This window comes from Mesorhizobium sp. WSM4311 (assembly GCF_002295115.1).
Taxonomy (GTDB): Bacteria; Pseudomonadota; Alphaproteobacteria; order Rhizobiales; family Rhizobiaceae; genus Mesorhizobium.
In genome coordinates this window covers 54698-110330 of the sequence record NZ_NSFV01000011.1, presented here as the reverse complement: position 1 = coordinate 110330, position 55633 = coordinate 54698, and the positions used below count along the sequence as shown (strand labels likewise).

The following is a 55633-nucleotide window of genomic DNA, read 5'->3' as shown; positions in this document are numbered from 1 at the left end:
AGGATCGTCTCTCTCGCCGACACGCACTCGATGCTCACCGATGACTATTGGCAGATGGCCTCCTTGCACAAGCTGCTGGAGTCGGAACTGCGCCACTACGATACGAGCGACAGGTCGCGTGTTGTGCTTGAAGGGCCCAACGTCGCCCTGGTCGCCGATATCGCCATCCCGATCGGGATGGCCTTTCATGAACTTGCGTCTAACTCATCGAAATATGGTGCGTTGTCCCGTCCCACCGGACGGCTCGAAGTCCGGTGGTCGTTGAGCAATTCGGGAGAAGAGCGAATCCTCAATCTGGAGTGGCTTGAAATGGGCGGGCCTAAGGTCGAGCCCCCAAGACGGCGCGGCTTCGGGACGACACTGCTGGAGAAAGTCGTGACTGTGCAGTGCCAAGCCAAGGTCGAGTTGAACTATCGCCCTGACGGTCTGCGGTTCACGATGGCCTTGCCGCTACGCGATACGAGGCTGGTCCCGGCATATTGACCTCTTCTAGGTGGCCGCGCTTCGGCGGTGGCCTATCTGCTCCATCGCTGATACTGATGACCTATCCTTACGGCGTAGGCGTTAAAAATGACATCGGATACAGGGAAGCCCGAGGCGGTCGAGCAGCTGCTCGATACGCCAGAACTGGCCACGGCGCTGGAGAGCGAACAGTTCAAGAAGTTCCTCGACCAGGTGCCTATTGCGATCGCGGTTTCAGACCTGATCGAAACGGAACGCGTCGTCTATGCCAATCCGGAATTCGAAAAGCTCTCCGGCCTGAAGGCCGCCAGTCTGGCGCGAAAAAACTGGGCAGCGCTGTCGGGGACTGGTATCCGTGAGCAGAAAGACAAGGCGCTGGCCGAATGCGTTGTCAACGAAACGGATTTTGTCGGTACTTTTCGCCTTGAACGCGGCGACGACGGACCAGCAGTCGTTGACGCCTATTCAAATTTGATAGTGGACGACGACGGCAAGACCTGTTTTCGGCTGGTCGCCTTGGTGGACGTATCCTCTCACGGCGAGGAGGCGCCCTCGATCGAGGAGCGTGTCCGCGAGAAGGATACATTGCTGCGGGAACTGCAGCATAGGGTAAAGAACAATCTCCAGATGATCACCGCACTCATCCGACTGGAGACCCGCAATGCGGCGGAGCCTGATCAGAAACGGTTCGAGAGGTTGGCCGGGCGCGTCGACGCTCTTGCGATACTCTACCAGGCGCTGTCGAACGACGAGCAGGAAGATGAGGTCGATCTCGGCATCTACCTCAGCCAGATAGCATCTGCGGTAATGGCTTCGCATGCCGTCGAAGGCATACGCTTGGACATGAAAGTGGATACCTATCCCGTCTCGGTCAACGTTGCGATGCCGACTGGCCTGGTGGTGAACGAACTGCTGACGAATTCGCTCAAACACGGCTTCAAGGGACGAGAAGGCGGAACGATAACGCTTCACAGCGTGGTCGATGGCGAAGGATGCCGCATCACTATCGCCGATGACGGAGTTGGCTTGCCGCAGGGTGAGACTTGGCCGAAGCCCGGCAAGCTTGGCGCACTCATCGCGCACTCCTTGACCGAAAACGCCAAAGCGCACTTCGAAGTGAAATCCAGCGCCGACGAAGGGACCAGGGTTACCATCGTTTTCAAACGGTCGGCGGCGACCTGACGACCACCCTAGAGGTTGCGCTCGACCGGGTCGCTGTCACGGCGACGCCGACCCACCGCTAGTGCCTAAGTCCGGGTCGGCCACCGTCCTCGGCCTGGGAGACGTAAGAAAGTTTCGCACCCAGCGCGAACGTGCGGATCCGGCCAAACATCCCCCACCCCGAGTTGCCCGAGCGGATCCAGCCGATCACGTTTCTCGACAGCTGCTGGCACGGTGGTGTGGGCGGTGGCAACCCAGTTCCAAACGTTTCTACGACTGGCCGTCAACTAGCGGAGGTGGACGTTCAAACGTTCTGCCTTAGCGCACTGCGCACTGATGCTGGTGAGGACGAGCGATGCGACTGGCCGAAAAGGGCGGACGAGCGCCGTGATCGCGTCCAGCGACTGCGCTAATCCGGTCAGCGGCGATGCTCGATAGGCTTTTTTGTCGGGGGCAGGAACCGCTTCATGGTGGCGAAGTTCAATTCCTAGGAACACAGGAGTGAAATATCATGGACACGCCAACCACAGACGACTTTCCGGGACCAGGTAACGCCAACGAGAACGGCTGGGGCAATGAGGACGCCGAGCGTGCCGAGACCAGCAAAGAAGCTCTCGGCAAGCTTAAGACAAGTGCGGCGGAGACCGCGTCGCATCTGAAGAATGCCGCCGCCTCCGTTTCGAGCGATGCCAAAGATTATGCAGGGTCTGTCGCCGCTGATGCCGCGGGCGCCTTCAAGGAAGCAGTCGAGTCCAACAAGACGGCGGGCGCCGATGCTATTGCCAATATCGCCCATTCCGTGAAGGACGCGGCAGACGGCATCGAAAAGCAATCGCCCCAGGTCGCAAGCATGGTGCGCACGGCGGCCGAAGGTGTCGAGCGTATCTCTACCGATATCAGGGACCGCAACGTCGGCGAGTTGCTCGATTCCGTCACGAAATTCGCGCAGCGCCAGCCTGCCGCCTTTTTCGGGATCGGCATTCTAGCCGGCGTGTTCCTGACGCGGATCATGCGAAGTTCCGATCGGTCCTGAGAAGGATCATTGGCATGGATGATGGAACGGACCACCGGCCCTTCGGAAGCGTGTTCGGCCAAGCGGTAAGCCAATTTGGCTCGTTGATGCGCCTAGACTTGCGCCTCCTCGAGGCGGAAATGCGAGCGAAGTCCACCACGCTGGTTTCTTCGGGCGCATGTGGAATGGCGGCGGCCGTGTTTTTTGCGCTGGCGGCGTTCGCTCTGGTTCAGTGTCTCATCCTTGCGATGATCTCCTTCGGGGTAGGTCCGATGCTCGCCTGTCTGATCGTCGGCCTTGTTTTGATCGCGGGAGGTTTGATCTCCCTTTATCTGGCCAAGCGCGCGCTGACCGGATGGACCATTACGCCCGTCGAGACAGTCAATCAGGTGCGGACTGATCTCGCGGCCTTGAAGCAGGGAATACGCTATGGCTCAACCCAGCAATGAGATTAGGGACATCCTGGTGCAGAGCCGAACTGAACGGCAAGCACTGTTCGGCCCTGTAAGCGAGGTGAGCCGCCGGCTGCAACCCAGACATTTGGCGGACGTTTCCACACACTACGCCAAACAGAAAGTTGCCACGGCGCTCCGGGGCATCTCGGATGCGGTCCAGGAGAATGGCGGAATAGCGGCCGCCGTTGCATTGGGCGCAGTCGCCGTTTTTGATGCGGGACGAAGGAGTGCTGACGGCAAAGTCGCTGCTGGGCGTGTCGAAGTAACCACGGCGACGGTGACAAGCGACGGAGATGCCGATGCAAGGTCAAGCGGTTATCATGCTGGCAAGCGTCGCGCCGTTGCCAATCTCGATCGAGCCAAGATGATCGCCGGCTCGGCGGTAGGGGTGTTGGTTGGCCATATCATTGGCCGGGCCTTTCCGCCGACTGCCAAAGAGCACGCGCTGTTCGGCGAGGCTGCCGACGAAATTCGGGACGCGGCGGCCCAATTTGTCAGTGAGCATAAGCGCGGCGCAAAGATTGCCGCGGCTGAGGCCTTCGGCTTCGCGCGATATGGCGCCACCTTCCTGGCCGTGCTTGCGGTGGCAAGCGACTATTTCGTCAGCAAGGAAGACATCCGGGACCCTTCCGAGAAGTAATTGTCAGACAGTCAGGCGCACTTCTTATCTTCCGCGACCTCGACGCGAGCCGGAACGCCTGGCCGCCTGCCTAGGAGCGGGCGTAACTTTCAGCCTCGAATGGAATGTCAGTGTATTGCCGGATGCCGTTCCGCGAACGTTCCATTTCTTCCCTCGAATGCTTTCGACCGCGTGGTCGGGCGATCCCATCATATCCTCACGATCACGAGGCTGAGGATGCGAAGATCGCGTCGCAAATCGTTTGAATGCAACAATTCGACATGGCCGTGTGCCGCTGCGTCTGAAACCGGCGGCGCTATCCTAAAAAAGCGCAAGGACAAATGGCTGTCCAACAAGCGCGACGCGCATTGCCGGCATCTGGCGCGAGACGACGGATGAGGGCGAAGCATTCTCGGCCCAGACATTGTCTCCAATCATGACCGGCAGATCGTCATCCTCGGCCGGAAAGACTGGGCTGCCTGGCTCGATCCATCGGTCTCCGCCAAATCTCTTGTCAAGCCTTTACCGGCGCGTACGCATTCCGTCGAGCAGGTCGGCTAATCCGACTTCAGGGCATACCCCTTTGCTCGCTGATAGTGGCGATGCGCCTTCGCACGATTTCCACAATCTCCCATCGAGCACCATCGGCGATTCTGCGCTCTGCTCTCGTCGACAAAAAGCCAGCCGCACCCTCTCTCATCCTGACACTGCCTGATTTTGCCAGAGCGGATCCCGGTCAGGAGCTCAGCAGCCGACAGGGTTATCGGAGTTAGAAGGCTCCCCACTCCCTTCGTCGCGCGCCAAGCGTAGTCGCCTGCCCGCCAAGCGAGGGTTGCGCCTACCCCACCAGCGGTCAGGAAATGGTTGAAGGCCTCAAGGTCCTTGGTGCGAGGCGTCTGGCCATCGATCCGCGCAATCAGCAGATTGTAGATCAGTTCGCGCAAAGCGATCGCGCTCTCATAAAGGGAGTTGGCAGCCTCGACGTCGGATTTCCACGCCCGCTGCAACGCCGTTCGTTCGCCACGGGAAACCAGGTCGTTGGCGTGAAACCAGTCCAGCAGAGCTTCCGGGCTGGGGAGCCGTTCTTCAACGTCCGAACGCAACCTCCAGGCCGCCGTGTTCACGAAGCGGATCGCCAGATCCTCGTTCGCCAGATGGCGCTCCGCAACGCGCGTGGCACGTGGTTTTGGAGAGGTCGTGGAACCAATCGGGCTCATGCCGCTTAACCTTACCTAACCTATTAGATGGTTATAAGTTCGATGATAGATGGTTATAAGTTCGATGACCGCTTCTTCAAGAGAAAAGCTTACGATCGTATGCGGTTTTGCCGCCATATATCTCATATGGGGCTCGACATATCTCGCCCTTGCGGTCGCTGTCCAAACCATCCCACCCTTTGCGTTGATGGGCACGCGCTCGATTGTCGGCGGAGTGATCTTGCTGGCGCATTCGAGGGCCAAAGCCGACGACGGCGGTTCGATCCGGTCCTGGCTCCGCGCAGGCCTCTGTGGCGTGCTGTTCTTCGTCGGCTGTCACGGTGTTTTGGCCTATGCCGAGCAGCGCATGCCGTCCGGCCTTGCAGCCTTGCTCCTGGCGACGATCCCATTCTGGATCATCGTCGGAAGAAGCATTCTCGGCAGATCGCACCAGCCTCTTGTCAGGACCATTTTACTGCTGCTTCCCGGCTTGCTCGGAGTCGTCCTTGTTGCATGGCGAAGCGTTGCCGGTCCCGCAGGGCTCCAACTGTCCGACATCCTGCTTTTGCTGATGGCGTCCGCTTCTTGGGCGCTTGGCACGCTCATTGCCGAAGGCCACAACAACAAGGGTTCCTCGGTGGCACTTGCCGGCCGCGAATTGGTCACCGGCGGCGCAGCACTGATGCTGTTGAGCGCGGCGCGAGGCGAACCGATTGGAGCCGTGGCGCAGATTTCCCTGTCATCCTTCCTTGGCTGGAGCTACCTCACGCTCGCCGGCACGGTGGTGGCGTTCGGTTCGTACATCTGGCTGCTCAAGAAGATCTCGCCCGCCCTTGTCGCGACCTACACGTTCGTCAATCCCGTGATTGCGATGTTCCTCGGCTGGGCATTTCTTGGCGAGGAGATCACCGCAACCACCCTGATCGGAGGCTTTCTGGTTGTCGCCTCCGTGGCCTGCCTGCTGGTTGCCAACCGCAATTCCACTCACAAGGAGGTAACTCATGGTCGACGCCACGAAAAACAGCAACGGCGATCGCAAAAGGGTAAGGATCGGGGTCGTCGCCCCACTTACGGGACGTCCTGCCTATCTCGGGATCGAGATGGCGCAGGCAGTTGAACTGGCGGTCGAGGATGCCAACGACGCGGCTGAGGGTATCTTGTTGGAGGCGATCCGGCGCGACGACAAAGGCGACGAGGCCGAGGGCGCCAAGGTGGCGTCAAGCTTGATCGCTGATCAGGCCGTGCTGGGCATTGTTGGGCACTACAACAGCAACGTCACGCTCGCCGTGGCGCAGCGCTATTGCGATGCGTCGATGGCGCTGATTTCACCCATCGTTTCCAACCCGAAGCTAACGGATTCGGGCTGGAACAATGTGTTTCGGTTCACAAACCGCGACGACGTTACCGCGTCCGCCATATCCAACCATCTGACCGCCGAAATGGGGAAACGGCGCGCTGTCGTGGTCAGAACCAACACCGTCTACGGACAAAGTATGACCGACGAGTTTGTCCACGCCTTTCGGCGCCGCGGAGGCGGTGTTGTGCAGGACATCGCTGTAGAGGAAGGAACCACCGAGTTCGGCGCGTTGGTCGGCAGCTTTCCCAAAAATATCGACCTGGTGTTCTACGGCGGCACATTCGAGGGCGCGCCGTTGCTAAAGGCAATGCGGGCGGCGAGGGTACGGCATTTGCTCGCGACCGGGGACGGTTGCTGGGATGGTTGGAATTTCCTGGAGCCCGCCGGCCAGGCGGCCGAGCAGGATGAGGGCGTCCTCGTCCTCTCAGCCTGTCCGGAAATTGGTGTCGTCCAAGGGTCGCGGGAATTTGCTCAACGCTATACGGATCGCTTCGGTCCCCTCAAGAACTATGCCGTAAACTGCTATGACGCTGCGGCACAGTTGCTTGAGGCCATAAGGCTGGCCAAGCGCGCAAATCAGCTTAGCCGACAGGGCGTGATATCGGCGCTCCGGAAAAGCCAATATCGTGGCATTGCATACCCAGACGTCGTCAACTGGGATGCCAAGCAGGACGACATCGCCGCGGTGACGGCTTTGCACGTGGTTGAGAAAGGCCGGTTCAAGCAGATCAGAATGCTTGCTCGAACGACCGAGAAGTCGGCCTTTTGAGCAATCAGTAGCGGACGTTTGTAAGCGAATTGATGCGGCCGGTTGCCTGGGGTTCATTCCACGCCGGTAGGTCCTAGCCGCTCGCCGCGCCTCCCCAATGCCTGCGAACCGGGACTGTGGGACCGAAATTTGGTTCGCAATGTTCGCCTTGCCGTAGGGCCGGTAGCAAGCTCTTTGCTTTAGAGGAGCGATCAGGGAACCCCCGCATCGAACTCCACAGCAAGACCCGCGTCGATCGCGCTTCGAGCTATGTAGTCCCCCCGTTCCCAATCCGTTAGCTCGCAGAGCTCCTTTCTCCGACGGCGTGGATGACCACGTCTATCGAACGCTCGGATTTTTGACATTATCAAGCAGGTAACGGACAACCGTTTGGCGAACGTGCGATGAAGTAAGCGTCGGAGCGACGTCTGCCATTGCAGGGCCTATGAATGAAGCCGTGTTTCAGAGCGATCGGCAGTCATTGCGTCGAAAGCGACAGGAATGCTGTGGAGGATGCATGCCGCAGCCAGTATCTCTTCCAGCTCAGGGTCCGTGGCCTTACACGCCAGAAGCAGTGTTCGAATGGCACGAATTGCCTGTGCGATGGAAAGGAAGCGGGCCTTGCCTCTGGAACGGACATAGGCGTCGGCCGCCCTTTCAACCGTGACGGTGTGAAAACTGTTGGTCATGTGAGTTCCTCCCTGAACCCAAACCAACACGATTTATGGCACCAATTCGTCAACCCGTAAGGGTGTGTCCGATTCGGGACAATCAGCTGGAATCACTGCCGAAGTGACGTTGCTCTTCGTCGCCATAGGCGCCGTGCGTCAGCTTTATCATTCCGGGCCGGTCGACAATGGTGATCTCACCGCGTTTGGCGTGGATCAGCCCCCGATATTCAAGCATTTGCAGGGCTATCGTCACGCCAGGGCGCCGGGCGCCAAGCATGGTGGCCAGAAACTCGTGCGTCAGGTAGATCCTGTTGCCCTCCATACGATCATCGACCATAAGCAACCACCGGGCCAGCCGTTCCTCGATTTTCGAATGGCCGTTGACAAGTGCCGTGCGGGACAACTGGACCAGGAACGCGTGCGCGTAGCGAAGCAGCGAGCCGCGAAGGGACTGGCTTTCTTCAATCGCGTCGCGAAGGCTTTCGACCGGGAGCAACCAACCTTTGCCGGCGACCTGGATGTAGGTTTCGTTGGGGGAACTGTCCCGGCCGAGAACAACCGCAACCCCCGTCATGCCGTCATGGCCAATGATGCCCACTTCGCTTTGCCGGCCGCCCGTCATGGCCGCGACCACCGAAGCGATTCCCGCCTCCGGAAAATAAACATGCTCGATTAGTTGATATGGGACTTCCAGTCGGTCTTTGATGCCCAGTTCGACGTGATGCATTGACGGCTGTAAGAGCGCAAAATCCTCAGGCGAGAGGGCTTGCAATACATGGTTGCGAAGAAGGGATTGGGGCACGGCGCTCTCCCTGACGGGCAAGAGCATGTACCTCTCACTGTCGGCTGCATCCGAAAACACTGGCGGCCGATACAAGCAGAGTAGACCTCATGGGCGCGATTAGCAAATTGGCGTGTACCTCAGTTGGAAAGCGCTTGTTGCGATTCAGGCCTAACTCCTCGCAAACGCATGGTGGCGCGTGCGGAACCCAGCCGGCGAACCGCGCTGCTACGGCCCTTGTTGGGTGGAAGGCGCCCATCTGGCGGACTAGACTGAGCGACCATGCTGGAAACCGCTGGGATCGAACTTATGGATTGCGGAAGGTGGAATCATCTTCCTAAAGTTCGCCGGATCCTCCACGGCTGCGGCAAAGGCGGTGGCTGTGGCGCCTACACTGGGCACTAACATGAGCAGACGGCAGTGCTGTTCCTCACGTGCCATCGCGGCCAGCTGTTTGCTCAATTCCGCTGTTTGGTATCGGATATCACTCCATACCTTTAGGCACAACGAGGCCGAACGCTTCATCAACCCGCGAATCTGATTGGATATGTGCAAACACATCTTGAAAAGCTAGCGCCGCGCACCGATGAGCGTGCGGAATGGCATGCTGTCGGAACCTTTAACCCGAGCGATAGAAGCCGACTTCGGCCAGATGGTTGTAGCGATGCCAAAAGCTCCTTCAGGTACCCGAGTGGTGCGTGCGGCCCAATATCTGGGCACGTCGAAAGAGCACCAGACCTACTGGATCGGCAACCAGGAAGATGCCATCCGCGACTATGCGATGTAATGGGCTACGAGATCGGCGCCACTTACGAGGACGATGGTCGGCCAATGGCCGCCCAAATTAAGGCCACTGCGGAGACCATCGTTGTCTATGATGATAGCCGCTGGGGGCGATTTCAGAACATAGATGGAAGCGCCGGCGTGCGGATAGAATTGTGCGTCGAGCGGTTCATGAACAACGGCAGCGTCGGCTCCGATACCGCCCCGGTTCGATCTGGCCGAAGCGCACGGCCGCCAGATTGACCTCGCCGATTGGCGCAGTTGTGACCCGCGAACCGTCGGAAGCCTCCAGCGCGAACGCTAAGGCACCGTCGTGGTTATGGACGAGCGTCGTAGATCTGCTCGCAACTCCTGAGCTTGCGGATCTCGACCATTCCCGAAGGTTCGCTCTCGCAAACTAAGCGGTTTTCTGGAAATGCCACGACGCTGGAACCTCCATGTCGATGGCTAGTTCATCCCTGACTCATGACATGGGAGAAAACGACATGACAACCTCGGACGAGAACCCCCTAGCCCCACAATCCAAGTCTCCATCACAGCCTGCAACGCCATCCCCGTCCACCCAGAAGGTCTCCGGCGCCGGGCCCGCTCTTTCCGAACATTCCAAGGACGCCAAGGCTCCGAAGAGCGGGCGACAGCCGGGGGCGTACGTCAAGGACTGAGCCGAAAGACCAATAGCCTTGGAGTCATCCCATGCAGATTCTTGAAACGGTCGTCGAAAACGGACCCTTCCCTACAGTGCGGTTCCTGGGCGAAGGCGGCGAGGCGATTTCCGTTTCGCTCGCCTATGACAACGCCCTCGATGACGTGCAACTGATTGCGAAGGCAAAGGTGCTGCTATTACACGCGGCCACGTTCGATGAAACCAGCGCCGCCGACGACGCGAGGATGCGAAGTCAGCCGGAACCGGGCCGCGACGCGTCTTATATCCTCGAGTATCAGGACAAGGGTCACGTGCAGGAGCTCGCAGGCCTTTCGTTTCCCACGCTACAAGCGGTCTTGGCCGAATGCCGGCGTTCTGCGGCTGACCTGTGGCAGCACGCGCTCTCGCGTGGTGAAGCGCCGGTCGGCTGGGCGGTGCGAGCTAAGGATGCAAGCGGTGCGGTCGTCGCGACAGTGGATTATGAGGATTTTCGCACATCAGACGCGGACGTGACTGGCGTAGGCGAGCCCAACTCATCGAACTCCTAGCCATGTCGTGCCGAGGCCCGCGTTATGGGCGGCAATGATCACGTGGAGTCCTCGATGATCACCCGCAGAAAGCGGGCGTTCAACGCTACAGCTGATCGAAATAAGCAAGCCCGAGACGTATTCGCTGGCCCTCTGCGTAGGCCAGGGCGAATGCCTCCAATTCGAATGATCGGAATATCTCTTCGTCGCCGTTGACCACGCGGACGAACCATTCTCCGCAGACTTCGATCACTTCAACGCAAGGGCCGACCTGATCATTGGCGCTTACGGTCACGTTATCCATCGCAAGACCTTAGAAAGCAATGGCGAAAACATGATTTATAAGGGTCGCTCGCAGCCGGGCTCAATATCAAATGTGTGTCGGTGCGTAGGCAGGGGATCGGCGATAAAGCTCGGATCGAGGGGACAATGCTGACCCCGAAGAAGCGTGGAGCGGGCGTATCTCCCGGAAATGTGAATCCAGTACACAGGCGGAACATTCGCACTGCCTGGCAGTTCTAGTTGTATGTCCGCGTTGGCGTTCGAATTGGTCTATTTTGCCGGTCTGTCGAGCCACGACCTGCTAGGCGGTGTCGTGTCCCTGCTGGCATGCGTTGTACTCGTCAACGTCATGGCAAAGGATAGCCCGAATCAATAGAAACTCGCGCTCGGCAAGGGCGTTTGATCGTAATGAAAGCTCGCGGCAGAAGCCTGTGTGAAGTGATTTTCGAGGCGATCAAGCCTCGCAAGAGGCCAGACCAGCCTTCAGGTTGACCACAGGATGCCTAGCTGGGCCGCGCCGGCCGCTTGAGAAGCCGGCGTTCCTGTTGTCTGCTCTCAATAGAATTCGAGGATTCGAAGCGCCCCAATGCCGGGTTGGACCGCATTTTGGTGAAGGTCTCAAGTTTGCCTGAACACCTAGCGGCTTGGCCTACGGGGCTCGAGCCGACCGAGGCCTTGTGTGCGATTACACCGTGTCCGACCGCCAGTCGTTTATCGTAGTTCGGGAACATATTAGTAATTCGAAAGTTTGCGGCGTGGGGGAACAGCCCTCGCATGCGCGTCGGCCCCTCGTCGATTCTTAAGTTGCGGACGCACTTACAAAATGAAGATCGCCCAGATTGCTCCTCTAATGGAGTCCGTTCCTCCCAAGCTCTATGGTGGCACAGAGCGCATCGTCTCGTATCTGACCGAGGAGCTGGTTCGACAGGGCCACGAGGTGACGCTGTTCGCCAGCGGCGACTCAAGGACGTCGGCCGAACTTGTGGCGTGTTGCGACGTTGCGCTACGCCTGAGCCCAGAGGCAAGGGACCCTGTCCCCTGTCACGTTTCGATGCTTGAGCAGGTGCGCAGATGGGCGGAAGCCTTCGATGTGCTGCATTTTCATGTCGACGTCCTCCACTTTCCGGTCATTAGAGAGTTTAGCAGCCGAACCGTTACGACACTTCATGGCCGCCTTGACCTCCCGGATCTCGCACGGCTTTATGCAATGTTCGACGACGTTCCACTGATCTCGATCTCCGACGATCAGCGCCGACCGATGCCGCCGGTCAATTGGCTCGGAACGGTTTATCACGGCTTGCCGGCTGGTATTCTACCCTTGCGTCAGAAGGCCTCGAGCTATCTGGCGTTCCTGGGCCGCATCTCACCGGAAAAGGGCCCGCTGGCCGCGATAGAAATCGCCGCCCGCGCAAGAATGCCGCTGAAAATCGCGGCCAAAATCGACTCGGTTGATCGGGCGTTTTGGCGAGAACGCGTCGAACCACAGGTGCTGCGAAATTCAAACGTTGAGTTCATTGGCGAGATCAATGAAAGGCAGAAGGCGGAGTTCTTGGGCAATGCGGCAGCCTTGCTGTTCCCGATTGACTGGCCGGAACCGTTCGGCCTCGTGACCATTGAGGCGATGGCCTGCGGAACTCCTGTGGTGGCGTTCAATCGCGGAGCCGTTCCTGAAGTGATCGATGATGGGGTGTCGGGATTTATCGTGGAAAATATCGCAGAGGCTGTGAAGGCCGTGCATCGGATAGGTGACCTCGACCGCTCTCGGGTGAGGAGAACTTTTGAAAAGCGATTCACCGCCCAGCGCATGTGCGCCGACTATATGGCGATCTATCGCTCGCTCACGGGCGACAAGCGATGTCCCTCCGAAAAAATAGCTATGCTGGAAACATAGCTGCCCAGGCGGCCGAACCGGCATAAAGCGATCGGCTTGATATCAAGTTTGATTGCTCAAAATCCAAAATTGGCCAATCATACGACACGGAGTCGAAAGAGCCTCTTTGCGGTCAAAGCATGTGCCTGCCGAGGCGGGGCGCTGGTGACGATTCGACGTCGGCGACGATCGACAAGCATGTGGGCTAAGTCTCTTTCGAACGGGAGAGCTGACATGAGCGCTGAAATCGAAGATCGCAAGCTAGACCCAGCTGTGGCGCTGCCGGCGATGGATGAATCGGCACCACGCGAGCCTCATAGACAATTTGCGCTCAAGCATGAGGACTGCTTCATCGTCGCGGACAGCTACGGCGACATACGTGGCACCGGCGATGGCCTTTTCCGCGACGACACGCGCGTACTATCGCGCTTCCGTCTGTTCATCGGCGGGCGCATTCCATCCCTGCTAGGCGCCTCGCTTTCCCAGGACAACATACTGTTTACCGCCAACCTCACGAACTTGGCCACTACGGGGCCCGACGGCCGTGAAACGCTGCCGGGCGTCGTGCACGTCGATCGAACACGGTTCATCTGGCAAAATCGCATGTTCGAGCGGGTCACCTTCACGAATTACTCTGGGCGCGAAGTGCTCCTACCCGTGAGATTCGACTTCGACGCCGATTTTCGTGATATGTTCGAGGTCCGTGGCACTACGCGCAGCCGCCGCGGTCACGCTCATGACGCGCTGATCGGCGAAGCAAGCGTCATGTTTCGCTACGAAGGCCTCGACAATTTGGCGCGCCAGTCGATTATCTCGTTCTCGACGCCGCCTGACCAGATCCAATCCAACCACGCCGTGTTCTTCATTGTAGTGGGCAGGCGTGACGCAAGAGCGCTGTTTGTAGAGGTCGGTCACGACGAAGAAGTCCCCTCCAGCGACCGCTTTCGCGCCGCGGCGGCCCGAGCACGTTTTGCCATGCGCTCGAAGCGGCGTCAGGGCGCCACTGTCTTCAGTTCGGGCCGCGTGTTCAATGACTGGCTTACGCGCACGCGCGCCGACATAGCACTGCTGACCACCGATCTTGAGACCGGACCGTATCCTTACGCCGGCATTCCATGGTTCTCGACCGCTTTCGGTCGCGACGGCGTCATTTCGGCCCTCCAGATGCTGTGGCTCAACCCAGAACTTGCCCGCGGGGTCCTGGCATTCCTTGCTCGTTATCAGTCCACCGAGACTTCGATATTCGATGATTCCGAACCCGGCAAGATCATGCATGAAACGCGCAAGGGGGAAATGGCGGTGCTGCGCGAGCTGCCGTTCGGGCGCTACTATGGCGGTGTCGACACGACCCCGCTCTATGTTTACCTCGCCTGCTCCTACGCCGATCGCACTGCCGATGAGGTGTTTGTCAATCGCATGTGGGATTCGCTGTGTGCGGCCGTGGGATGGATAGAGGACGTTGGAAAGCGTAACGGCGAGGGCTTCGTGACCTACAGCAGGGCGGCGGACACTGGGCTTTTCAACCAAGGCTGGAAGGATAGTGCCGACGCCATATTCCATGCCGACGGCACGATTCCGAGGGGACCGATCGCCCTGGTTGAGGTACAAGGCTATGTCTTTGCAGCCTACCAGGGCATGGCCGCACTGGCAGCCAGACGCGGCGACACGGTCAAAGCAGCGCGCTGGAGCGCGCTGGCAGAAAGTATCCGCAGCGCAGTGGAGAGGCATTTCTGGATGCCGGACCACAATTTCTACGCCTTGGCCATAGACGGGGAAGGCAAGCAATGCGCGGTGCGCGCCTCTAACGCCGGTCATCTGCTTTATGTCGGGCTGGCATCGGCGGAGCGGGCGTCATCAATAGCCGAACAGCTCTTTTCGGGTCATCTCAACAGCGGTTGGGGCGTGCGCACCTTGGCCGACGACGAGGTGCCATTCAATCCGATGTCCTATCATAACGGCTCGATCTGGCCGCATGACACTGCCATCTGTGCCGCTGGGCTCGCCCGCTACCAAGAGCGTGCCGGTGTCGTGAAGCTCATGAGCAGCATGTTCGAGGCCGCGGTTCGGTTTAATATGCGGCTTCCCGAACTATTCTGCGGGTTCACCCGGGCAATTGGCGATGCACCGGTTGCCTACCCTGTCGCTTGTCTGCCGCAGGCTTGGTCGGCGGGGTCGGCCTTCATGATGCTGCAAGCCTGTCTGGGAATTCGGATCGACGGGTGGAACCGTACCATCGAGGTCGACCGTCCACGGTTGCCAATAGGCATCGACAATATCGTCATTCGTCACCTGGCCGTAGGGGAGGAGAAAGTCGATCTCACTTTCGAGCGCGTCGGTGACCACATTGTTTGTTATCTCGATGAGCGGCATGAAGGGCTCGTGCCGCTGGAGGTGCGCTCCTAGCTTGCCGGTCGCTGAAATACTTTTGTACTCCGACATTCGAACTGAGCCAATGTGAAGAAACCTAGAGCCGCGACTGTCGAGAGGGTCAAGGAAATCGAGCGTCGCCTAGTCCTCGATAATCTGCTTCCGCCGTGATCGCGACGATAGCCGAAATCGCTCGGGATCTCCTGAGCTAAGACGTGAGCAAAGCCGGGCGGGATCCTCAGAGTTCCCAGCACCAGCCGAACGCAGAACAGGTTCTTCGTAGACATGCTGAACCTCCTGCCGGCCACGCTGGGGTCATTGCGCCCATGGCAGCTCCAAACATGGCTCCTTGAATCGCGCCTAGTTTGTTCGATTTGACGCTATGCCCGTGTCGTGTCGAGGTCCAGCGCCACTGGAAGGGCGACTGACGTCATCCTATTCGCGGAGATCAAGAATGTGGGGCAACGGGCTTGAGGCTTCGCAAAAGGATGGCGGCAAGGGCTCAGACACGGTCGATTTGGGCGTTAACGGCCTAAGAAAATTCGAGAGGCCCGGCATGGGTGGGACTGAACGAATTGCTCGCCATCGACTCTGCGCGGCCCACGGATAGTCAAGGACGAGCGTTCACAGCGCCGCCAATGAAAGCGGCCGGATCAACGAGCCCTGCCATTCACCTGCAGCTGGCCAATTTTATCGCTGATCCGCACCGGGCCCGGCTCTTGTCAGGACGTCGGTGCGCGATAGTTTTGCAGGGTGGGGACTTCAATCGACGGGAGCCTACCATGAAACATCAAACGCTAGACCAACTGCAGACAATCGCGAAGGTTCAGCCTTTGTCGACGTATCCGTTCATGACTCGCCAACAGCGCATAGAACGTTGGGCAGCGCTGCTGGAAAAAGACCCAGATCGGTGCCTGGGTGCCCTTACCGGGACCGAGCATCTGAAGCGGGAGGCCCGTGATTCTTCACGCTGTCAGGGCTCGCCTATCACTGTGGCCTTTGATGATCCGGTGTTGCGGGAGCTGGGCCTGCGGGATGATTCTTATGGAGAAGCCAAGCGGTTCTTCGAACTGACCGACTGGCAATTGCATAGCATCGTCTGCAGTTGCCACGTCGGCACAACATTTAAGGCTCAGTGGGCCGCCGCACGGGTTCGCAAAACGATCGGTGGCAATAAGTTCCTTGAATGGCTGAGCGAGAAACTGTGGCACTAAAGCCTTTTGATAGTCAGGTGATGCTAAGGTCGATGGTGCCGCTTGGGGTTGGAGATACATCGTCTTCCCGGTCATTACATAGCTGGGAATCCATCGAGTACCCACATCAGGACCTAATGTAATGTGATCCGCATACAGTTGCAGTCCGCCGCGAAAAAGCGCGTCCCTAGAAGACTTGCCCGCTATCCCTCGGGAGCGGGCTTTTTCTTCTACACTGGCCCGGCAGTTGAAGCAGGACGCTGACGAACCAGGTACTGCCGGCACGTGCGCGAACAAGAGCTTGGCCACGTCCCAAGACGCCACCCAATGCGCGCTCGATCAGGCTGGCAAGAGACGCGGACAGACGTTCGGGACGCGAATTCGTTCGCTCCTGTGACCGCTGCCTTGGAGATCGCTCTCAAATGACCACGAAAATTAGCAGCTGAGACCTACTGAGGCAGCTAGTTATCGATTAGCGCGCCTGCGAATCCTTGGCGATCCAGCCAGAGGTCAAAATGAGGGATGCTTCAAACACCTTTGCCCCATTTTCGCCCCGCACTTTGACCGTCAGCTTGAAAAGATCGCGGTCGGGCATCTCGTCGCGCGCGACATCCTGGAGGACGCGCAAGGCCTCGTCCCTGGCACTTTCCTTGGAGGCAAATAACTGGCCATTCTCGTCCAGCACCGGCCCCTCGCTATTGTAGACGTCAAAGAAATACCGGTCCATTCAACGCTCATCTGCAAAGCACCTTAGCTCAATACCTCTCCTTCGATCTGGTTCCTCTTCATACTGGCATTTAGGTGAAATGCAGGCAGATTTGGACTGTCTGCCGTCGGGAATAAAATCAGGCTGCGGGCATTGAGAATAGTTGAACCCCTGTACTTGCAGCCCGGCCAGCACAATGGTCTTTCTGATGACCGAAGGTCGATGCTGGCAGAGGTTCGTATTAGGCGGAAAGAGATTTTCCGTCGGGCACATGGTGTCGGTGGGGCTCGACCAATCTACAGCACGTCGCTCGTTGGGGGGCCAGCAGCGCGCTACAAAGTTATCGAGAACGGTGGCAGGCAATTCACGTCCTTGCAGGTACCCGGAGACGGCGCGGTCGAACCTTAGCGCTCCACGCGGTCTTTAATCAGTTGTCGGCGCCCGGCTTCAGCTGGGCCTGATGTGCTATATCGTCTTCATCATCGTGCTCGATCAGGTCGATCAACCCTGCGACCCGTGTTCCTGGCAATGCGCGTCCCTGGCTTATCAACGCCTCATCCCCGACCGTCCATGCCAATGCCTCTCTCAACTCTTCGAGCGAGGCACCGGACGCGATGATTTCCGCAATCGTTGAGTCGTCGATCGGTCCAAGGACCGAGACGACGTCTTGGCGTGTCATGGTCATACTTACCTCCACTTGAAATCCCAACAGAGCAAATGGGTAGTGGTCGGGGCGCTTGCCAGCAGCTCTTCGAAACGGTCGCCAAAATGGGTGTTAAAGACGCCTCTTGGCGCGGCGGAAATCGATTCCCAACTCATGTTTGTCGGTCGCCGTACAAGGGCCGACGTGTCAGGGAGCGCCAGGCTTCTTGGCGTTCCCTCGTATCTATGTTGCTCCAAGGAGGATGTAGCTATGAGAACAAACGTGGACTTTTCCCCCTTCTATCGGTCGAGCATCGGCTTTGACCGCATCTTCAACTTGCTCGAAAACGCCAGTTCGCCACAGAATGCGGACAACTGGCCGCCTTACGATATCGCCAAGCTCGGCGAAGACACCTATCGAATTGTCCTAGCGGTGGCCGGTTTCGGTGAAAACGAGCTTATGATCACGCATCTGCCGAATATGCTGGGGATCGAGGGCGCCAAGACAGAGAAGGACGAGGTCCAGTACCTACATCATGGCCTGGCGCTGAGGCCGTTCGCGCGCCAATTCGAACTGGCCGACCATGTAACCATAGTCGGGGCGAAACTCGAAAACGGTCTGCTGATCATCGACCTCAAGAAGGAAATTCCCGAGGAGATGAAGCCGCGCCGCATCGCGATTAATGTCGAGACCGACAAAAAGGCGGCCTCCAAGCGCATTGAAAGCGCGGCGGCCTGATCTTTGGCGGTCGGCCTGCAGCAGACACCCCTTCCTGTCGTGGGTGGGATCCGGGTGCGACCCATAAAACGAAAAGGAGAAGGACAAATGAGCGTACGGAACTTGATTCCCTGGAGCCGTGGCGGCAGCCAGGCACCGAGCATTTATCGCGGTGACGACATGGATCCGTTCCTGTCGTTGCACCGCAATGTCAACCGGCTTTTCGACGAGGTGTTCCGCGGTTTTGACACACCTTCGGTTCTGGGCCGCGTACCCCCTCTCAACGGGACTTGGCCAAGCGTGGAGTTCTCGGAAACCGATAAGGAAATCCGGGTGACGGCCGAAATCCCGGGCCTCCATGAGAATGACATCGAGGTTATGCTGGATGATGGCGTCCGGACGCTTCGCGGCGAGAAGAAGGCAAAGACCGAGGACAAGGATCGCCAGTGCTTAGCCCCGACACTCGCAGATAGCGAGGATGGTGAAATGACGCCCAACAGTGAAAGAGCGATCATGGGATGCTGAATCAAGCTTGCCCAGTATATGCTGGCGCGGTGAGAAGCTGCAATTCCTCGATTGCCGGGCAAATGCCACCCGAAGAGGCCCGGCAAGCATTTGTCAGCTTTGCCAGAATGGCAGGGGTGCTGGCACAATCCGATCATTCCGCATCGGCTGGAGCTGATGAAAAGACGCCGGTTGCTCCGCGCGAATCCTGATCTGCCAATCACCGCTCGTGCATGGTGCCAAGGGCAAGCTGTCGGCTTGAACAGCCGCAGAACGGCGTACTCCCGCCCGCCGGTCTGACCGGTATGAAGACGAGACAGGCCGTCAGCTGTCTTCCGACCCAGGCCTGACCAGTTGGAGCACAGGGCGAGGGGTCTGTTCCTCGCCCACCTCAACAATCGGCAGTGCGACAAAGTCGGGCGGACTGGTCAACCGTGGCTGCAAGAAAACCGGATGCAACCCCTCTCCCCGTGGCGCTGCAAGCTCATGAAACTGCAACAGCGATATCTTCATGGCGCTATTCCCGTATATCTTCCCTGTAGCGGCAACGTCGCAAGTTGGCGCTCGTTTCATGCCGCCGAAGAAAATCTCGCCAGGACCCGTGCGCGATGAGGATATCCGGTCGGTCACTGCCAGGCCACGCTAGCTCCTGTTCGCCAGCGCCTCGAGAAATGACTTCCTCCATTGTGCCGCGTCATTGCGCCGGATGCTCTCAATCAGGGCACCGTGCCTTGCAAGTCTTTCCTCGAGCGGCATGGCCAGCGCTCTTGCTATCGCATCGGCTACCTCGTCGACAACATAGGGGTTAACGATCAAGGATTGCGCAAGCTCTTCAGCCGCGCCTGCAAAACGCGACAATACGAGGACCCCGGGATCGGCTGGATCCTGGGCGGCTATATATTCTTTTGCGACGAGGTTCATTCCATCTCGAAGGGGTGTGACCAGTCCGACCTGACTGGCCCGCAACAGACCGGCCAGCCGCGAGCGCGGAACGGTGCGGTGGATGTAGCGGATCGGCGTCCAGGTCAGATCCGCATATTTTCCGTTTACGGAGCCAGCGGTTGCCTCGAGCTGAGCGCGTATTTCCGCATACGCTCCCACCTCTTCTCGCGTGGGTGACGCTATCTGCAGATAGGTTACCGCCCGCTCGTGTTCGGGGTGCCTTTCGAGAAGGCGCGCAAAGGCCTGCATGCGGCCGGGCAGTCCCTTGGAGTAGTCCAGCCGGTCGACGCCGATAATCTGCTTGAGACCAAGAATCTGGCGGCGCATGGAATCGATCTGGACATCCGCGGCCGCCTCGTTAGCCATACGTGCGAAGGCGTCGACATCGATGCCTATCGGAAAACTGCTCGACAGCACGGTTCGGCCATTGCTTTTGGCCACGCCGCCGATGTCGAAGGTTGTCGAACTTGTCGCCCGAACGGAGCGCCGAAAATTTGTCACGTCCGTCGCGGTCTGGAAACCCAGCACGTCGTATTGGAGCAGATCAGCGATGAGTTCTCCGTGGTCAGGCGTGGCGACAAACAGGTCCGGCGGCGGGAACGGTATATGGAGGAAAAAACCGATCCGATTTACGAATCCGAGCCGGCGCAACTCCGTAGCCAACGGGATAAGATGGTAGTCGTGAACCCAGATCAGGTCATCATTGCCTGATAGCAGTCGCGAGAGCGCCTTGGCAAAGCGCGCATTGATCTGCCTGTACGCATGCCGAAACTCGCTGCGGTGTTGTACAAGGTCGAGCCGGTAATGGAAAAGCGGCCACAGCGTACTGTTGGCATAGCCGTTATAGTAGAGCGAATACTCCCGCTGCGGCAGCGTCAGTGCGGCCGTCTCGATCTTGCCCACGCGTTCGAGGTGGATCAGCGGTTCGTCGCTCGCGGCTGAATCATGGTGCCCGACGCTTGCCCCTAGCCACAGCCCTCCACGCTCGGCCAAGGCATCGACGACGCCCACTGCAAGCCCCCCGGCTTGTGCCAGATCGCGTACATTCCCCAGCCGATTCGAGACGACAACCAGACGTCGCGATATGGCATTATTGGTGGTCTGTCGATCGCCCAACGCGGCCTCACGCTCGGCGAAATCGCTAACCGTCTGCGAAGCTTCGGTCTGGGTTTCGTTCGGTGCCTGCAATACGAGAAATCCTAAGCCTGAAGATCGCCTGAGAACGGTCCGCCCATGCGATTGTTCCACGCAATTTGTTCTATCTCTTCGATTGAGCGCTACACCAGTACCCGGCTCAATTCTGCCGGTCACGGGAGCAAACGCTGACCACAGCTGGCCTTGCATTAGCGGGCGGACCTGGCTGCGGACTGTGAAACGCCAAGGCGAGGAGCGTTCCCGGCTTTCAGCGTTTTCGTTGGATAAGATCGTCTGAAGCAGTTCATGCCCGCCTGGATGGCCTATGACATGAGCCTGATGGGCGAGCGCTTCTTCACCGAAGGGATGATGCCTGAGGCCGGCGACGTCTGGCACCGTACTGCGCCTCAGGGCCGCGCGCTGCGCCCATATCGCGACTTCGCCTCAGCGATCGCTGCTGCCGCCTGATGGAAGACGAGGGGACTTCGAGAGGATCATTCCACGGATCTTTTCGACCGACCGGTGCGGATAAAATCCGAAGGCGAACCTCGCGTTGACGCGCTAGCCGGATCGATCCAGCAACGTGCGAATGGCCAAACACTTGAAACGTTCGACCGCTCTGCGGGGCCAGACCAGACACTGGCGGACCTCACGGGCCTCCTTCGATCTCAACGAATGACCCCGGAAGTTCGCCACGGACGACGGAACAAACTTTCCCCAAACTGGTTGGAAAGCCAGGTTGGGATCAGGAAATGAATGCCTCCAGCATCATCACGCAAGCCGGTACGCTGACAGCGAGGCCATGGGCATTTCTGATCCTGGTGGTCTACGCTGTGCTGTGGATCGTTTTCGAACGCAGCAGCTTTGATTGGCACGGCGCCGCGACATTGGCCACCTGGGCGATGACCCTTTTTATACAAAGAGCCGAGCATCGAGACACGCAGGCCATACAGTCAAAATTGGACGAACTGCTGCGCGCCAACAGCGCGGCTAGAGACGAACTGACACAGATCGACAAGAAGGAACCAGAGGAGATCGAGCGCCAGCGGGAGGCCGAGCGCCCCCAAGCCGGAGATTGAAGATTGGCTTGCAAGGCTCCAATCTGGTTACCTCGCCAAGGAAAATCCCGGCACAGCCATCCGGCGCTGCCGATGGGCTGCCCTTTAGGCTTTGTAGGCCCGCACCACTGGCGAAGCGATGCGGGCCTGGCCAAGGCTTCCCGCCCATGGCCAGCAGCGCGAGGGGACGCTGCCGCCATATGTAACTGGTTGTGGAAAATCAGGTTCCGCACCCACCTGAAAAAGGCCCGCCACCAATAGGCAGCGGGCAGGGTCTGGAGTGGCTAGGGATCAACCCAGCATGACGTTAACGAGCGGCGGAGGGTTTCGTTGCGTCTGTATGCTGGAAGGGGCAGGGGAGGGGTAAGCGCCAGAGTGCAGGAAGCTCTCCCGGCGGAGAGTGAGAGGCGGGTCGAATTTTCGGCGACGGGTTGAAAGAGGAAGGAGAGGCCTTCGGCGCCGGTCGCGGAGAACCATGATGACTTTCCAAAGCAATCGGGGCCATGCTGTCGCCCAGCGTTCGAACCTCTATGATCGGATCAAATCACCGAGGAGACAATTCCCATGAAAGCGATCGTAGTGACGGACCAGGCTGCAGGAACGGCCGGGATGAAGCTGGTGGAGCGGCCCGAGCCGCAGGCGGCAATAAACGACGTCGTCGTACAGGTTCATGCAGCGGGATTCGTCAACACCGAACTGGAATGGCCTTCGACCTGGGCCGATCGAGCCTTCCGTGACCGGATGCCGTCGATCCTCGGCCATGAGCTGGCCGGTGTGGTCACTGCACTGGGTTATGGCACAAAGGGGCTGACGGTCGGGCAGCGGGTGTTCGGCCTTGCGGATTGGCATCGCGACGGCACGCTCGCGGAGTATGTGGCCATGGAGGCACGCAACCTCGCGCCGCTGCCGGGCGATTTCGACTTTACGGTGGGCGCGAGCCTGCCGATCTCGGGCCTGACCGCGTGGCAGGGGCTGTTCCAGCATGGCCGCCTTCAGGCGGGGCAGAGCGTTCTCGCGCATGGCGCGGCCGGCGCAGTCGGATCGATGGTGACGCAGCTTGCGCGAGAAGCCGGCGCTTATGTCATCGGCACCGGACGCGCCGCAGACCGCCAGAAGGCGCTCGACTTCGGCGCAAATGAATTCGTCGACCTCGGGAACGACACCCTGGAAGACGTCGGCGGCGTTGATCTGGTATTCGACGTCATCGGCGGCGACATCCAGAAACGGTCTGCAACGCTGGTCCGGGCAGGAGGAACGCTTGTGACTGTCGTAGGACCAACGGATATTCGACCTGCAGATGGCCTGACGGTTGACTTCGTCGTCGAGGCTGATCGAAACCAGCTTTTTGAGATAGTTCAGCGGATCCGGGATGGACGACTGCGGACGAATATCGGCAAGCTCTCGACCCTCGACGACGCTGTTGCGACCTTTAACTCGACCGAGCGCCGCACGGGCAAGACGGTTATCCGCGTCCGTCCGTGAGCACTCTTGGGGAGATAGGACGGTTCGTCTCTCCCCGATTATCGTATCACCAAACAAGCAACGAGGACATGGGAAGCAGAAGGCGCTTTCACGCTCCAGTGCGAGCGCGGCCAGACAACCCGAACCCGACGATCGCCCGGCCGCTCAATCAGGAAGGCATAAGTGAACGACCCGACTAGATCGCGTTGGAGCCTGCTCGCAACATCTTCAGGCTGCCGGGAAGAACCTGCCGACGCATCAGGAATATCTTCCTTATTCTTGTTGCGGGCGGAGCCACTTCCAAATGCAAACCGCATTGAGGGCTCGCTCCGGAAGAGGTTTCGAGCCCGAACTAAACGCCGGTCGCTTCTCAACGTCCGCAATGATACCGTCCAACTCGTCTGGAATTCTCAAATTCGCCTCTTGTCATCCCGCATTCGAAGAGTAGGCGAAAACCAGCATTGGGGGCAGCCGAACGAACTGCACACCCAATCGCAAAACGATATGTTAGAATTCGAGACGCAGTTGATGCTGTTCGGAGGGCGGTGCTTCGAAAGCGATGAAAGGGTGACACCGAGCAATCGGATCCCTTCTGCGTGGGGAAAACGGGTTCAAAAGGCTTGCGGCTAGCTGCTCGACATCAGCCAGGGCATGCATTGGGAATTCAGCGGTGCGACTACGGGTAATCTGCTGAAAATCGGCAAACTTGACCTTCAAGGTAACGGGTCCTGCCACAAATGCCCTTGGCCTCACAATAATTCCAGACCTTGGCGACAAGCGGTCCCAGTTCTGCACCGCCGCATCGAGCTCAAATGTATCGGAGGTAAAAGTATCCTCGGCGCCGACGGACTTGCGCGGCCGACCGGGTTCGACAAAGCGCTCATCGAGGCCGCGTGCGATCTTGTAGTACCAAAGCCCCGGTTTTCCGAAATGCGGCTGCAGGAAGGCGAGGGGCTTCGTCTTGAGATCGGCGCCAGTCTCGATGCCTAGACCTTGCATCTTCGCCGCGATCGCCGGTCCGACACCGTGGAATTTCCTGACCGGCAAGGCTTCGAGAAAGCGGGCCCCAGGCGAGGCGTGATCCGATGCCATTTTGCATGGAATTTGTTGTAGGAGTTACCGGCGGACGCGGTCAGCCCGATCACTACAGGGATCTTCGCCCTGATTATTTCAGCGCCGGTCGTCGCCCGGCAATGCCGTGCCGGTTCTCAGTCACATCGAGATAGGCTTCATCGAGCGAGCGCGGCTTAATCCGATAGGTATGCTCGGCGAAAAATCCCCGAATCTGAGCCGAGACCGCTGCGGGCATTGCCGCTTTACGGTGACCGGAGGATCGCCGATCGGACGCCAAACACGCGCGCCTCGCAGCTCGGCAGCCACCACGGCGGAGGGGACGAGTTTCACCACAGCTCGCCAACGCTCGACCCACGCGGTTTGCCGAGGGCGCCTCGTCCATGCGACATCATCGACCCGCTGAGCGGCTTATGCCGCTTGCTCTGCAAGCACCGACGGGCCGATATCACGTTTTCCATTGATGAGGTTGAGAAGGTGAGCTGCGGCGCGTGCGTCGCAGAGTGCCCGGTGATGATCTTTGAGGTTGATGTCGTACGCCTCGCAGAGGCTGCCGAGGCCGTAAGACTTGTGACCCGGGAACTGCCTTCGCATCGTCGCGCAGGTACAGAGTTTTGGGAACCGGAAGCGACGTTCGAGCCGCTCGTATTCGCTGGAGAGGAAGCCGTAGTCAAAATTCACATTGTGGGCGACAAAAATTCCCTCACCCATGAACTGCATGAACTCGTCAGCGACTTCCGCAAACGGGGGCGCGTTTCTTACCATGTCGTTCGTGATGCCGGTGAGCCGAGTGATCATAGCCGGGATCAACCGCTGCGGATTGATCAGCGAACTCCATTCGTCGACAATTTCATGATTGCGGATTTTTACCGCGCCAATCTCCGTGACGCGGTCGCCGTTCGACCAGCTTCCCGTGGTTTCGATGTCGACGACGACATACTCCTGCTCGGGATCGAACCGAAAATCGACACGCGCGATATCCGCCTTGATGCCTGCGCCGCCAAGCTGTCGCAGCCGCGTCAGCTGACTGCGGCGGACAGCATCCCCTTCTGCCTTCACCTCAAGGAACGCGACTTCGCCATTAAGCTCGGTCATGAGGTCCGGAAAACCGTCGCGCATGGCGCGAAAATCTTCGCACATGAGCCGCAACATGGTGCTTACGCCGCCTGGATGGGCGGCGAGCAGCGGCCGTATCGCGTCCATGTCGACATAGTCCCAAGCGAAGATCCCGTTCGGCGTCCCCCACTTTCCGGCAATGGTGCGCAGAACAAGTGTGAGCGCGGATTGTGATGCAACTGCTGCCAGTTTTTCGCCGATCTCTTTTGCGAACAGGCGCGCGAAGGTCTTGTCCTTCAGACAATGAGGCATCCAGTCGAAGCTCGAGTGCAGCTGGCCTGACTCGAAGAGCTCATCCCAAAACAGCAAACCGAAAAGGCAGTGCCAGAGGGTATTCTCCGCGTAGAAGACCTTGCAGCCCTGCCGGCGCATCACACCGGCGACGCCGGCCTCCGGGTTGCCCCGCCAGCTATCGTCGACTGTGATCGTGCGGCCGGCCCGCAGCAGCTCGGTGCAAAGCCCAGTCCTTCGGCCGTTGAACTTGCGGGCATAGAAATCATTCGCAAACACGAACTCGTCGTCACTGGCGGGATCATCGATCATCCGCCGCAGGAGCTCTTCCGACCCCTTCTTGTCGCCGGTCGAATAGAGCAGACGCGCGAGGCGCTCATTGCAGTCGAAGGAGCTACCGGCGCGATAGAGCTGTATCGCCAACTCCTTCTCGTCGCTCTTTTCGAAGTACTGGCCGGCTTTGTGCGCTGCCTTGCTTTTCAGGTCCGCGGCATAGTCAGTTGTGCATTGAGGACCGCCGAGGATTGCGGATATGGCGGCCCGGTAGGTGGGCTCGGATTTGACCTCAAGGCCATCAAGAAGGCGGCTGAAATGGAAGCTCGCATGGGCCTCATCGGCGTCCGTGAAGCGAGCGCTCAGATTTGCATTCTTGTTGGTGCGCAGGATGCCGAGGTCCCGCAAGGCAAAGTTCTTCAGATCCTGCTCGGTCTTGCCGAAATAAAGGTAGAGCAGGAATTCAATCGGTGCCGTGTCGCCAAGGGCGATAAAGTCATCTCCACCACAATATTGATAGGCTGTCTCGAAGGTGACGTTCGCAAGATAGTAGTCAACGAGCTTGCCCTTCGCCCAGGATGTGCGCAGCTCGGCCAGGCCCGCATTCTTTGCGCCTTGGATGAGCGCATCTTTGGGATGGCAAACGATGAAATGGGCGTAGTCGCTCTCTGCGAGCGAGCGCACATATCCAAGAGTGCGGAGTTCCGCAACAGCGCGTTTCGCGTTCGAAATCTCGGCATAGCGGAAAGCAGACTGACGAAAAATGACACCGCGCCGGTTTATCATCCGGATCAAAAGGCACTGGGCGTCTTTCGAGATGGTCGCAAAAGTCTCGATGAAGGCCCGGTGACGATGCGTCAACACAGCACCATAGGTCTCGCTGACGAAGCCGAGCATTTCTGTGAAATGGTCGTGATAATAATAAACCGGGAGAACAGGCAGCTTCATTTGCTCCACTCGTTCAGGTCACTCTGCGGCCCTGTGAAGCGCCGTTCCGCCACGTCGTTCCCCGTTGGCATCAAAAGGCCTGAGCGGTCTCTCTCGCGGGAGACAGTCGTGTTGATTCGAGAATTTCCATGTTCTATATTTGTTCCGACGCCAGGCAAAATGTCAACTGCATGGGTAGCGCCGGCTTAGGTTCCTGGGCTGGGATTGCGCACTGCGGTCCTCGTGAAGCTCGGACTCCAGCTCGTCGCCGATCGGGTTAATTTGACTGGCGCCGCCGAGAGGCACGCCGTCGAAGTCTTGCAGCCAAGTGTCAGTATAATCGAGCCAAAACGGAACTCCTCGCCGGGGGTCGTCGGCCCCGCGTCCCGCCTGCGGCGGCGCTATGCTGACGCTCCTTCGGCTACCCTCTTGACGCGGTCTCGTCATTGCAGTCGGTCCCGCGTCGCGCCTTCAGCGCCGCTATGCTGACGCTCCTACGGCTGCGTTTTTTCCTAAAGGGAGCCCGGCACTCCGCCATCTCCGCACAAACTCAATTGCATACGGCAAAGGCCAGGCAACAGAAGGGCGACAGCCTCACACGAGGGAAGAAATGGTCTTGGCCATCCCCCCACGCGAATGCCGTCTGCGCAGAGCGGGGCCGCTTGCTCGCAAGGCGGCGCCGACCTGTGTCTGCCGGGAAGCCTCCGAGCCAATGCGCTCGACTACCGCATTGATCTACTCAGTCTTGCCAGTGCGACCGCTGGATCTTTGCACGTAGCCAATTGCTAAAGCTCCGGGGCGCTGGTCGCTGGTCGCCTTCGCGGATCAGGGCGAAGTACCAGTCAGGCCCCTTCAAAACAGTGGGTAGAGGCGCAACAAGTTGTCCATCCTCCATGAGCGGGCGAAAGAGCGTCGGCGAAAGCTCCGAGACCCCTGACCTGCTGGTGGACGATATCCGCAAATTCTTCGGGAAGCTGATTGCCGCCTAAAGCAATCTGACGACAAGTGCTAGCTGTTTTCCATCCGGAAAATCTAACAAAAAGGTAAAGCGTTTCGCCGTTCATGAAACGATGCTGCTTTCGCCATTTTCTTTTCCTCGTTTGCGATGATCCGCGAAAAGAGGACATTGTTCCTGTGCCCGGGTTACGAAAATGGCTTCCGTTCTCCCAGGCCACGTGCCTTTCGCAAATTGACGTCGAGACGCGCTTTCAACGTGCTCCAGCGCTTCTCCTCGTCGTCCGCGCGGCGCTGGACGGCCGCCTGATCGTTGTCGATTTCGGTGATTATTTCCGCGTGCTCGCGCTCCGCGTCGGCCAGCGCTAGCTCCGCCTTTTCCACTGCCGCCCTGCGCCGCTCCTTAGCCTTCGCCGCGGACGCCTCCTCCTTTTGGCGCTCGCTGTCACGCCGCTGCCGCTCCTTTTCGTATTCGGCTGCCGCACGGCGCTCGGCCTTCTCGTCCGCGGCCTTGGTCTTGCCAGTGCTGGGTTTTTTCGCGTGTGGCTTTCTGCTTTGCTCCGGCGCATCGTCGAGGGTGGCTGGCAGGTCAGCGTGCTCACTGAACGGCCCGTTCGTCCCCAGCGTCCGCCGCAAGACGACGCCCGGCTTCTTCATCGCCGCCGCGATGACTTTGGGATCGTCGGACACGGTCGCGAATCCCAGGTGGAATAGGTTGATGCCAGACCCCCAGGCTTCGAGCGCCGCCTTCATGGAGGGCGCCGCGATGGCGAGATCGTAGAAGCCCTGAGAGGTCTGAAAGACTTTGAGCTTGCGCGGCATGCAGCTTCGGTACCTCTTTCGTTCAAGCTGAAGCGCCGGTTAGTCCATTTCCTTTTCCGCCTTTGGCAGCCAGCGCCAGACTCCAAGCACGTTGACAACCAGGAGGATAACATTCTGGACAATCAGCGAGGCCTTGCTTTCCAGCCATCCGTCCGCTGACCAGGCAATGGCAGCGACGATGAATATCACAAACCCCGCGAAAGTGATGCGCGCGTTCCAATTCACGGCGACGAGCGCCGCAGCCAGGATCGTCGTCGCGGCTGCAAATGCTCTCAGCACCATCATCGGGTCCATCGCTATCCCTTCTGCCGAAAGACCGCCCGCTAGAGCGGACGGCCCATTCTTTCGTCGCGGCCTCAGGCCGCCTTCTGGTTCATGCTGTCCAGCGCCATCTTGTTCAGCTTCTGGTCCGTCGCCTTTTCCTCGTCGAGGTTCTGCTCGAGCACGGAAGCGCAATCGTTGCGGCCTAGCTTCTTCGCCCATGCAATCAGCGTGCCGTAACGTGTGACCTCATTGTGCTCGACGGCCTGTGCGGCGGCGGTGGGCGCTGCGTCAAGGATCTGGTTGTCGTCGACGTCGCCGGCGACCTCGCTTGCTTCCTTGCGAATGCCGTCGATCATAGGACAATCGACGCCCTTGGCCTGGACGCCATTCATCTTAAAGATCTTCTCCAGGCGCACGACCTGGTTCTTTGTCTCGGCAAGGTGAGTTTCGAAACCGTTTTTCAGGGACGGCTCGGTTGCCTTCTCGATCATGTCCGGCAGTTTCTTCGCGATCTGCCGTTCTGCGTAGCAGATATCCTGCAGGGTGTGTACGAAGAGGTCGTTCAGCGTTTTGATGTCTTTAGTGAAAAAGCCCAAGATGTCCTCCGAGGTGTCTTTGACACCAAACTAGCAGGCAGGCGGTGAGTTCCTTCGTGAGGAATTTCCCGATGTAGCCGGCCACCCATCTGGCAATCCGCCGCCGCGAACGCTCAGGACGCCCTGCGCTCCAGCTTTGTGCCGGGCCATGCTTCCAGCAAGGCGTCCACTCCACCTGCTCGCCGAACCTGTTGAGGTAGGCGCCCATCATGGCATCATGAGTTTCCTCGGCGGAGCTGCAGAGAGCATCTGTCAGGAGGATGACCCGAAAGCCCCAGTCGATCGCACAAAGGATCGGTGCCAGACACAACTAGAACGGCCCAAGTCTCTCCCGACTATGCAGCGCGATTTGAGAGGTGCCGCCTGCTCGACAGATAGCGGAGCAGTGCTGGCAGCTTCATGGCATTCAAAACACTCTTTGCCGGCACGCCGCCCTTCCGGGCCGTCTCCACGCCCCAATGCATATGATCGAGTTCGCCGATTGAATGGGCGTCGGGATTGATGCTGAAGATGCAGCCATGGGCGAGGGCTTTCTCATGCCAGCGCCAATCGAGATCCAGCCGCCAGGGATGAGCGTTGATTTCAACAGCGACGCCGAATTTTGCGCAAGCCCTCAGTAATTTGTCGATGTCGATCTCGTAACCTGGTCGACGAGTGAGTTGCCGGCCCGTCATGTGGCCTAGAATGGTCGTGTAAGGGTTCTGAACCGCCCGTATGATACGATCGGTCTGGTCCTTCTTCGTCATCCTGAAGCGGCTGTGGACACTGGCGACAACGAAATCAAAGGTCGCAAGAATCTCATCGGGATAATCGAGAGAACCGTCCGCCAAGATATCGGCCTCAATGCCTTTGAGAATCCGAAATTCTTTCCCGTAGGACCTGTTCAACCGGTCCGCCTCACGGTGCTGCTCTTCGATCTCCTCGATGGACAGGCCGCCGGCGTAGTGCGCGGACCGCGAGTGGTCGGCCACCCCGAAATACTCGAAGCCACGTTCCCGCGTAGCGTTCGCCATGGCCGCCAAAGTCGCGGTGCCATCCGAGGCATCCGTGTGGCAGTGAACGATTCCGTGCAGATCAGCATCGCTGACAAGCTTCGGAAGCTTGTTCCTCTCTGCTTTCTCAATCTCATTGCGGCCCTCGCGCAGTTCCGGCTCGATGAATTGCAGGCGCAGCGACTCGTAGATGTCCGCTTCGGTTGCCGACGCGATCAGCTTCTTTCCACGATAGAGACCGTCCGGCCGCAGCTCCATTCCCAGCTCTTTTGCGCGTTCGTGCAGCAACCTGACATGCTCAGCCGAGCCCGTCGCATTGAGCAACTGTGCGCCAAAATGCCTTTTGTCGGTAATGACGAGGTTCAAGCCGCCGCTTGGCTTGTTCTCGGCTGGTTGCTTGGCTTCCGCGACAACCGCCAGATCGGAGACAAGTTCGCTGCCGCGGCGGAAATCGCCGGCGACCTGAAGCTTTACAAATTCAGGATGCCGCCGCCTGAGGATCTCCACGGCATGCTCAAGCAGGGCAGCTGCCTTGTGCAGATGCAGCTGCGTTTCGGCGGATCGTGCAATCGCAAGATTTTGCAGCACCTTTGTCTGCAGCGAGGCGCCGAGACCCTTTGTCTTGGCGATCAGGCCGTCCTTGGCCGCGGCCTCCAAGTCCTCAAGCGATGAAACGCCGAGCGACTGGTGAAGCTTGAGGATCTTGTCAGGACGCAGTCCTGGAATCGAGAACAGTTCGAGCACACCTTCAGGCACATCCTTGCGGAGCTTTTCGAGGCTTGGATGCGAACCGGTCTGGTGAAGCGTCGTAATAATATCGGCGATCGCATCGCCGATCCCTCGCAGCTCCGTCAGCCCGCCCTCCGCGATGATTCGCTCCAGGGGTTCCGACAACGCGCGGAGGCTGTCGGCCGCACGCAGATACGCCTTCGCCCGGTAAGGATTTCCACCCCGCAGGGAGGAACGCTGAGCATACTCCCGGAGCAAACGGGCTACGGACTGGGTATCGGGCCTTGCCATGACACGAAAACGATCTGGCTACGATCGCGTTCCAGCCGTGTGGCTAGCGGGCCGATGATTATCACACCCGAAGTCATTCATCCGCTCGGATACTTTCATGGCGCGCCTACGAAGGCCGCGTGGGGCGCGATCGCCGACGAAGGTAGCTACCGATGACGCGCGAAAACGCATGGCGGACCTTTCTCGGTTTTCTTGGTGAGTTTGATGCTCTGCCTGGCCTTGGCCGGACATTCCGCCGTCTCTACACAATCGAAATTCCATATGGCAGGGGCCATTGGCAACTGAGGGCGACAACCTCAAAGGAGGGAGAGATGGTCTTGGCCATCTCTCCCCCGCGATTGGCGCCTGCGACAGAGCGAGGCCGCCCGCTCGCAAGGCGGCGCTGACCAGTCATCCGCCGAATTGACCCGATCCGTCCCGCTCGACGCGCAGCCCAGCTCCGCTCGCCGGCATTCAACCCCCCTCTCTGCCGCGCGCTCACGCGCCCCCGGAAGGCATGCCGAGGGGCATGCCTTCGGCATTTTACGGGAAAGGACCAGAACCATGACCATCCATGCAAGGAGTGCGGAAACCACGATTGCCGGCGTAAGCGGCTCGGAGGTTTTCATTCCGCTGAACAGGTTGAAGAAGTCCCCGCGCAATGCGCGCAAGACCCCGCATAGCGAGGCGATCATCGAAGCCTATGCGGCAAGCATCGCCGCCAAAGGCATCCTACAAAACCTCGTGATTGAGCCCGAACTTGACGGCGAGGGGACGGAAACCGGCTTCTATTTCGTCACCATCGGCGAGGGCCGCAGGCTGGCGCAGCTTTTGCGCGTGAAGCGCAAGCAGATCAAGAAGACCGAACCGATCCGCTGCGTCATCGATATCAAGAACGACCCGCATGAGATCAGCCTGGACGAGAATATCACGCGTGAAGACATGCACCCCGCTGACCAGTTTGAGGCGTTCCGGCGTCTTAACGAGGAACGCGGATGGGGTGCGGAGGAAATCGCCGCCCGCTTTGGCGTCACCGCTCATGTCGTGCGGCAGCGTCTGCGGCTTGGTGCCGTCAGCCCCAGGCTGATGCAGGTCTATCGAGATGGCGATCTGACGCTCGACCAACTGATGGCGTTCGCCATCACCGACGATCACGCCCGGCAGGAGCAGGTGTTCGAAAACCTGACCTACAACCGCGAGCCCTACATCATCCGCCGCGAGCTGACGCGGACGCATGTGGCGGCTGGCGATCGCCGTGCCGCCTTCATCGGCGCGGAAGCCTATATCGACGCGGGCGGTATGATCGTCCGCGATCTGTTCACCGATGATCGCGGTGGCTTCTACGATGATGCAGCTTTGCTCGACAGAATGGTCGTCGAGAAGCTGCAAGGCATCGCCGAAACTGTCAGAGACGCCGAGGGCTGGAAATGGGCCGATGTCCACACCGACTATCCGCACGCGCACGGCCTGCGCCGTACCTACCCGCAGCCGGTTGATTTGTCGGAGGAAGACGAAGCGGCCTATCAGTCGGCACTTGGCACGTTCAACGAACTGACGGAAGAATGGAAGAGCGCCGATGAGCTTCCCGATGATGTCGATCAGCGTTTCGGCGAGCTTGAAACCGAGATGGAGCGCGTCGATGCACTGCGCCACGCCTACGACCCGGAGGTCGTCGAGCGCGGCGGTGTGTTCGTTGTGCTCTCCCATGACGGAACGGCGCGCATCGAACGCGGCTTCATTCGTGCCGAAGACGAATTGCCCGCACCGGAAGCAGGCGGCGAAGGCTACACCATCAATGGTGATGGCGAGATCATCGAGGCGGATGCCACTTCGGACCCCAATCATGGAAATGATGAAGACGCGGAGGAGGACGGCAAGCCGCTTTCCGATCTTCTCGTCCGCGACCTGACTGCCCACCGCACGCTCGGCCTTCGCCTTGCGCTCGGCGAGCAGCCGGACATTGCCCTCATCGCTGTAACGCATACGCTTGCCGCGCAGGCCTTCTATCAGGGCATGGAAGCCCATTGCCTGGAAATCCGGCCGACGAGCACGTATCTCGGCGGCCATGCCGATGGCATCGAAGACACCGCAGCGGCCAAGGCGCTGGCGGATCGTCATGCCGGCTGGGCAGCGGACATCCCGGCCAATGTGGCAGACCTGTGGGGCTTCATCGGCGCGCTTGATCCTGCCAGCGTCATGGCCCTGTTTGCGTACTGCGCCTCGCTCACCGTCAATGCCGTCAAGCAGCCCTGGGATCGCCGGCCGCGCGCCCACGAGACAGCGGATAGGCTGGCGGCAGCGCTTGGGCTCGACATGACGGCACATTGGACGCCGACGGTGCGCACCTATCTCGGGCGGATCACCAAGGCGAACATCCTCACGGCAGTCGAGGAGGGTGCGGGCAGTGAAGCGGCGGAAAGGCTTGCGGCGTTGAAGAAGCAGCCGATGGCCGAAGCTGGCGAGCAGTTGCTGGCCGGGACCGGCTGGCTGCCCGTGCTGCTGCGGACCGTGGAGCCCGCGACGGTTGCTGACCCGCTAGATATCGAAGCAGGGGACACTATCGCGGGCGAGGCTTCCGCAGCCGACCAAGTATCCTTGGACGATGCACATGCGGCTTATTCCGAGCGCGACGACGCGAGCGAGGCAGGTGAGGGCTTCGACGTCGCTGCCGAATGAATGACAGAATCCGGAGCCGCAAAAGCGGCTCTGGTCACCCGTTAGAATTCTCCGGCCACGCTGTTCAGCGTGGCCGGGGACCTCGAGCGCACAACATCGAGGACAAGGCAAGGCGGTGGCGGCTCCTCTCATGGCGATGCCTCGTCCACCACGTTTCTGTTTCTGCTTGACGAATGGCACGACGGTCCATCGGTTCAGCTTGACGCGTATTCCCCCTGTTTGATCTCGACCATGCCCGCATTGCATCATGCGGATAAGTCCCCTGGGTCGTTGAGAGGCTCGGGGTGTGATCGTCTGACCCTCAGGGATGCCGTGTCTGCATCCATGCCGCACTGACGACGTAACCGCCAGCGCGAGCGTCCTGACTTGATTTCCATTGAACGGCGGCGGCCAATCGCCGCCTTGCCGCCAAGAATGAGCGGGGTTTCAGATCGGCCCAGGAGCGTGCGCGGTCCAGATGAGAAGCGCGACCCCATGACCATTGCGGCGGTTCCTCCTCATATGGCGGCGGGCCACACCCACTGCGTCCTCGAATGGATTGGGTCTGACCGAAGACCCGGCTTCGCCTCGATCGTCTTCCTGCAACGTCCAACGTTGGCTTTTTTCCGCCGCCGGCCCAAAAGGCCGGCTTTGCATCGCGAAACAAAAAAGCCAGCGCTGGCCGCCTTCCACTCCGTTCCAGCCCGAAGGACCACCCCATTGCGCAGGCGCAACGGGGCCCCCGGTGGGTGCAGACCGATCGTCTCCGGTCTCAAGACCTCCATCGAGGACGCGATAGGCGCGTCCCGATCAAACGGAAGGAACCACCACAATGGCTACCATCGGCACGTTCACTAGTACCGCCAAGGGCTTCAAGGGCGCGGTCAAGACCCTCAACCTCAACGTCATGGCAGTCGATTTCGTCCCCGCCGAAGGCGACAACGAAAAGGGTCCAGACTACCGCATCTTCGCCGGCGCCACCGAATTCGGTGCGGCATGGAAGAAGACCTCGCGAGAGGGTCGCGACTACCACTCCGTCAAGCTCGACGATCCGAGCTTCCCCGCTCCGATCTACGCGAGTCTGGTCGAGACCGAAACGCAGGGCGAATTCTCCCTCATCTGGTCCCGCCGCGCCGCCGAGTGAAATCGGCACCAAGCAAAAGAGAAGCCCCGTCCGGCGGACGGGGCTTCTCCATGCTCAGATCCGCCACCGCCCAAGAGATAGGCGGTGCAACGGGGCCGACTAGGTCTTGGCAGGACGTTTGCGCGGTTTCTTGACGGGCGACTTCGCGATCGCCGGCTTGGTCGCCGCAGTCACCGCGCGCGCAGCCCGTTTCAGCTTGGGGGTCCCGGCCGGTGTGGGCTCCGCCGGCTTGCGCCCGAGCCCGGCAGCCTTTGCCAGCGCCGAGCGGGCGGCAGCGTAGTTCGGCGCCACCATCGGATAATCGACGGGCAGGCTCCACTTCGCCCGGTATTCGTCAGGGCTGAGATTGTAGTGCGTGCTGATGTGTCGCTTGAGGGATTTGAATTTTTTCCCGTCCTCCAGGCAGATGATGTAGTCCGGCGTCACCGACTTCCTGATCGATACGGCAGGCTCCAGTTTCACCACGGGCTCGGCCGCAGGCGCACCGATCCCCTGCAATGCAGCATGAATGTCGCCGATCAGCTTTGGCAGTTCAGCAACCGGCAGCGGGTTGTTCGCCACGTACGCGGCGACGATATCAGCAGCGATCGCTACGAAATCAGCTTTGTCCTGCTGCTCGTTTGAAATGGTCATGGATATTTTTCCTCTGGTCATCGGATCGGCAAACGTGTTGGCGAAAAGTCTTTTTCAGCAAACAAGAAAACAAATCGTTAGTCTCCCAACACTGCTCGCCGCATTGTGAAATTTCAAGACACCAAGCTTAGCTTCCTTCGTGCTGATCGGCAGTGGAGAAATCTTGCCCATAGCCTTCAGGGAAGCGAGGGGACTTTCCCTCGCTTCCCCGCCATTGCCGTCTGTTGCAGAGCAGGGCCGCCGGCTCGCAAAGCGGCTGACTGATCAAACCGATCCAACCATCCAAATGAGTTGCATCCGCCTCGCTCGACCGCGCAGCCCGGCTCCGCGCGACCGCATTGGCCCCCATCACTCCCGCGCGCTCACGCGCCCCCGGAAGGCATGCCGGGGACATGCCTTAGGCTTTGACGAAAAAGGAGCGAGCAAAATGAACATCATCACGAACACCAGCGGCACCAACAACGGCCAGCAGCAGTCTGTTACCAGCGGCTTTCGCGTGGACATCTCGCGCGGCGAGCGCGTTGGACGCGTTTCGTCGGAATGGTTTTCGCGCCCCGACGATGAGCGGTATCTGTCGCTGACCGAGCTTTACGACGCCGTGCGCGCCCGTGCGGACCGCGCCACCGCCCGGACCGTCGAGAGCCGGGCAGTAAGGGTTGAGGCAAGCCGCGAAAATGCGGAAAGACTTTCGCTGATTGTTCCCGGACAGGACCAGCCGATCGCACCCACGCATTGGAGCTTCGGCCAGTTGTGCAGCCTTATCGGTGCACCCGCGACCTACATGCGCCGGCTACCGGCGCCGCTCGCTGGCATCAACCTGCAGCACGGCCTGCTTTCCCATCGAGCCGAGCTTGTGAAAACCTTGGAGGCGGAAGACGGACGTATCGAGCTTCGCGCCGTCACCGGCCCGGACTATGGCCGCATCTGGGACCATGAACTTGTCGCAGCGGTCATGAAGATCGCGGGAAACGGCACAGGCGACACCATGTGGAAGGTGCCGGGCGTGCTGGACTGGGCGACCATGACGCATAACCCCTTGGTCGACATCACCAAGGACAACACCACGCTTTACGCCAGCGACCGCGACGTGTTCCTGTTTCTGGTGGATGACACCCATCCCATCGAGGCGGGACGCCTGCCGAACGGAGAACCAGATTTATATTTCCGTGGCTTCTATTGCTGGAATAGCGAAGTGGGATCAAAGACGCTCGGCATAGCGTCATTCTATCTCCGCGCGGTCTGCATGAACCGCAACCTTTGGGGTGTCGAAGGTTTCGAAGAAATCAGCATCCGGCATTCGAAATTTGCTGCGCAGCGTTTTGCCCACGAGGCGGCGCCGGCCTTGACCAGTTTCGCGAACTCTTCGCCCAAGCCGTTCATCGCCGGCATCAAGGCCGCACGCGAGAAGATCGTCGCCCGTAGCGATGACGACCGCGAAACGTTTCTGCGCAAGCGTGGTTTCTCCAAGGTGGAAACGGGCAAGATCATCGAAGCAGTTTTGCAGGAGGAAGGCAGGCCACCGGAAAGCATCTTTGATTTCGTGCAAGGGATGACCGCGCACGCTCGCACCAAATCCCATCAGGACAGCCGGCTCGAGCTTGAAGGAAAGGCGAAGGCGTTGCTGGAAAAGGCGATCTGACCGTCCGACATTGCGCGGCCGAAATTCGGCCGCGCAGGCTTCATGCCGGAATTTTCAGCCCATCCGCCGTCTTGTTCGACGGCGGCGGCCGCACGTGGTTGGCGGCCGCCGCTCGCCGGGCTCCGCCCGGCTCGCGACGCGACTGCGGTCACATCAACCTCAGGAGAAAACGTGCAATCCACTCGATCGTCAACAACGCCAAAGTCCAATACCCCGGTAAGAGCAGCTTTCCAGTCTTCCTGGAAAACTTTGTGATCACGGCGTCTGCCCGCCCGTCACGGCTGCGTTGTGACGGAAAAGGCAGCGCCCAACCTGTTCTGTTGGCGATGCCGACACAGCATCGCGTGATGCTTGCTGACCCTCCTTCGCGGGGTCCCCCCTGGTGGATCCAGCCGTGCTGACCCTCACGCCTTCGCCAGATTTCCTGCCAGTCGAACCTTCTGCGGTGCTCGTCGAACTCGGCACGCATCGTCCTAGCCCGCAAGGATCCCATGCCGTCCATGACAATCGGATCGCCACACAGCTTCTCCTCCTTCCTGGCAGCGAGGCAAACCGGTCGCTTGCAGCCCTGATCCCGCTGGATTCGCAAACGCTCGGGCGCGTCGAAGCGCTCGTTTGTTTCTGGCGTGGCTATGACAAGAGGCCGGTGCCGCCGGATAGGCGAATGACAATCCCGCAGCGACACGAACGGCGCCAGCTACCGTGAAATCGCCACCGCCTTTTATGGCAAAGAGCGTGTCGCCTCCAATCCATGGAAAACCTCGTCACTGCGCGAAGCCGTGATTGGTCTCGTGAGGGCGGCCGCCATGATTGGCGGCGGCTTGCGCTCCAACGAAGGTCGCGACTATCTCGGCCTCAAGCTTGACGATCCGAGCTTCACCGCTCCGATCTTCGCCGACGAGGAAGGCGACGATCACAGCCTCATCTGGTCCCGCCCGAACCGCCGCATCGGCGAGTAAATTGGTAGACGCCTCGCTCGCTTGCGGGCGGGGCGTCTTCAGATCCCGCAAACTGAAACGTTTCCTCCAAAGCTAATCGGACCGGTTGGTCAGGCGAACGCCGGCACCCCCGCCGTTCTCTGGGATAAACTGGATACCCGCCAATTCGAATGCGCGGCGCAATGCCTCAACAGTAACTTTGTTTGCCCTTATCGGTCCGGTCAACGGCTCTAATCGTTTAATTGTAGCGAGTGAAACCTTCGACCGTTCTGCAAGCGTTTTCTGATCCCATTGAAGCAAAGCACGCGCAGCTCGCACTTGGCCACTTGTAATTGCCTCTATACCAAAAGTATCATTTGATGCCATGGGGCTTGATTTTTCGCTCGAGTTCATCTAAATCGTCACTGCTACCGCTGCGTGCGCCCGAGGAGGGATACCTCTAAAGCACACGACGCAGGGGCTAACGGTCGAGCAGGGTGGTGGAACACCCTTGCCCGACCTGACCAGCGCCAAGCTGTGTGGAGCTCGGATCATGGCTGATTCCGACAATACCACGACTTTGTCTTCCGTCATGCAGGGACGGGAGTTAGTCAGTTCGTTGACCGCCGTCGACACACAAGGTTTGGCGGACTGCCTGGTCGTTGGTCAGCCTCTAGCCGATCCTGCGCTCACCCTGTCCCTTGCTTGGTTGGATGCGCACACTGCGACGCTGGCGTCCTGCGTCCGCCAGCAGCGTGCAGAGGGCGGGCTCTGGGAAAGAGGGGTGTTTTCGACCGCAGGCGAAGTCGTCGAGTGCGCGGAGAGGACCGACGCCGAACGCGTCTATCTCGACACCCGGCAGGTGGAGCAGGACGATGCTGAAAAGGCGGACGCCTTGCTGGCTGAGATTGCGGCGACGGCTGCCCAATCATTGGCGGGTGTGATCGCCAAGCTTGCGGTCGTCGTTCGTGAAGCAAACGACAACAGCGACCTTTGCGAATTTCCGCTTCCGCACATCCGCTCGGCATTGGCCGACCTGCGACGGCTTACGAATGATGCGGCGGGCGACCCGCCGGCCGGCTGGCCCGGTGGTGAGCCGATCGGCTCGCTGTTCGAGCAGTCCGCATCATCTTTTGCCGCCTGGCGCGCTTTCGGTGCGTGGTGCCAGGGCGATGACGAAACCTACCGGGGCTGGACTCAGACATTCAAGACACTGCACGGCGCAAACCAATAGGCCTCTCGACAATCATCGCCTGATCACGCAGCCCCGCCGCGCTCCCCCGTCGGCTTCGTCAATGACGGAATCCAAGGATTTCGCTCAACTCCGCGACACCCTATCAAATCTTTGACAAGGGAAAGACGCGGATGAAACCGGATACATCGCAGTGGCGTGATCCACAGGCATACGCATTCGTCAAAGGCGCTGCCGCCGATGTGATTGCCTGGGAGTTCCTGCGGCGCAATCCGCAGTATCAGCAAGACTTCGCAGCCTCCCGGTCAGCCAAGGCTCTGCGCGCATTGCGCAAGCGCTGGGGTTTGCAGTTTCGCCGCCAGGCCTGCCCAGTCCGCCGTCGAACAATCCGTCTACTGGGCGCCTCAAATTGACCCTGGCGTCATCAATCTGATCGAGGTTCCGCCGAGCCTGCACGCCGCGCAGAACATCCCTTCCGTCGTTGCGCTTGCCGAGGGCCAGCGCGACGAGATCGGCCTTCACATGCGTGCTGAGCACAGCGGCACGCATGTGGCGCTTCTCAGTGACCCGCGGCCAGGCAAGCCTTTGGCGGCCATCATCCCGCTCGACGATATGGCACCCGACCGCCTCCTGGCGATCGAGCGCTTCATTCGCTCGATCGCCAATCGCCATTTTCCCGACGCCCGATTGACCACGGCGCAGCGCCGCCGCCTTGGTCATATGCTGCGATGCCTGGACGGCCGGGAGGAGCTCGCATCCCATTTTGAAGTCGCGGCCGCCTTGTTCGGTAGGCGGCTGGTCAGCGCGGCTGATTGGCACGACTCCGCCTTCCGCTACCAGACGCACCGCCTGATGCGCGACGGTCTGAAGATGGTCGAGCGCGGCTATCGGCAACTGCTGCGCGCGCGGCGGCGGCTCTCCTGAAACCTGGTGGCTCACGGTGCAAAAAAGCGCCTGTCAATTGCGCACCTGATCACCGGCCCCTTGCTCCTCCATCCTGGCCATGGAACGCCGTTCAACCGCGACGGCCGGAAGGAGACGCCCCATGAACGCCAACACCGCGGCAATGCCGCCGCGCTACCTGCGCACCGCGGAGGCCGCGCATTTCCTCAGCCTCTCTGCGCGCACCCTGGAGAAGCACCGCACCTACGGGACCGGGCCTGCCTATCGCAAGCTTGGCGGCCGCGTCGTCTACGCCGTCGACGATCTTCAAGCCTGGGTGCAGCGCGGGGCAATGACCTCGACGTCCGATCCGCATGGCTCGGTGCTGCCCGCCAAGCCTCATGCAGCCCGGTTGATCCCCTATGCCGGGCGCGAAACCCGCTAAGCCGCCGCCAACCCGATGTCGGGACGAACACGCCAACCCTCCGAGCGCGGACAGCTCGACCTGTTCCACGCGCTGCCCGGTGATTTCGCACCACGCGATGCGCAGGACCTCATGGCCTATCCTTTCTTTTCCCTCGCCAAATCCAGACGCATCGCGCCGATCGACTTTCGCGTTGGCGATGTGACCATCAGGGTGGAGGCCGTGCCTGACCACGGGATGGCGACAATCTGGGATGCCGATATCCTGATCTGGGCCGCAAGCCAGATCGTCAACGCACGCGACGCCGGGCTGCGCACGTCGCGCCTGATGGCTGCAACGCCATACGAAATGCTGACCTTCATCGGCCGCGGCGTCTCGAAGCGAGACTACCAGCGCCTCAAGGCAGCGCTCGATCGCCTGCAATCGACGAGCGTCGTCACCTCGATCCGCCAACCCGCCGAAGGCAGGCGCCATCGCTTCTCGTGGATCAATGAGTGGCAGGAATGCACCGGCCGAAACGGCCGCCCGCTCGGCCTCGAGTTAATTTTGCCGGACTGGTTCTACCGCGCGGTTGTGGACTCAGCGCTTATTCTGACGATTGATCGTGCCTATTTCGGGCTGACGGGTGGCCTCGATCGCTGGCTCTACCGGCTGGTGCGCAAGCATGGCGGGCGCCAGCGTGCCGGCTGGCGTTTCGACATCCGGCATTTGCATCAGAAGTCCGGCAGCCTCTCCCCGCTCAAGCGCTTCGCCTTCGAGCTGCGCGACATCGTGCGCCGCCAACCGCTGCCCGGGTACCTTCTGTTCACGGAAGTCGAAGCCAGCGGCCGCGTTCTTTTGGCGTTCGAACCGGCGCCAGCCCTTGTTGACAGGCTCGTGCTATCGGGAACCCGAACCGTCGTGCCATCGGGAACCGCACTATCGGGCTATCGGGAACCGCCAGCGGCCCTAAGCCGTGGCACCGGCGAGGAAAATCGCGCTCCTAACTTGGAGTCTAACAGTCAATCTAACAGTCTTGCGCGGCACCCGGCGAACCAGCGCGAGGAACAGTCGCGGCTGGCTGCTGGCCGACCGACACGCGATGGCCAACGCGCCGGTCGCCGCACGGGCGATGACACATGACGTCGTTTCCACAAGCCATGCCGCGTAGCGCGCTCACGACCGTCGAGTTGATCTGGGTCGATAAGCGGATTGAACATCGGATCCGCTTCGGGCGAACCGTCCATGAGACAATCATCGACAGGCGCCGCCGCGTTCTCGCATTTGCGCCGGACGTTGTTTTTGCCTTTGTGCGCTGGGCGGCCAACGACTTCGGCACCGTCATGTCGCGCATCGATATCGTGCGTGCCGTCCGACCCTCGCAAGCTTATCAGACGCTGCCTCACATCCGGCCTGGCGGTGAGATCCTGCTCACGATCACGGGCTGGAACAAGGTCGAGCGCGTCCTCCAGCTGATCGACGCGATTGAGGCGATCGGCATTCATCCCGCCGATGCCGCGCCCGACTATTGGCGCCAAACCCACAACCGCCTGGTCGCCGGCGGAACCCCGCGCGCCTATTCGCTCGAACAGCACCAGGGCTTCCTGTTGCGCAAGCGAGCCACATCATGAGCCGCCTTGCCTGCTCAATCACGGCGCTTGCCGCGGTCGCCGCGATCGTTACGCCGGCTGTCGTGAAGATGCCGCCGCTGTTGATGTGGAACGCATCGGCCAGCGCGCCCATCGGCCTCTACGCGGTGAGCCGAGGCACGCACGCTGCGGCCGGCGAGCTCGCAGTCGTTGAACCGCCCGAACCGATCGCCCGGTTCGCAGCGCAGCGCGGCTATCTTCCGATTGGCGTACCGATGTTGAAGACCATCGTGGCACTCCCCGGGCAAAAGGTCTGTCGCATCGGGCGCATTGTCACTGCCGACGGCGTCGCGTTGGGCGCAGCACTTGCGCGCGACCACAAGGGGCGTTCTCTGCCTGACTGGCAGGGCTGCCGCATCATCGCCGCCGACGAAATCTTCGTCATGAACCGGAAGGTCGGGGACAGCCTCGACGGCCGTTATTTCGGGCCTTTCCCGGCGACCTCGATCGTCGGACGCGCGCTGCCGCTCTGGACCGACGAGAGGGGCGACGGACGCTACGTCTGGCTCGCTCCGGAGAACTGAAACCCAGCCAAACCAAAACAGGAAGGAGACATTTCCATGCCCGAGATCGGTGTTTTCGAGCAAACCCAATCTGGTTTCAGCGGTCGCATTCGAACGCTGCTTCTGGATGCCGAATTGGTGCTCGTCCCGACAAGGACATCCGAGGGCAATGCACCGGATTTTCGCATCCATATCGGCGACGACAGCGGCCCGGAAATCGGCGCGGCCTGGAGGGAGACCGGGCCGGCCGCGGGCGACTATTTGTCCTGCCGGTTGGAGGATCCGATGTTTGGCCGGCGTTTCCGCGCCAACCTTTTCCGTCCCAGCGCGGATGGGAGCTCCTGGTCGCTGCGCTGGAGCCGGCCGAAATCGCGTCACGATCGCTCACGATGACCTTGCGAGCGGCAAAGATGCGTGCCGCCGGACGGCGTTTCCTTGGTCGCATGCGGGTGAGGCCTGGAACTCTTTTGTTTGCTGCCGGCATGGCGATCTTCTGTCACGGATTGACGGGCGCCGACGCACAACCAGCACCGGTCTCACGCCAGTCCACGGACGATCCCTATGCAGCGCACATTGCCGAGGCGTCACATCGCTTCCGCATCCCGGAACGCTGGATACGGGCGATCATGCGCCTGGAAAGCGCTCGCGACCCGGTCGCCGTCTCGCGCAAAGGCGCGGTAGGGTTGATGCAGGTCATGCCCGCGACCTGGGCTGAGCTGCGCCTTCGCCATCATTTGGGCCACAATCCTTTTGATCCGCGCGACAACATTCTCGCCGGAACGGCCTATCTGCGCGAGCTGTATGATCGATACGGCTCGCCTGGTTTCCTGGCGGCCTACAATGCGGGGCCGGCCCGTTACGAAGCCTCTTTGAAGGGCCGTCTCCTACCGGCCGAGACCCGGTCCTACGTTGCAAGACTGCGCCCTTTCTGGGACGGCGGTGATGGTCCCGGCGCGCTGACCGCCGCTCAGCGCAACGCCGTTGCATGGACCGTCGCGCCGCTGTTCACAAACCGATCCGGCTCGACCGCCACCGCCGATCGCTCGTTGGGCGAGGGCGCATCGGCCGACATGCAAGCATCGTCTCGGGCGGGCGATCTTTTTTCAGCCGGTCCGCGGTCGCGCGAGCTGTTCAGCAGCCCCGATGTCTGGACGTCGGAGCCATGAAGGATTTGTTCTCAATTCGCGCCCTGGCGTCTTGTTGGGCGTTATGGCGTGCGCGATGGATAGGTCGCGAGGCAACGACCGAGGGATGGCGAGATAAAAGGGCGCACATTGTGCGCCGGCCGGTCGGCTGTCTTTGTTGGGTTTTTCGCCGCCTCCGGCACATTGCCGCGCTTCGGCGCAATGTGCCGGAGGCAGACAACATGTCGTATCTGCTGCGTTCATCGCACGTTGCGGGCCGGCGTCATGGCCGATGAGCGCGAATTCCTCATCCGTCCGGGCCGCGTTCGCTCGACGCGTTCCCAGTCCTCCCGGCCCTTCATCGCCCAGGCGCTTGCCGCAACGCAAAAGGCCGGCGGCAGCGTGTCGCGCTCCGGCCGGATCTGGCTCTCCAGTCATTCGCAGTTTGGCCGGGGCAGGGTGGCCAGCATTCAGGCCAATCGCTTCCTGACCAGCCGTTCCCGCGTCGCCGTCATCAAGACCCGCGTGGTTCGCCATTCGAAACGCGCCGCGCCGCTGGCGACCCACCTCACCTATCTGCAGCGCGCAGGTGTGACGCTCGACGGCGCCAAAGCCCGCATGTTTGGCCCCGAGGTCGAGGATGCTTCGGTCACGGATTTCGTCGAGCGCTGCAGGGATGACCGGCATCATTTCCGCTTCATCGTCTCGCCGCAGGACGCCGCCGAAATGGCGGATCTGAAATCCTTTACGCGCGACTTGATGGGCCGGATGGAAAAGGATCTCGGCACGTCGCTCGATTGGGTTGCGGTCGATCACTGGAACACCGACAACCCGCATCTCCACGTCATCTTGCGCGGCCGGGGCGATGATGGCCGGGACCTCGTGATCTCTCGCGATTACATCAGCCGCGGCATGCGCGATCGCGCCAGCGCCCTCATCACGCGGGAGCTCGGCCTCCGCTCCGATCTCGAAGTCCGCCGGGACGTCGAGCGGCAGGTCGATGCGGATGGCTGGACTGGACTCGACCGCCAGCTGATGCGCGATGCTGGTCCAGACGGCATCATCGACCTTGCGCCTCACGCCGATCGCCGGCCTGACGAATTCAGCACCTTCAAGGTCGGGCGCCTGCGCAGACTCGAGGGGCTCGGCCTTGCCGATGAGATCGGTCCTGGCCAATGGGTCGTCAGCGACAAAGCCGAGGCGACGCTGCGTGAGCTCGGCGAACGCGGCGATATCATCAAACGCCTGCATCGGGCGCTTTGCGGGCGCGACATCGAGCGCGCCAGTGCCAGCTATGTGCTGGCGGCGGAGACGCTTGACGAAACCATCCTGGGCCGCCTGGTCGAGCGCGGGCTGGATGACGAGCTCAAGGGCACGGCCTATGCGGTCATCGACGGCGTCGACGGCCGTTGCCATCATGTCCGACTTCCCGATCTCGACGCAGCGGGTGATGGCGCACCGGGCTCGATCGTCGAGCTGCGCAAGTTCGACGACGCCCAAGGACGCCGGCGCCTCGCGCTCGCCGTTCGCAGCGACCTCGACATCGAACGCCAGGTCGTCGCCGATGGCGCGACCTGGCTCGACAGGCAGGCGCTCGCGCGCAAGCCGGCACCGCTGTCCGATGGCGGATTCGGTGCTGAGGTGCGGCATGCGATGAATCGGCGTGCCAAACATCTGGTCGGCCTGGATCTGGCTGAGCGGCAGGCACGCGGCATCGTCTTTGCCAACGGCTTGATCGACACTTTGCGCCGAAGGGAGATCGACGCACTGGGCAGCAAGCTCGCGGCGACGTCCGGCCAGCCCTTCAACCGTGCCGGCAGTGGCGAATTCGTGTCCGGTATTTACCGCCAGCGCTTTGCGCTTGCCTCCGGCCGTTTTGCGATGATCGATGACGGGCTCGGCTTTCAACTGGTGCCGTGGACGCCGTCGTTGGAGCGGCATCTCGGCAACCATATCGCCGGCATCGCCCGCGGCGACGGCGGCATTGACTGGAGTTTCGGGCGCAAGCAAGGACTGGGGTTGTGATCTCATCGGCAAAGCTTCGGCCGGTGGCGATCGGCACGCATCCAGAGTTTCGTAGGGAACGTGAGATTGCCAACGCCTGCGATCGCATGACCTACGCCGGATCCCGTCTTTTGCGGGCTGCTCGAGCGCGGGTCCATGGCTGCCGATCGCCTGTCTTCCTTGCCGACAGCTCGACACCGCGCGATCGGGTCGGATGGGCCGTTGAATTCAAATGCACTTTGCCGGACCTCTTCGCAGCGAGGAGAAACGCATGTCGGGAACAAAAGTCCTCTGGGGCCAGATTGTCGTTGTCTTCCTGATCGTGCTGCTCACCACCTGGGGGGCGACGCAGTGGTCGGCGTGGCAGTTGGGGTACCAGACACAGCTGGGCCCGCCTTGGGTCGTCATCGCCGGCATGCCCATCTACTATCCGCCAGCCATCTTCTGGTGGTGGTATTTCTACGACGCCTATGCGCCCGGCATCTTCATGCGCGGCGGCCTCATCGCTGCCTCGGGCGGCTTCATCGCAATCGCCGTGGCGATCGGCATGTCCCTGTGGCGTGCCCGCGAAGCGACGAAGGTCGAGACCTACGGCTCCGCCCGCTGGGCCGAAAGGAGCGAGGTCAAGGCCGCCGGCCTGCTTGTTCCGGACGGTGTGGTGCTCGGGCGATATGGGCCGAATTATCTGCGCCATGACGGGCCAGAGCATGTGCTCTGCTTTGCGCCGACGCGTTCGGGCAAGGGTGTTGGCCTGGTCGTGCCGTCGCTGCTGACCTGGCCCGGCTCGGCGATCGTCCATGACATCAAGGGCGAGAACTGGCGCCTTACCGCCGGTTTCCGCGCTCGGCACGGCCGGGTACTGCTGTTTGATCCGACCAATGCCAGGTCGAACGCCTACAACCCCTTGCTGGAGGTCCGGCGGGGTGAATGGGAGGTGCGCGACGTTCAAAACATCGCCGATATTCTGGTCGATCCCGAAGGCTCGCTTGAACGACGCAACCACTGGGAAAAGACCAGTCACGCGCTTCTGGTCGGCGCGATCCTGCATGTGCTCTACGCCGGACCCGACAAGACACTGGCCGGCGTTGCGGCATTTCTGTCCGATCCCAAGCGACCGATCGAGGCGACACTGGCCGCCATGATGACGACGGCGCATCTGGGGGAGGGCGGTCCGCACCCGGTCATTGCAAGTGCTGCACGAGAGTTGCTGAACAAGTCCGACAACGAACGTTCAGGCGTGCTTTCGACCTCGATGTCCTTCCTCGGCCTCTACCGCGATCCGGTCGTCGCCGCGGTCACCCGCGCCTGTGACTGGCGCATCGCCGACATCGTCGCGGATGCCGCTCCGGCGACGCTCTACCTCGTCGTTCCGCCCTCCGACATCAGTCGCACCAAACCGCTGATCCGTCTCATTCTCAACCAGATCGGCCGGCGCCTGACCGAGGACTTGCACGAGAGAATGGATCGTCATCGGTTGCTGCTCATGCTGGACGAGTTCCCGGCGCTCGGACGGCTCGACTTCTTCGAGTCAGCGCTTGCTTTCATGGCCGGCTATGGCCTGAAAAGCTTTCTGATCGCGCAGTCTCTCAATCAGATCGAGAAGGCCTACGGACCGAACAACTCGATCCTCGACAACTGCCACGTGCGCGTCAGCTTCGCGACGAATGACGAGCGCACCGCCAAGCGCGTGTCGGATGCGCTGGGCACGGCAACCGAAATGAAGGCGATGAAGAACTATGCCGGTCACCGGCTTTCGCCATGGCTCGGTCATCTCATGGTTTCGCGCTCCGAGACGGCGCGGCCGTTGCTGACACCCGGCGAGATCATGCAACTGCCGGCTGGCGACGAAATCGTCATGCTGGCCGGTACGCCGCCGATCCGGGCGAAGAAGGCGCGCTACTTCGAAGACCCGCGGTTGAAGGACCGCGTCCTGCCACCGCCGGCGCTCACGGTGCGAAGCGAGGTCACGCCTGACGACTGGACAAGCCTTCCGTCGCCGCTGCCGTCGCAGAGTCCAGCAGCCCAGGCCGCTGGCGTGAAAGGCCAGGACGATGCGACCGACTCCGGCTGGCGGCGTCAGCCCGAGCTCGACAACGTTGTCGCGACTTCAGCGCCTGCGGCGCCCGCCAACGAATTCGAGATCGATACGGCTGACGAGGCCGATGATCTCGCCGCAAGCAGCAGCCGGATGGCCCGCGTCGCGCGGACTGTCGCGCGGCAAATCGCGCTCGATCCGGACGATGGCATGGAGCTATGACGGCCATGAAGGCGATGAAGAAGAAGGTGCAGATCTCCGTCTATCTCGACCCTGCGGTGATGGCGTTGCTTGTCGACTATGCCGTCAGGCGCGACCGGTCGCAGTCGCTGATCGCCGAAGCGGCGATCGCTTCCTTCCTCTCCCCCGATGCCGACGCACAGCGCGAGGCGGCGATGGCCAAGCGTCTCGATCAGATCGACCGCCGGATCATGCGGCTGGAGCGTGATGTCGGGATCTCAATTGAAACCCTGGCGGTGTTCATCCGCTTCTGGTTGGCGACGACACCTGCCTTGCCTGAACCGATGGCGCAGGCGGCACGCGCCAGGGCGAGCGAGCGCTACAACGCCTTCGTGTCCGCGCTTGGCAGGCGCTTGGCCAAGGGGCCGAACTTGCGCCAGGAAATCCCTGAAGACGTCGCTTCATCCGGTGATCCGGACTGACAGTCAGCCAAGGCAGCCGATGGACAGCGGCGCCGCCTGTTTCGTGCGGCGCCACGCGATCCGATGGCTGGCAGCGATGCTGCCCGGGTACGATCCGCAATGCAGATCAGTTGGCTGAACCGCACAGCTGCGCCGTTGTCAGTCCTGTCGGCACGGCTTCGGCCGGGCCAAACCCGTATTTCGCCATGATGGTGGCGATCGCGCCGCTGGAGATGACTTTGGCCAAGCCCTTGTCATAGAGGTCGCGCAGATCGCCATCGTCCTTCCTGAACGCGATGGCGATGTAACTGATTGAACTGTCGCCTGTGGTGAATGGATTGGCGCGCTCGAGGTCGGGGCTTTTGCTCCCGGCAAGCAGCCCGATGACGGTCGGCGACGAGAACACCGCCGCATCGATGCGCCCGGCGCGCAATGCGGCGATGTTGGTTTCAATGTCGGGAAACTGCAGGATCCGATCGTCCGGGACGCCTTGCGTGATTGCATTCTTGATGACATTGCTGCCCCGGCCGCCCCCCATGATAAGGTCGGATTTGGCCGCCAGGTCCGCATAACTGTGGATCGCTTTGGGGTTGCCGGCTAGCACGACCGCCGCGTCGTCCGACTTCAGGTCGGGACCGCCGAAGGCGACCTGCTTGCATCGCTCCGGCGTTATCGACAGGCCCGACGCCACGGCGTCGAAACGCCCGGCCATGAGGCCTGGAATCAAGGCTCCGAACTCGGTTACCTCGAAATCGATTTGCTTGACGCCGAGATCGGCGAATGCGGCTCTCAGCAGGTCCGGATGCCATCCGACCAGTTCGCCTGTTCCCTCCTTCTTGTAGCCCCATGGCGCGCGGTTATGAATGCCGATGACGATGCGCCCGTCCTTCAGGACGCGCTCTTTCGTGGTTTCTGCCGCGGCTGGCAGCAGGCTTCCAATGATCGCGGCGTAGGCTATGCAGGCCAGGCCAAGGGCGGCCGATCGGGCTCGGAAATTCATCGTGCAGTCCTCCCATGAGATTGATTGCGTGCGCCTCCCCGATCCGGTTCAGCCGCAGCCACTCAAAGTATGGTCGAGGCCACTATTTCGTCAATATAGATTGACAAAGTATGTACAAATTATTGCAATGCGCCTGCATGCGAGCCCCAGCGCCAGGCGCTCTCTGGCCAGGGCGCGCCCTGTCGTTCTAGGTTTCGGGAAACAGCTTGGGGAACAGCTCATCCAGCGTATCGGCCGGGAAGCGCAGCGACACCGGGCCTTTCGGCGTGTCCGATGCAAGCAGGCCAAGGCCCAGTATATCGGCAAACACGCGCCGCGCGGTACGTTCCGGCAGGCCGGTGATGCGCGAGGCTTCGCCGCGATCGAACTCGCCACGCAACAGCGCCTCCTCGAGCAGCCGGAACGCCTCCGGCTTGACGTCGTGGCGCTGCACAAAGCGCTGCAGCCGCCGTGCGAGCTGATTGAGATCGAACAGGCTGGACATGAAGCCGACCTGGTCGACGCACACGCGCAAGAACCACAAGATGAAATCGCCAAGCGCGCGTTCCGAGAGATTGCCGCGGCCGTCGCGATCGCCCTGGCGCGGCATGTCGGCGTGATCCATCATGCGCTTGTAGTCGCCCCGGCTGTTCAAGCCCCGGGCCAAGCCACGCGAAATCGACCACAGCCCATGCGCAGCGACACCGGCCTCATGGGCCATGGCATGGCTCATCAAGCGGCTGACGCGGCCGTTGCCATCGGGAAAGGGATGGATGTAGTTGAACCGGTGGTGGGCTGCCGGGATGGCCAGAATGCGCGCGGCTTTGCCCATGCGGGCGAAACGGTAGCGCGTCGCGAAATACTCCATGAACGCCTCGACGCGGTCACTCGATGGCGGCTGGTGTCGTCCGACCGCGACGTCATGCTCCGGCGCCGATCTCCACATGCCGGGGGGCATGACGAACTCGCGGCCTGCACCCCCGATGCGCAACATCGCTTCATCGGCATCGCGGTAAAATTCGGCATGCAGCCAGCGTAGGAATTCGGGCGAGGCCGGCTCGGGTACCCGTTCCTGTGCTGCCATCTTGTCAATCTCAGCCTGCAGCCGCACATGCGCCGCGGCTTCGATCTGCAGATTGCGCCGCTCCTTGTCCTTGTCGAACTCACCGGCCAGGGCGCGTTCGATGTCGCGGGGGCGTGTGTTGTGGCCCTCGATGAGGTTGCTATAGTAGGTGTTCATGATGCGCACGAGATCGGCGAGATTGGCTGCGGTGCGCGGATGCAGGCTTTTGCCCAGAACGGCCGATGCCGCCGCCAGCTCAGCCAGCGCATCCGATATCGGCTCGGATATGTCTTCCAGTCGTGCCGGTTCGATGCGCTGGACGGTTTCTTCCATGGTTGGCCGATCTTTGTTTCAGTTAAATATATAATTATAAAGATTTATTTTTGTTTTTCCAGCCTAATTGACCGATCTGTTGGCCGATCATCAGCGCAGGCATCTACAATGTCCGATTGGAGGCCCACGGCGCCGACGATGATCGTCATGCTGGCCGATGTTAGAGTACCTCAATGCCCTGAAATCCATGAATAAAACCCGTGTCGCCGAGATTATTGGCCGGTCTGTTGGCCGATGTTTGCGAAACAGCTGGATCGAGCCGGCTCAGCCAGCCTCGGAGAGACCAGGAACAAGGCTCTCGCTTGTCGTCGATGGGGATGAGCGACCTGGCGGAAGTCGATCTTGGGAGAGGGCAGATCATAGCCAGGCTGCGAGCTCCGGCTTTGATGTCCATGGATGCAACTGAGCCCGTTGCGCAGACTTGCGCGACGATAATGCTGACAAGCCTCCATCCGCTAAGCGCATGCGCGATTTAAGCGCAGTCAATACCGGAATCCATTGAGGGCGGCTGTCATTCACTTCCGCCATTTCTCTCCATGGCCCGTGAATGCGGTGGAGATGGCTATGGCGATCGATGGCGATTTGGCGATCCGTGACGGATCGCAGCCCCTGGCCGGAACGGCAACCGCAATCGCGCATCACGGAGAACTTATCCAGGGCGTCTTCCAAGGGGACGACGGGCATCTTCAACGCGGCCTGGTGACACTGCCGATTGCCGGGTTGAAATCAGTGGCGACCTTCGTCTTGGGCGTGGACAAGGGGATCATTGTCCATCCCGATCACAAGGTCAAAGCGGCGGCGGCCGCGCGGCTGACGCTTGATCTTTTGAGTGTCAGCGGCGGCGGTGATCTGACACTTCACAGTTCGATCCCGGTCGGGCACGGCTATGGCTCATCGACAGCCGACGTTGTCGCCTCGATCCGCGCTGTGGCTGCTGCTCTCAAGGCTCTGCTGCGGCCATCGAGCGTCGGCCGTCTCGCCGTGGCAGCCGAGCGTGCAAGCGATGCTATCGCCTATGATGATCACGCTGTCCTGTTTGCGCAGCGTGAAGGCGCCGTGATCGAGAACTTCGGCGGCTCCTTGCCGCCGTTGCTGCTGGTGGGGTTCAAGGCCAACGGCGGCGCCCCGGTCGACACGTTGCAGCTGTCGCCCGCGCGCTATGACAGTTTCGAAATTCAGCAATTCGGCGTGCTTCGGGCACTGGTGGCAAGGGCCGTTCGTTTCCAGGACCCCTATCTCCTGGGACGTGCCGCCTCGGCCAGTGCCCTGATCAGTCAACGGCATCTGCCGAAACAGGGTTTCAACGAGGTCGTCCAGATCGCCGAGGAAGCCGGAGCGTGCGGTGTGCAGGTCGCCCATAGCGGCTCTCTGTTCGGTGTCATTTTTGACCTCTCCGAAACCGACCTGAGACGAAAGGCAGGCTTGGTTGCGCAGAGGGCGGAGTCGGCTGGTTTCACGGATGTCGAGTTTCATCTGGTCAATGGGGAGGGGTGGCAATGGTAGCCGTCGATGCCGACTATTTCAGGGACCTGGAGACGCCCCGTCTGGCTCACCTGTCGCGAAATCTTGTCGCTGCCGCCTTTCCGCTGATGAAACTGATGCCGGCCCGTTACATTCTGGATCGCGCCGCTGCGGACGGCGAGTTGAAGGCAGGCGCGCATATTGTCGAGACGACGTCGGGCACGTTCGGAATGGCGGTGGCGCTGCTCGCCGCGGCGCGCGGCTATCGGCTTACGCTCGTCACCGCCTCGACGCTGATTGACGCCAGATACAAGGCGCGCCTCGAGCGCATCGGCGCCTCGGTCATCGCGTTGGACGATCCCCGTGGTGATGGCAACCAGCCCGGCAGGCTTGAGTGTCTTCATGACATCCTGGCCAGGGAGCCGGACGGCTTCTGGACGCGTCAATACGATAGTCCGGGAAATTGGCTCGCCTATGCGCGGCTGGCCGAGCTTCTGATCCGCGCGATGGGTCGGATTGACTGCCTTGTCGGTTGTATCGGCACAGGCGGCTCGCTTTGTGGCACTGCCTGGTTTTTGCGAACCATCTTTCCCCATCTCACTGTTTTCGCCGTCGATACCCACCACAGCATCCTGTTTGGTCAACCCGTTGGCAAACGCATGCTGCGCGGGCTGGGCAACAGCGTGTTGCCGAAGAATGTTCGCCACGAACTGGTCGACGAGATCCATTGGGTCGGTGCCTACCCAGCCTATATGGCGGCTCATCGTTTGCTGCGCGATCACGGCATCTTCATGGGGCCGACCAGTGGCGCCGCCGCGCTGGTGGCACAATGGGTTGCAACCAAACACCCGGATGCCCAGGTCGCCGCCATCATGCCGGACGAAGGTCACCGACATATCGAGACTGTCTACAATGACGACTGGCTCTCGAGCTTGCCTGGCTGGCCATGCGCGCAAGTCAGCGAACCGAACACACTTTCAATCATCGCGCCAAGGGCAGAAACACAATGGACGCGCTTTGTCTGGAACCGCCGCAGCCTGGCCGAGGTGCTGGAAACACAGGCAGCCGTGAAGGCCCAGACGAGCGACTAACTTGCCCGGCGTTCTAGGAGGCGAGCCGGGGCTCATTGGCATCCAGCCAGCGCCAGGCATCCTGGGTTGTCTGGAAAATCCGATCATTCCTGTCCGGCGTGACGGACCGGTCGAGATCCTTCAGTCCGCTGGCAGTCACAACCGCAACCACGCGGTCTGTCGGCGCGATGATGCGTTGGCGCCTCAATGTAGAGATCGCAATAAGCGGCGTGACCGATGCGAGCTCGGCAAAGATGCCTTCGTCGCGGGCAAGCTGCTCCTGCATTGCGACAAGCCCCTGGTTGCCAACGGGTACGGCATGGCCGCACGAGTCCCGAAGTGCCTTCAGTGCCTGGAAGGTGCTGCGCGGCGTGCCGATCGAAACGGCAAGGCTCTCGAAGGCCATCGGGCGCTCCGGCAGTGCATCGGCGCCGCTGGCAAGCGCCGCCGCCAGTGACCCGTGCACTTCCGCCGCAACGAGTCGCGGCAGACGGGCGATCGCGCCTTGCGCGAACAGCTCGCAAAATCCTGCCCAGACGCCGGACAAGGCATCGCCATAGCAGACCGGCAGCACGCACCAGTCCGGCGCGGTGCCTCCCGATTGCTCGACGATCTCGTAGGCAATCGTTTTATAGCCCTCTATGCCGAGTGGATGGCTTCCAACGACCGGTCCGTGATAGGGCGAGGCTATGAACCAGTCATAGCGGTCAGCCGCCTGCGCAAGCAGCGACCATCGGTCCATTTTGCTGACCAGCGGCACAACCGTCGCGCCGTATTTGCGGATTTGCGAGAGCATCGCGCCGGCTGATCCCGCGAACGTGGTGACGATGCATTTCAGTCCAGCTCGGGCAGCGTAAGCCGCCAGCGAAGCGCCGGCGTTTCCCGAAGAGGCGGTTGCGACAATTTTTGCGCCCCGCGCACGCGCAATGCTGACGGCCACTGTTGAGAAGCGGTCCTTGTGCGACCAGGTCGGGTTTCGTCCTTCGTCCTTGATCACAAGGTTTGGCACGCCGACAAAGGCGCCGATGCGCGGCGCCGCCAGCAACGGTGTTTGACCTTCGCCAAGCGTCACCGCCTCCTCGGCCGCGCAAGGCAGCATATGCGCGAAACGCCATAGCGAGCCTTGGGCGGTAGCTCCATCGAAGGGATGTGGCTGGTGGGCCGGATAGACCGGCCGAAGATTTGCCGGCGCGGTCTCACGACACTTTTCGCACCCCCGGGAGTCTATGGCGAGATCGCCGGGGTAGGAAACGCCACATCGGATGCAGACGAATTTCTGGACTCGGCTTTTGTCCACTTCGGGTCCGCTCCCGTCGTCCGGGGAATGCTCCGACACGTCGCCCAAGAGCTCGCGAAACGGCAGGCTCGCCATGGCAATTCCTTTTTCAGGGAACGATGAATTCGCCTGTCGTTTCAAACAGCCAGCAGCACGGCTGTCAATGCAGAATGTGCACTATAGTGTGTCGCACCAGAGTGTGCGCCGTAGCATCCGTTGCTTGATGAATCTTCGCGGCGTTTTTGGTCTGAACGTGCAGCGGCTGCGCAGGGAAAGAAAACTCTCGCAGGAGCAGTTGTCTTTCATTTCGGGGCGCACGCGGGCTTATATCAGCAGCGTCGAGGCTGGACGCCGCAACGCCACTCTGGATACGGTCGAAATCCTGGCAAAGGCCTTGGGCGTCGAACCGGCGGCGCTGATCTCGGCAGGCCCAGGACATCGGCGACCCGCTCGCGTGATGAAGCAGGTTGCTTCAAAGTCAGCCGAGTGACGC

General features: G+C 60.6%; 55 protein-coding genes and 5 pseudogenes (1 of these 60 only partly in view). 41 read left to right on the top strand and 19 right to left on the bottom strand.

From position 1 onward, the window contains the following. The 6 genes and pseudogenes from CK226_RS25820 to CK226_RS35685 all read left to right on the top strand — a co-directional run. Positions 1–483 carry the 3' portion of a sensor histidine kinase gene (locus CK226_RS25820; protein WP_095790021.1) on the top strand. The gene continues 558 nt to the left of window position 1, outside the view, so the window shows 483 of its 1041 coding nt (coding positions 559–1041); the start codon falls outside the window, past its left edge; the stop codon is at positions 481–483. An 87-nt stretch (positions 484–570) separates the two neighbouring features. After that, entirely contained in the window at positions 571–1644 is a 1074-nt protein-coding gene (locus CK226_RS25815) for a histidine kinase dimerization/phosphoacceptor domain -containing protein (protein ID WP_095790022.1), read from the top strand. Positions 1645–2134: 490 nt separating this feature from the next. Next, on the top strand, positions 2135–2656 hold the full coding sequence (locus CK226_RS25810; RefSeq protein WP_095790023.1) for a hypothetical protein: 522 nt from the start codon (positions 2135–2137) through the stop codon (positions 2654–2656). A 14-nt stretch (positions 2657–2670) separates the two neighbouring features. Then, entirely contained in the window at positions 2671–3084 is a 414-nt protein-coding gene (locus tag CK226_RS25805) for a phage holin family protein (protein WP_095790024.1), read from the top strand. Then, a complete protein-coding gene (locus CK226_RS25800) occupies positions 3065–3730 on the top strand; it encodes a hypothetical protein (RefSeq protein WP_095790025.1) in 666 nt (221 codons plus the stop codon). The genes CK226_RS25805 and CK226_RS25800 overlap by 20 nt, the downstream gene beginning before the upstream one ends. 303 nt (positions 3731–4033) lie before the next feature. Beyond that, a pseudogene (locus CK226_RS35685) lies at positions 4034–4270 on the top strand (SOS response-associated peptidase); the annotation flags it as partial. On the opposite strand, the gene CK226_RS25790 reads toward CK226_RS35685, so the two are convergent. Continuing rightward, positions 4267–4926 (bottom strand): ABATE domain-containing protein, encoded by a 660-nt coding sequence (locus CK226_RS25790; protein ID WP_245437850.1) that lies wholly within the window; start codon positions 4924–4926, stop codon positions 4267–4269. The pseudogene CK226_RS35685 and the gene CK226_RS25790 sit on opposite strands and share 4 nt — an antisense overlap. 64 nt (positions 4927–4990) lie before the next feature. Between CK226_RS25790 and CK226_RS25785 the strand changes: the two genes are divergently transcribed. Together CK226_RS25785 and CK226_RS25780 are read left to right on the top strand one after the other, a co-directional pair. Continuing rightward, positions 4991–6022, top strand: coding sequence for an EamA family transporter (locus CK226_RS25785; RefSeq protein ID WP_142887699.1), 1032 nt, complete (start codon positions 4991–4993; stop codon positions 6020–6022). Continuing rightward, positions 5907–7031, top strand: a complete 1125-nt coding sequence (locus CK226_RS25780) for a branched-chain amino acid ABC transporter substrate-binding protein (protein ID WP_245437849.1) — start codon at positions 5907–5909, stop codon at positions 7029–7031. The genes CK226_RS25785 and CK226_RS25780 overlap by 116 nt, the downstream gene beginning before the upstream one ends. Positions 7032–7453: 422 nt before the next feature. On the opposite strand, the gene CK226_RS25770 is transcribed toward CK226_RS25780, so the two are convergent. Together CK226_RS25770 and CK226_RS25765 are read right to left on the bottom strand one after the other, a co-directional pair. Next, positions 7454–7699, bottom strand: a complete 246-nt coding sequence (locus CK226_RS25770) for a hypothetical protein (RefSeq protein WP_095790026.1) — start codon at positions 7697–7699, stop codon at positions 7454–7456. Positions 7700–7781: 82 nt separating this feature from the next. After that, positions 7782–8510: a Crp/Fnr family transcriptional regulator gene (locus tag CK226_RS25765; protein WP_245437848.1), complete on the bottom strand. Its 729-nt coding sequence runs from the start codon at positions 8508–8510 to the stop codon at positions 7782–7784. Positions 8511–9048: 538 nt separating this feature from the next. Between CK226_RS25765 and CK226_RS36170 the strand changes: the two genes are divergently transcribed. The 3 genes from CK226_RS36170 (at position 9049) to CK226_RS25740 (ending at position 10436) form a co-directional block, all read left to right on the top strand. Then, positions 9049–9249, top strand: coding sequence for a hypothetical protein (locus CK226_RS36170; protein WP_179296077.1), 201 nt, complete (start codon positions 9049–9051; stop codon positions 9247–9249). Continuing rightward, positions 9249–9488, top strand: a complete 240-nt coding sequence (locus CK226_RS36165) for a hypothetical protein (protein ID WP_179301131.1) — start codon at positions 9249–9251, stop codon at positions 9486–9488. Before CK226_RS36170 ends, CK226_RS36165 begins: the two co-directional genes overlap by 1 nt. 450 nt (positions 9489–9938) lie before the next feature. After that, on the top strand, positions 9939–10436 hold the full coding sequence (locus CK226_RS25740; protein WP_095790028.1) for a hypothetical protein: 498 nt from the start codon (positions 9939–9941) through the stop codon (positions 10434–10436). An 85-nt stretch (positions 10437–10521) separates the two neighbouring features. Here the strand turns inward: CK226_RS25740 and CK226_RS25735 are convergent, their stop codons facing one another. Beyond that, positions 10522–10719 (bottom strand): hypothetical protein, encoded by a 198-nt coding sequence (locus CK226_RS25735; RefSeq protein ID WP_095790029.1) that lies wholly within the window; start codon positions 10717–10719, stop codon positions 10522–10524. Between the two features lie 801 nt (positions 10720–11520). On the opposite strand from CK226_RS25735, the gene CK226_RS25730 reads away from it, so the two are divergent. From CK226_RS25730 to CK226_RS25720, 3 genes are all read left to right on the top strand, one after another. After that, positions 11521–12588, top strand: coding sequence for a glycosyltransferase family 4 protein (locus CK226_RS25730; protein WP_095790030.1), 1068 nt, complete (start codon positions 11521–11523; stop codon positions 12586–12588). Between the two features lie 213 nt (positions 12589–12801). Further along, positions 12802–14970, top strand: coding sequence for an amylo-alpha-1,6-glucosidase (locus CK226_RS25725; protein ID WP_095790031.1), 2169 nt, complete (start codon positions 12802–12804; stop codon positions 14968–14970). A gap of 746 nt (positions 14971–15716) precedes the next feature. Then, positions 15717–16148 carry a hypothetical protein gene (locus tag CK226_RS25720; protein ID WP_095774596.1) on the top strand — a complete coding sequence of 144 codons (432 nt, stop codon included), beginning with the start codon at positions 15717–15719 and terminating at the stop codon, positions 16146–16148. A 451-nt stretch (positions 16149–16599) separates the two neighbouring features. Here the strand turns inward: CK226_RS25720 and CK226_RS25715 are convergent, their stop codons facing one another. Next, positions 16600–16812 carry a hypothetical protein gene (locus CK226_RS25715; protein WP_245437847.1) on the bottom strand — a complete coding sequence of 71 codons (213 nt, stop codon included), beginning with the start codon at positions 16810–16812 and terminating at the stop codon, positions 16600–16602. 448 nt (positions 16813–17260) lie between these two features. After that, complete coding sequence (locus CK226_RS25710) at positions 17261–17518, bottom strand: hypothetical protein (RefSeq protein ID WP_095790033.1); 258 nt, start codon at positions 17516–17518, stop codon at positions 17261–17263. A gap of 228 nt (positions 17519–17746) precedes the next feature. Between CK226_RS25710 and CK226_RS25705 the strand changes: the two genes are divergently transcribed. The 3 genes from CK226_RS25705 to CK226_RS25695 all read left to right on the top strand — a co-directional run bounded on the left by CK226_RS25705 (position 17747) and on the right by CK226_RS25695 (position 18909). Continuing rightward, positions 17747–18214, top strand: a complete 468-nt coding sequence (locus CK226_RS25705; protein WP_095793405.1) for an Hsp20 family protein — start codon at positions 17747–17749, stop codon at positions 18212–18214. A gap of 87 nt (positions 18215–18301) precedes the next feature. Next, positions 18302–18718, top strand: coding sequence for an Hsp20/alpha crystallin family protein (locus CK226_RS25700; RefSeq protein ID WP_143750388.1), 417 nt, complete (start codon positions 18302–18304; stop codon positions 18716–18718). Then, positions 18712–18909 carry a DUF982 domain-containing protein gene (locus tag CK226_RS25695; protein ID WP_095790646.1) on the top strand — a complete coding sequence of 66 codons (198 nt, stop codon included), beginning with the start codon at positions 18712–18714 and terminating at the stop codon, positions 18907–18909. Before CK226_RS25700 ends, CK226_RS25695 begins: the two co-directional genes overlap by 7 nt. A 430-nt stretch (positions 18910–19339) precedes the next feature. On the opposite strand, the gene CK226_RS25685 is transcribed toward CK226_RS25695, so the two are convergent. Next, positions 19340–20827, bottom strand: a complete 1488-nt coding sequence (locus CK226_RS25685) for a trehalose-6-phosphate synthase (protein WP_245437846.1) — start codon at positions 20825–20827, stop codon at positions 19340–19342. 240 nt (positions 20828–21067) lie between these two features. Here CK226_RS25685 and CK226_RS25680 point away from each other — a divergent pair. The 3 genes and pseudogenes from CK226_RS25680 to CK226_RS25670 form a co-directional block, all read left to right on the top strand. Continuing rightward, a pseudogene (locus tag CK226_RS25680) lies at positions 21068–21241 on the top strand (NmrA/HSCARG family protein); the annotation flags it as partial. A 284-nt stretch (positions 21242–21525) separates the two neighbouring features. Then, a complete protein-coding gene (locus tag CK226_RS25675; RefSeq protein WP_095790647.1) occupies positions 21526–21852 on the top strand; it encodes a low affinity iron permease family protein in 327 nt (108 codons plus the stop codon). Positions 21853–22395: 543 nt separating this feature from the next. After that, entirely contained in the window at positions 22396–23313 is a 918-nt protein-coding gene (locus CK226_RS25670) for an NADP-dependent oxidoreductase (protein ID WP_095793404.1), read from the top strand. A gap of 486 nt (positions 23314–23799) precedes the next feature. On the opposite strand, the gene CK226_RS35675 is transcribed toward CK226_RS25670, so the two are convergent. The 7 genes and pseudogenes from CK226_RS35675 to CK226_RS25630 all read right to left on the bottom strand — a co-directional run bounded on the left by CK226_RS35675 (position 23800) and on the right by CK226_RS25630 (position 31558). Continuing rightward, entirely contained in the window at positions 23800–24384 is a 585-nt protein-coding gene (locus CK226_RS35675) for a hypothetical protein (RefSeq protein WP_245437845.1), read from the bottom strand. 390 nt (positions 24385–24774) lie between these two features. Next, on the bottom strand, positions 24775–26931 hold the full coding sequence (locus CK226_RS25660; RefSeq protein ID WP_095789648.1) for an exonuclease domain-containing protein: 2157 nt from the start codon (positions 26929–26931) through the stop codon (positions 24775–24777). Positions 26932–28053: 1122 nt separating this feature from the next. Beyond that, on the bottom strand, positions 28054–28686 hold the full coding sequence (locus CK226_RS25650; RefSeq protein ID WP_095789498.1) for a cell envelope biogenesis protein TolA: 633 nt from the start codon (positions 28684–28686) through the stop codon (positions 28054–28056). A gap of 39 nt (positions 28687–28725) precedes the next feature. Beyond that, positions 28726–28980 (bottom strand): hypothetical protein, encoded by a 255-nt coding sequence (locus CK226_RS25645; RefSeq protein ID WP_095789499.1) that lies wholly within the window; start codon positions 28978–28980, stop codon positions 28726–28728. Positions 28981–29042: 62 nt separating this feature from the next. After that, a complete protein-coding gene (locus tag CK226_RS25640) occupies positions 29043–29546 on the bottom strand; it encodes a DUF892 family protein (protein ID WP_095793402.1) in 504 nt (167 codons plus the stop codon). A 169-nt stretch (positions 29547–29715) separates the two neighbouring features. Beyond that, positions 29716–29850, bottom strand: a pseudogene (locus tag CK226_RS35670) (cysteine hydrolase); the annotation flags it as partial. A gap of 31 nt (positions 29851–29881) precedes the next feature. After that, positions 29882–31558, bottom strand: coding sequence for a DNA polymerase/3'-5' exonuclease PolX (locus tag CK226_RS25630; protein WP_095789501.1), 1677 nt, complete (start codon positions 31556–31558; stop codon positions 29882–29884). Positions 31559–32101: 543 nt separating this feature from the next. Here CK226_RS25630 and CK226_RS25625 point away from each other — a divergent pair. Both CK226_RS25625 and CK226_RS25620 read left to right on the top strand, forming a co-directional pair. Beyond that, the gene (locus CK226_RS25625; RefSeq protein ID WP_095789502.1) at positions 32102–34213 is read left to right on the top strand and encodes a ParB/RepB/Spo0J family partition protein; all 2112 of its coding nucleotides are present in this window, start codon (positions 32102–32104) and stop codon (positions 34211–34213) included. Positions 34214–35024: 811 nt separating this feature from the next. Then, positions 35025–35336 carry a DUF736 domain-containing protein gene (locus CK226_RS25620; RefSeq protein WP_095793401.1) on the top strand — a complete coding sequence of 104 codons (312 nt, stop codon included), beginning with the start codon at positions 35025–35027 and terminating at the stop codon, positions 35334–35336. Positions 35337–35435: 99 nt separating this feature from the next. On the opposite strand, the gene CK226_RS25615 is transcribed toward CK226_RS25620, so the two are convergent. Beyond that, positions 35436–35969: a MucR family transcriptional regulator gene (locus tag CK226_RS25615; protein WP_095789503.1), complete on the bottom strand. Its 534-nt coding sequence runs from the start codon at positions 35967–35969 to the stop codon at positions 35436–35438. Positions 35970–36396: 427 nt separating this feature from the next. On the opposite strand from CK226_RS25615, the gene CK226_RS25610 reads away from it, so the two are divergent. From CK226_RS25610 to CK226_RS35060, 4 genes and pseudogenes are all read left to right on the top strand, one after another. After that, positions 36397–37608, top strand: a complete 1212-nt coding sequence (locus tag CK226_RS25610) for a DUF932 domain-containing protein (RefSeq protein ID WP_095789504.1) — start codon at positions 36397–36399, stop codon at positions 37606–37608. A gap of 394 nt (positions 37609–38002) precedes the next feature. Next, a complete protein-coding gene (locus CK226_RS34510; protein WP_142887706.1) occupies positions 38003–38314 on the top strand; it encodes a hypothetical protein in 312 nt (103 codons plus the stop codon). Position 38315: 1 nt separating this feature from the next. After that, a pseudogene (locus CK226_RS35665) lies at positions 38316–38375 on the top strand (hypothetical protein); the annotation flags it as partial. Positions 38376–38432: 57 nt separating this feature from the next. Then, positions 38433–38567, top strand: a pseudogene (locus CK226_RS35060) (DUF736 family protein); the annotation flags it as partial. Between the two features lie 72 nt (positions 38568–38639). Here CK226_RS35060 and CK226_RS25595 read toward each other — a convergent pair. After that, the gene (locus tag CK226_RS25595) at positions 38640–38912 is read right to left on the bottom strand and encodes a transcriptional regulator (RefSeq protein WP_095789507.1); all 273 of its coding nucleotides are present in this window, start codon (positions 38910–38912) and stop codon (positions 38640–38642) included. Positions 38913–39078: 166 nt separating this feature from the next. On the opposite strand from CK226_RS25595, the gene CK226_RS25590 reads away from it, so the two are divergent. From CK226_RS25590 to CK226_RS25535, 12 genes are all read left to right on the top strand, one after another. Beyond that, positions 39079–39759 carry a hypothetical protein gene (locus tag CK226_RS25590; protein WP_245437844.1) on the top strand — a complete coding sequence of 227 codons (681 nt, stop codon included), beginning with the start codon at positions 39079–39081 and terminating at the stop codon, positions 39757–39759. Positions 39760–39890: 131 nt separating this feature from the next. Beyond that, a complete protein-coding gene (locus CK226_RS25585) occupies positions 39891–40130 on the top strand; it encodes a DUF6499 domain-containing protein (protein ID WP_095793399.1) in 240 nt (79 codons plus the stop codon). Positions 40131–40239: 109 nt separating this feature from the next. Further along, positions 40240–40641 carry a DUF2285 domain-containing protein gene (locus tag CK226_RS25580; protein ID WP_245437843.1) on the top strand — a complete coding sequence of 134 codons (402 nt, stop codon included), beginning with the start codon at positions 40240–40242 and terminating at the stop codon, positions 40639–40641. A gap of 121 nt (positions 40642–40762) precedes the next feature. Then, the gene (locus CK226_RS25575; RefSeq protein ID WP_095774576.1) at positions 40763–41044 is read left to right on the top strand and encodes a helix-turn-helix domain-containing protein; all 282 of its coding nucleotides are present in this window, start codon (positions 40763–40765) and stop codon (positions 41042–41044) included. Between the two features lie 15 nt (positions 41045–41059). Then, positions 41060–42145 carry a replication initiator protein A gene (locus CK226_RS25570; RefSeq protein ID WP_095793398.1) on the top strand — a complete coding sequence of 362 codons (1086 nt, stop codon included), beginning with the start codon at positions 41060–41062 and terminating at the stop codon, positions 42143–42145. Beyond that, positions 42142–42633, top strand: coding sequence for a DUF2840 domain-containing protein (locus tag CK226_RS25565; RefSeq protein WP_095793397.1), 492 nt, complete (start codon positions 42142–42144; stop codon positions 42631–42633). The genes CK226_RS25570 and CK226_RS25565 overlap by 4 nt, the downstream gene beginning before the upstream one ends. Then, on the top strand, positions 42630–43175 hold the full coding sequence (locus CK226_RS25560; RefSeq protein WP_095774573.1) for a S26 family signal peptidase: 546 nt from the start codon (positions 42630–42632) through the stop codon (positions 43173–43175). Before CK226_RS25565 ends, CK226_RS25560 begins: the two co-directional genes overlap by 4 nt. Before the next feature lie 36 nt (positions 43176–43211). Next, positions 43212–43547 carry a DUF736 domain-containing protein gene (locus CK226_RS25555; RefSeq protein ID WP_095774572.1) on the top strand — a complete coding sequence of 112 codons (336 nt, stop codon included), beginning with the start codon at positions 43212–43214 and terminating at the stop codon, positions 43545–43547. Between the two features lie 50 nt (positions 43548–43597). Further along, positions 43598–44320: a lytic transglycosylase domain-containing protein gene (locus CK226_RS25550; protein ID WP_245318246.1), complete on the top strand. Its 723-nt coding sequence runs from the start codon at positions 43598–43600 to the stop codon at positions 44318–44320. Between the two features lie 243 nt (positions 44321–44563). Continuing rightward, positions 44564–46303, top strand: coding sequence for a VirD2 family relaxase/mobilization nuclease (locus tag CK226_RS25545; protein WP_095789511.1), 1740 nt, complete (start codon positions 44564–44566; stop codon positions 46301–46303). Positions 46304–46553: 250 nt separating this feature from the next. Next, positions 46554–48539: a conjugal transfer protein TraG gene (locus CK226_RS25540; protein ID WP_095789649.1), complete on the top strand. Its 1986-nt coding sequence runs from the start codon at positions 46554–46556 to the stop codon at positions 48537–48539. Between the two features lie 5 nt (positions 48540–48544). Then, entirely contained in the window at positions 48545–48979 is a 435-nt protein-coding gene (locus tag CK226_RS25535) for a CopG family transcriptional regulator (protein ID WP_095789650.1), read from the top strand. A gap of 106 nt (positions 48980–49085) precedes the next feature. On the opposite strand, the gene ehuB is transcribed toward CK226_RS25535, so the two are convergent. Then, on the bottom strand, positions 49086–49958 hold the full coding sequence (gene ehuB / locus CK226_RS25530; protein WP_095793396.1) for an ectoine/hydroxyectoine ABC transporter substrate-binding protein EhuB: 873 nt from the start codon (positions 49956–49958) through the stop codon (positions 49086–49088). A gap of 187 nt (positions 49959–50145) precedes the next feature. Next, a complete protein-coding gene (locus CK226_RS25525; RefSeq protein WP_095793395.1) occupies positions 50146–51333 on the bottom strand; it encodes a Fic family protein in 1188 nt (395 codons plus the stop codon). A gap of 564 nt (positions 51334–51897) precedes the next feature. On the opposite strand from CK226_RS25525, the gene CK226_RS25520 reads away from it, so the two are divergent. Together CK226_RS25520 and CK226_RS25515 are read left to right on the top strand one after the other, a co-directional pair. Then, positions 51898–52836 carry a kinase gene (locus CK226_RS25520; protein ID WP_095793394.1) on the top strand — a complete coding sequence of 313 codons (939 nt, stop codon included), beginning with the start codon at positions 51898–51900 and terminating at the stop codon, positions 52834–52836. Then, on the top strand, positions 52830–53885 hold the full coding sequence (locus CK226_RS25515; RefSeq protein ID WP_095789516.1) for a PLP-dependent cysteine synthase family protein: 1056 nt from the start codon (positions 52830–52832) through the stop codon (positions 53883–53885). The genes CK226_RS25520 and CK226_RS25515 overlap by 7 nt, the downstream gene beginning before the upstream one ends. Positions 53886–53898: 13 nt before the next feature. Here the strand turns inward: CK226_RS25515 and CK226_RS25510 are convergent, their stop codons facing one another. Then, positions 53899–55161 (bottom strand): threonine synthase, encoded by a 1263-nt coding sequence (locus CK226_RS25510; RefSeq protein ID WP_245318244.1) that lies wholly within the window; start codon positions 55159–55161, stop codon positions 53899–53901. 73 nt (positions 55162–55234) lie between these two features. Between CK226_RS25510 and CK226_RS25505 the strand changes: the two genes are divergently transcribed. Continuing rightward, complete coding sequence (locus CK226_RS25505; protein WP_348628974.1) at positions 55235–55630, top strand: helix-turn-helix transcriptional regulator; 396 nt, start codon at positions 55235–55237, stop codon at positions 55628–55630. The last annotated feature ends 3 nt before the right edge of the window (positions 55631–55633 follow it).

Excerpts from the sequence above, each read along its gene's own strand:
- CK226_RS25815 (WP_095790022.1), top strand. The coding sequence starts at position 571 with ATGACATCGGATACAGGGAAGCCCGAGGCGGTCGAGCAGCTGCTCGAT.
- CK226_RS25810 (WP_095790023.1), top strand. The coding sequence starts at position 2,135 with ATGGACACGCCAACCACAGACGACTTTCCGGGACCAGGTAACGCCAAC.
- CK226_RS25805 (WP_095790024.1), top strand. The coding sequence starts at position 2,671 with ATGGATGATGGAACGGACCACCGGCCCTTCGGAAGCGTGTTCGGCCAA.
- CK226_RS25800 (WP_095790025.1), top strand. The coding sequence starts at position 3,065 with ATGGCTCAACCCAGCAATGAGATTAGGGACATCCTGGTGCAGAGCCGA.
- CK226_RS25790 (WP_245437850.1), bottom strand. The coding sequence starts at position 4,926 with ATGAGCCCGATTGGTTCCACGACCTCTCCAAAACCACGTGCCACGCGC.
- CK226_RS25785 (WP_142887699.1), top strand. The coding sequence starts at position 4,991 with ATGACCGCTTCTTCAAGAGAAAAGCTTACGATCGTATGCGGTTTTGCC.
- CK226_RS25780 (WP_245437849.1), top strand. The coding sequence starts at position 5,907 with ATGGTCGACGCCACGAAAAACAGCAACGGCGATCGCAAAAGGGTAAGG.
- CK226_RS25770 (WP_095790026.1), bottom strand. The coding sequence starts at position 7,699 with ATGACCAACAGTTTTCACACCGTCACGGTTGAAAGGGCGGCCGACGCC.
- CK226_RS25765 (WP_245437848.1), bottom strand. The coding sequence starts at position 8,510 with ATGCTCTTGCCCGTCAGGGAGAGCGCCGTGCCCCAATCCCTTCTTCGC.
- CK226_RS36170 (WP_179296077.1), top strand. The coding sequence starts at position 9,049 with ATGAGCGTGCGGAATGGCATGCTGTCGGAACCTTTAACCCGAGCGATA.
- CK226_RS36165 (WP_179301131.1), top strand. The coding sequence starts at position 9,249 with ATGGGCTACGAGATCGGCGCCACTTACGAGGACGATGGTCGGCCAATG.
- CK226_RS25740 (WP_095790028.1), top strand. The coding sequence starts at position 9,939 with ATGCAGATTCTTGAAACGGTCGTCGAAAACGGACCCTTCCCTACAGTG.
- CK226_RS25735 (WP_095790029.1), bottom strand. The coding sequence starts at position 10,719 with ATGGATAACGTGACCGTAAGCGCCAATGATCAGGTCGGCCCTTGCGTT.
- CK226_RS25730 (WP_095790030.1), top strand. The coding sequence starts at position 11,521 with ATGAAGATCGCCCAGATTGCTCCTCTAATGGAGTCCGTTCCTCCCAAG.
- CK226_RS25725 (WP_095790031.1), top strand. The coding sequence starts at position 12,802 with ATGAGCGCTGAAATCGAAGATCGCAAGCTAGACCCAGCTGTGGCGCTG.
- CK226_RS25720 (WP_095774596.1), top strand. The coding sequence starts at position 15,717 with ATGAAACATCAAACGCTAGACCAACTGCAGACAATCGCGAAGGTTCAG.
- CK226_RS25710 (WP_095790033.1), bottom strand. The coding sequence starts at position 17,518 with ATGACCATGACACGCCAAGACGTCGTCTCGGTCCTTGGACCGATCGAC.
- CK226_RS25705 (WP_095793405.1), top strand. The coding sequence starts at position 17,747 with ATGAGAACAAACGTGGACTTTTCCCCCTTCTATCGGTCGAGCATCGGC.
- CK226_RS25700 (WP_143750388.1), top strand. The coding sequence starts at position 18,302 with ATGAGCGTACGGAACTTGATTCCCTGGAGCCGTGGCGGCAGCCAGGCA.
- CK226_RS25695 (WP_095790646.1), top strand. The coding sequence starts at position 18,712 with ATGCTGAATCAAGCTTGCCCAGTATATGCTGGCGCGGTGAGAAGCTGC.
- CK226_RS25675 (WP_095790647.1), top strand. The coding sequence starts at position 21,526 with ATGAATGCCTCCAGCATCATCACGCAAGCCGGTACGCTGACAGCGAGG.
- CK226_RS25670 (WP_095793404.1), top strand. The coding sequence starts at position 22,396 with ATGAAAGCGATCGTAGTGACGGACCAGGCTGCAGGAACGGCCGGGATG.
- CK226_RS35675 (WP_245437845.1), bottom strand. The coding sequence starts at position 24,384 with ATGGCATCGGATCACGCCTCGCCTGGGGCCCGCTTTCTCGAAGCCTTG.
- CK226_RS25660 (WP_095789648.1), bottom strand. The coding sequence starts at position 26,931 with ATGAAGCTGCCTGTTCTCCCGGTTTATTATTATCACGACCATTTCACA.
- CK226_RS25650 (WP_095789498.1), bottom strand. The coding sequence starts at position 28,686 with ATGCCGCGCAAGCTCAAAGTCTTTCAGACCTCTCAGGGCTTCTACGAT.
- CK226_RS25645 (WP_095789499.1), bottom strand. The coding sequence starts at position 28,980 with ATGGACCCGATGATGGTGCTGAGAGCATTTGCAGCCGCGACGACGATC.
- CK226_RS25630 (WP_095789501.1), bottom strand. The coding sequence starts at position 31,558 with ATGGCAAGGCCCGATACCCAGTCCGTAGCCCGTTTGCTCCGGGAGTAT.
- CK226_RS25625 (WP_095789502.1), top strand. The coding sequence starts at position 32,102 with ATGACCATCCATGCAAGGAGTGCGGAAACCACGATTGCCGGCGTAAGC.
- CK226_RS25620 (WP_095793401.1), top strand. The coding sequence starts at position 35,025 with ATGGCTACCATCGGCACGTTCACTAGTACCGCCAAGGGCTTCAAGGGC.
- CK226_RS25615 (WP_095789503.1), bottom strand. The coding sequence starts at position 35,969 with ATGACCATTTCAAACGAGCAGCAGGACAAAGCTGATTTCGTAGCGATC.
- CK226_RS25610 (WP_095789504.1), top strand. The coding sequence starts at position 36,397 with ATGAACATCATCACGAACACCAGCGGCACCAACAACGGCCAGCAGCAG.
- CK226_RS25595 (WP_095789507.1), bottom strand. The coding sequence starts at position 38,912 with ATGGCATCAAATGATACTTTTGGTATAGAGGCAATTACAAGTGGCCAA.
- CK226_RS25590 (WP_245437844.1), top strand. The coding sequence starts at position 39,079 with ATGGCTGATTCCGACAATACCACGACTTTGTCTTCCGTCATGCAGGGA.
- CK226_RS25585 (WP_095793399.1), top strand. The coding sequence starts at position 39,891 with ATGAAACCGGATACATCGCAGTGGCGTGATCCACAGGCATACGCATTC.
- CK226_RS25580 (WP_245437843.1), top strand. The coding sequence starts at position 40,240 with ATGCGTGCTGAGCACAGCGGCACGCATGTGGCGCTTCTCAGTGACCCG.
- CK226_RS25575 (WP_095774576.1), top strand. The coding sequence starts at position 40,763 with ATGAACGCCAACACCGCGGCAATGCCGCCGCGCTACCTGCGCACCGCG.
- CK226_RS25570 (WP_095793398.1), top strand. The coding sequence starts at position 41,060 with ATGTCGGGACGAACACGCCAACCCTCCGAGCGCGGACAGCTCGACCTG.
- CK226_RS25565 (WP_095793397.1), top strand. The coding sequence starts at position 42,142 with ATGACGTCGTTTCCACAAGCCATGCCGCGTAGCGCGCTCACGACCGTC.
- CK226_RS25560 (WP_095774573.1), top strand. The coding sequence starts at position 42,630 with ATGAGCCGCCTTGCCTGCTCAATCACGGCGCTTGCCGCGGTCGCCGCG.
- CK226_RS25555 (WP_095774572.1), top strand. The coding sequence starts at position 43,212 with ATGCCCGAGATCGGTGTTTTCGAGCAAACCCAATCTGGTTTCAGCGGT.
- CK226_RS25550 (WP_245318246.1), top strand. The coding sequence starts at position 43,598 with ATGCGGGTGAGGCCTGGAACTCTTTTGTTTGCTGCCGGCATGGCGATC.
- CK226_RS25545 (WP_095789511.1), top strand. The coding sequence starts at position 44,564 with ATGGCCGATGAGCGCGAATTCCTCATCCGTCCGGGCCGCGTTCGCTCG.
- CK226_RS25540 (WP_095789649.1), top strand. The coding sequence starts at position 46,554 with ATGTCGGGAACAAAAGTCCTCTGGGGCCAGATTGTCGTTGTCTTCCTG.
- CK226_RS25535 (WP_095789650.1), top strand. The coding sequence starts at position 48,545 with ATGAAGGCGATGAAGAAGAAGGTGCAGATCTCCGTCTATCTCGACCCT.
- ehuB (WP_095793396.1), bottom strand. The coding sequence starts at position 49,958 with ATGAATTTCCGAGCCCGATCGGCCGCCCTTGGCCTGGCCTGCATAGCC.
- CK226_RS25525 (WP_095793395.1), bottom strand. The coding sequence starts at position 51,333 with ATGGAAGAAACCGTCCAGCGCATCGAACCGGCACGACTGGAAGACATA.
- CK226_RS25520 (WP_095793394.1), top strand. The coding sequence starts at position 51,898 with ATGGCGATCGATGGCGATTTGGCGATCCGTGACGGATCGCAGCCCCTG.
- CK226_RS25515 (WP_095789516.1), top strand. The coding sequence starts at position 52,830 with ATGGTAGCCGTCGATGCCGACTATTTCAGGGACCTGGAGACGCCCCGT.
- CK226_RS25505 (WP_348628974.1), top strand. The coding sequence starts at position 55,235 with ATGGCAATTCCTTTTTCAGGGAACGATGAATTCGCCTGTCGTTTCAAA.